The organism is Agrobacterium sp. GD03872, from assembly GCF_029840625.1.
Classification (GTDB): Bacteria; Pseudomonadota; Alphaproteobacteria; order Rhizobiales; family Rhizobiaceae; genus Agrobacterium; species Agrobacterium fabrum_A.
In genome coordinates, this window is record NZ_JAOCCY010000017.1 from 1 (window position 1) to 57,671 (window position 57,671).

Here is a 57,671-nt window from a genome sequence, read left to right on the forward strand (position 1 = left end):
TCGGTAGAGATAAACCGAGAGCTTGCCCCCTCATCCGACCCTTCGGGCCACCTTCTCCCCGGCGGGGAGAAGAAACGAGCTGCACCGTCATGCTGACCCAATAGCCCCGCCTCGCCGTCGTACGCCCTCAGTTGCGCAGGCCGGTGGCCACGACGGAAATCTTGAAAGCGCCGTCCAGCGTCGGATCGAAGGAAGCGCCCATCACCACGTCCGTCTCCTCACTGACCGCCTCACGCACCAGCGTCATCGCTTCGTCGATCTCGTAAAGCGTCAGATCGTTGCCGCCGGAAATGGAGACCAGCGCGCCCCGCGCTTCTTTCAACGACGGCTCGCCGAGCAGCGGGTTGGCGATGGCCGCCGCCGCCGCTTCCGAGGCTCGTTTTTCACCCTTGGCCTGCGCCGTGCCCATCAGCGCCCGGCCGCCATTCTTCATGACATAGCGCACATCGGCGAAATCGAGATTGACGAGGCCTTCGCGCAGGATGAGATCGGTGATGCAGCGCACGCCAAGCGACAGGACCTTGTCGGCCGTCTTCAACGCATTTTCGAAGGTGGTGCCGGCATCGGCAATGCGCAGCAGGTTCTGGTTGGGAATGACGATGACGGTGTCGGCCGTGTTGAGCAGGTTGGCGAAACCATATTCGGCAGCCCGCATACGGCGTGCGCCCTCGAAGCTGAAAGGCAGCGTGACGACACCGACGGTGAGGATGTTCTTCGCCCGGCAGGCTTCCGCAATCACCGGGGCAGCGCCCGTGCCGGTGCCGCCGCCCATGCCGGCGGTGATGAAGCACATGTCATAACCGCTCAGGTGATCCATGATCTCGTCGAGGGAATCGATCGCCGCCTGCCGGCCCACCTCCGGATCGGCGCCCGCTCCAAGCCCGCCGGTCAGCTCGGAGCTGAGCTGCACGAGCCGCGGCGCATTGGTCTTCTTCAGCGCCTGCGCATCCGTATTGGCGGCAATGAAATCCACGCCGCCTATGCCCTCGGCAATCATGTTGTTGATCGCGTTGCCGCCACCGCCACCGACGCCGACGACGGCGATATTGGGCGTGTTGCGGGCAATGGTGGCGCGCGGAGACTGGGTCATCGTGTTATTCTCTTTCTAAACTCATAGGGTCCGGCGCCGTTTTTTAACCGCGGCACGCGAATGATCGGCAAGGCTCCAACGCTTCATCCCCGACAGGGAAAGAGGCTGTAACGCTTTGAATTTTCATGCCGGCCTATCGCCCCATAATGGCGAAAGACCGGCGTTCCAGGGGGCGAGAGATGCTCCACGGCGACGTTCTCCGACCCCTTCCCCGGATGAAAACCGAACCGAATCAACTGCTTCGCTTCCTAGAGGTGATAGCCGAAAAGGCACGCCGTTTACACTCCATTCACTATGTTTATCTCACTTTGGAACGAGTTACGCCGACAGGTGTTTGCTTGCCGACCGCGCTGAGGCGCATGGAATGGAGGCAGGCATATGTTGGCAGACGTCTTGCAAAGCGAACCGGGTTTCCGCACGGAACAGCCGCGTGTGCTGATCGTGGAAGACGAGTTCCTCATCGCCATGGATATCGAGGATTCCATTTTGCAGGCGGAAGAAGAGGCCAGCGTCATCGGCATCGCCAACCGGCTGGAACAGGCCGTGGCGCTCGGCAGCCGCGCCGATATCGCCTTTGTCGACGTCAATCTCGCCGACGGCCCAACCGGACCCGAAATCGGGCGGCGACTTTCGGAAGACCATGGTGTGGTGGTTATCTTCATGACGGCAAACCCCGAAGTCGTCGTCAATCTCGGCATCGGCGCCGGTGTGATCGCCAAGCCCGTGCCACAGGACGCCGTGGAACAGTGCCTCGTTTACGCCCTTGCCAGGCGCGCCGGCACCCATGCCGTAACGCCCATCGGCATGATGGCTTTCGACTGAGATATTTCCGGGAGACGAAGAGAAGGGTCCGAAAACAAAAAAGCCTGCCGCGGGAGGAGGTGCGGCAGGCTTTTTGAAAAGATGAACAGCGATATGGGAGGAGGAAAACCGCTGTCCCCGGGGCAATCCTTTGGGACGAGGAGTAGGATCACCCGCATTATCGAAAGGATGTGGGAGGAGGTACATCCGTTTCGATGATCGGAAGATAGCATTTTTCTGCGCATTTGACAGGCACAAGCTTGCAGCACAGACATGCATAAATCGCATAGCGCTATTCATTATCCAAAATGCCCAGTGATTGGTTCACGCCCTTCTTCCAGGGGTCCGCCCCGAGCATCTGCAACCGATTGATTTTACGCGATGAGGATAGATTCTCGGCACAAGGCTGAGAATGACGTGGAGTATCTGGAGTCAATCTCCACGACGAATATGACCGGCAGGAGCTTTCGACATCACCAAAAACAAAAACGCCCATAGAGCGACGCCTGGGGAATGACACCGCTTTGCATACACTCAACGTCATCCTCGGGCTTGACCCGAGGATCCATACCCCGTTGAAAGCAATGGATCCTCGGGTCAAGCCCGAGGATGACGGAGGAGAGGCTTCCAAAAAACAAAAACGCCCGCGAAGCGGGCGTTTGGACATTCAGAAGCGGCTGTACCGTCTTGATTATTTGCCGATTGCGGCGCGGGCAACGCTGGTGATCTGGCTGCGATCGATACCGAGATCGTGCAGTTCACGGGTGCTCATGCGGCCCAGTTCGTTGATCGTCTGACGATATTTGCGCCAATTGTTGAAGCTGCGTGCTACGTTCATGACATGACCCTTTCTGAGGTTTAAGGTGACGTCAGCAACGTTTTCGTTCCGGCGTCCTTTGATGCGCTCTATATGCGCTTTCTCATGCCCAATGAACAGGCAGAATAAGGCAATCCACCCATGCGCCAGACGCAAGGGTTCCCCATGGCGGTTTGCGGAAGAATAGAAACGTGACTGAAATTCAGACGGTTCGCCGGGCACTTGACCGCCCCTGCCGCCTCAGAATTTGTAGCGGACGCCAAAGACGTTGGCGTTTGTCGCGCCCTTCATATTGCCCAGCGTCCTACCGCCACCGGAACGGTGGTGAAGACGCCAGAAGAATTCCGTCGAGGAATCCTCGCTGAAGGAAACGTTGATCTCAGGCCCCAGATAAAACAGGACATTGGCGTTGCCATCATCCTTGATTTCCTGTTCGCGCTCACGGCCTCGCTGCGCATCGTTCACGAGGCTCAGGCCTGCCGTGAAGCTTGGCGTGACGAACAGCCGTTCTCCGAGCTTGATCTGCTCGTAGCGCGCAACCGGCCCCGCCCAGACCTCACCGGTGAACCCCTTGCCAAATCTGGCGGCAATGCCGATTTCGCCGCCCAGTTTCACATTGCCGATGCTGTAGGGATAAAACTGGTAACCGCCACCAATAATGGCGTTCCTCTCATATTCCACCGGAATGAGAGCCGCGCTTTTCAGCATGTCTTCCTTCGTCATAGCACCGGCAAAGCCGAATATCGCTTCGCTCGTCTCCGAAGTCATATCCTCCGACGCGAAAGATGATGTCGCGGCCAGTGCTATCATGGCCGCCAGCGACAGACGTGCTGCAATATTCATTCTGCTACTCCTGAACAAAGCCTGCTTTACCCAGCCGTCCTCATAGGCATATTCCCCGAAGGCGAACATACCGTTACCGAACACAATAAATTCAACACGGTCGAATTGGCCGGAAAACAGGCATTTTTCCCGGGTTCAGCGCAGGAACCGCCTGAAACGGCGAAGCGCAAAAACGAAAAGCGCGCTGCCGATGGCCAAAAGGGCCAGCAATTGCGGCCAGACGACATCCAGCCCCGCCCCGCGGAAAAGCACCGATTGGGCCAGAATGACAAAATGGGTGTTGGGTGCGAGAAGCATGAGATACTGGATGATGTCAGGCATGCTCTCACGCGGCGTCATGGCGCCGGAGAGCACCTGCAGCGGCAATAGAAACAGGATCAGCAGCATGCCGAACTGCGGCATGGAACCGGCGACCGTCGCCAGAAATATGCCCATCGAGGTCATGGCAAAGAGTTGCAGGGCGGTCCCAAGCAGGAAAAGCGAGAGCGAGCCTTCGATCGGAATGGCGAGCAGCCCCCTGACGACGCCGAACAGCGAAAATGCCGAGGCCACCAGCACCACGAGGCCCATGGACCAGACCTTGCTCAGCATGATTTCCAGCGGCGTCACCGGCATGACCAGCAGATGTTCGACCGTGCCATGCTCCCGCTCGCGAATGAGCGCCGCCCCCGTCAGCACGATGGACAGCATGGTGATGGCGGTGATGATGTTGTTGATCGATCCGAACCACGACTTGTCCAGTTCCGGGTTGAAACGGGAGCGCAGCGTCAGGTCCACCGGCACCGAGGTCGCACCACGATAGCGGTTCATATATTCCTGGATTTCGCTGGTCACGATGGTCTGGACATATCCGCCGCCGCTGAAAGCCTGACTCATGCGGGTGGCGTCGATGTTGAGTTGAATGGCCGGCTGCTGCCCGGCCATCAGGCGGCGCTGGAAATCCGGCGGAATATTGAGCGCGAAAGTATCGAGCCCCGCATCCATGCGCTTGTCCATTTCAGCAATCGAAATCTGCTTCGGCGGCGCAAAATAAGGCGGATAAAACGCCGTGCTGATGCGGCCCGACAGCGGCGACTGATCCTCATCGACAATCGCGATGGCGGCATTGTTCAGCGTCTCCGGCAGCGCGCTGGAGCCGGTATAGATCTGCAGCGTGAAGGCGTAGACGATCAGCAGCAGCAGCATGCCGTCACGCGCAAGCCCACGCAGTTCCTTGATGCCCAGCTGGAAGATGTTGGACGAAAACAACCTCATGACGCCTGTTTCCTCAAGAGAGCGGCGCCGGCGATGAGCAACAGCGGAATGGCGATGATGAGCGGCAGGAAAGAGCCGGAAAGGCCGGCGAAATCCAGCCCCTTCGAAAAGGTCCCGCGCGAAATCGTCATGAAATAAGTGGCGGGGTAGATATTACCGATGAAAGCGCCCGCACCCTGCAGTGACGAGACGGGATCGATCATGCCCGAATATTGCGTCGCCGGAATGAGCGTCAACAGGGCCGTGCCGAAGATCGCGGCGATCTGGCTCTTCATGAAGGACGACATGACGAGGCCGATCGAGGTGGCGATGATGACGAAGAGCAAGGCTCCCGTTGCGTAAGCAAGATAACTTCCCGTAAACGGCACCCGGAAGATGAAGATGGCGAATGCCGTCAGAAGCAGGAAATTGAGCATGCCGAGGGCGACATAAGGCAGCTGCTTGCCGATAAGGAATTCCAGCCGGGTGGTTGGCGTTACGTAAAGATTGACAATGGAGCCGAGCTCTTTCTCCCGGACGACGCTGAGCGCCGCCAGCATGGCGGGAATAAGCATGAGCAGCAGCGGAATGACCGCCGGCACCATGGCGACAAGGCTTTTGACATCGGGGTTGTATCGATAGCGCGTTTCGATGCTGAAGCTGTTCTGCGTCGCCGCACTGCCGTAGATTTCGCTCGCCTTCCTCGCAAGCCATGTCTGGTGCATGCCCTGCACGTAACCGCGCACCGTCTCGGCCCGCTGCGGCATGGCGCCGTCGATCCAGGCGCCCACCTCCACCGTCTTGCCGCGCAACACGTCGCGGCCGAAACCGGGGGGAATTTCGATGGCAAGGCTCAGTTCCCCGTCACGCATCCGCCGGTCCATATCGGCATAGTCGCGGATCGGTTCCTTTTCGATGAAATAACGGGAACCGGCTATATCCAGCACATAATCGCGGCTGATGGTGGAATCGTCGCGGTCCAGCACCGCGAAGGTCAGGTCCTCGACATCCAGATTGATGCCGTATCCGATCACGAACATCAGAATGACGCTGCCAAGCACCGCCAGCGTGCCGCGAATGGGATCCCGCTGCAGTTCCAGCGCCTCGCGGCGGGTATAGCTGAACATGCGCCTGAAATCGAAAAACCTCTTGCGGGTGGGACCGGCATGTTGCGTCGCCGGCACATCCGCTGTCGCGGCGGGCGCTGCCGCAGGCTCCGCCTTTTTCACACCCGAAGCATCCTCCAGATATGCGACGAAAGCCTCCTCCAGCGTTGCCGCATTCCGGCTCTTGGTAATCGCGTCAGGCGTATCGCTGATCAACACCTTGCCGGCATGCATCAGCGAAATCCGGTCGCAGCGCTCCGCCTCGTTCATAAAATGGGTGGAGATGAAGATGGTGACATTATCGTTGCGGGAGAGATCGGCAAGGATTTGCCAGAAGCCGTCGCGCGCCACCGGGTCGACACCGGACGTCGGCTCGTCGAGGATGAGAATGTCAGGCGAATGGATCATCGCCACCGCCAGCGACAGTCTTTGCCGGATGCCGAGCGGCAGGTCATCAGGCAGCGTTTCCATGACAGCGCCGAGATCGAAACGCCGCGCCATCTCGGCGATGCGCGGCTGAATTTTCTCTTCCGGCAGCTTGAACAGGCGGGCGTGAAGATCGAGGTTCTGCCGCACCGTCAGTTCGGAATAAAGCGAAAAGGCCTGGCTCATGTAGCCGACGCGGTGGCGGATCGCCATGTCGCTGGCATCCACCTTGTGCCCGAAGAGCTTCGCCTCGCCTTCGCTCGCGGCCAGAAGCCCGGTCAGCATCTTCATGGTCGTGGATTTTCCGCAGCCGTTCGAGCCGAGAAAGCCGAAAATCTCGCCGCGCGGAATCTTGAAGCTGACATTGTCGACGGCGGTAAAGTCACCGAAGCGCATGCTCAGATGCGAGGCCTCGATGGCATAGTCACCATCATCGCGCGCCTTGCGCGGCGCGATATGCACCTCGTGGTAACCCTTGCGCTTTTCTTCCGGAAGAAGCGCGATGAAGGCCGCATCGAGATTGGCAGCCGAGGTGCGCTCCAGAAGTTCGGCTGGCGATCCCGTTGCCAGAATTTTTCCGCCATCCATGGCAACCAGCCAGTCGAAACCGGCGGCTTCCTCCATATAGGCGGTGGCGACGATGACGCTCATGCCCGAACGCCCGGCCCGGATCGAATCGATCAGTTCCCAGAACTGCCGGCGCGACAGCGGATCGACACCCGTGGTCGGCTCATCGAGAATGAGCAGGTCCGGGTCGTGGATCAGCGCGCAGCAGAGCCCGAGCTTCTGCTTCATGCCGCCCGAAAGCTTCATTGCCGGACGATCGGCGAAGGGCTCGAGGCCGGTACTTTTCAGCAGCTCGGCAATGCGCGCCTGCCGCTCCCTGCCGCCCTGCCCGAACAGCCGCCCGAAAAAGTCGATATTCTCGAACACGGACAGGGTGGGATAAAGGTTCTTGCCAAGGCCCTGCGGCATGTAGGCGATACGCGGGCAGGTATCCTCGCGGTGGCGCGGATCGGACATGTCGCCGCCCAGAACCTCCACCTTGCCCTTCTGGATGGCGCGCGCGCCGGAGATGAGCGACAGAAGGCTGGATTTGCCGACACCGTCAGGCCCGATAAGCCCGATCATCCGCCCGGCGGGAATCTCTACCGAAATATCGGACAGCGCAATGGTGCTGCCGAAGGTCAGCCGCACATCGGTCAATCGCGCGACCGGGGCATCCTTGTCATTCGTTGCGGGAGGCGCGACCATGGCGGCCACCATCACTTGACGAGATTGCGTTCGAGGTTTTCCGGCCAGGCGGCCTGCGGATCAAGCCGGACATAGGCCATGCCGGGCAGCCCGGTTTTGACATATTGGATATATTTCTGCAGCAGTTCCTGCGGGATCTGCGCCCGCACCCGGAAGGTCAGCTTCTGGCGTTCTTCCTCGGTCTCGACCGTTTTCGGGGTGAATTGCGCGACATCGGCGACGAAGGAAACCTTGGCCGGAATGGTATATTGTGGTGCGGCATCCAGTATCAGGCGCACATCGGAGCCCATCGATGTGCGGCCGGCCTCAGCCGTCGGCAGGAAGAACGTCATGTAGACGTCGCCGAGATCGACGAGATTGAGAACGCGGCCGCCGGCGGAAAGCACCTCTCCGGGCTGGGCAATGCGATATTGCACGCGGCCGTCGCGCGGCGATTTCAGCGTCGCATCGGTGATGTCAGTCTCGATGCTCTCAATATCGGCCTGGGCTGCATCAACCGCCGCTTCTGCGTCGACGATCTGCGCCTTGGCGGCGTTGATGGCGGCATCGGAAGCGGCAAGCGAGGCCTCAGCCGAGGCAAGCGTGGCGCGGGCGGATAGCTCGGCGGCTTCGCTGTCGTCGACGATCTGCTGCGACACCGCGTTGCCGGTCAGCAGCTGTTTCGAACGTGCATTGGTCTTGGAGGCGGAATCGAGCTGCGCCTTGCGCTGTTCCACCACGGCCAGAGCCGATGTTTTTTCCGCCTCCCGCTGGGCAACGAGGCTGTTTGCGGTATCGATCGCTATTTTTGCGCGGCGAAGCTGTGCTTCCGCCTGGCGCTTCTTGGCTTCCAGCTGGGCCGTGTCCATCTGCGCCAGCACCTGCCCGGCCTTCACGAAATCCCCTTCGCGCACCATGATATCCTGAAGGCGGCCCGCTGTTTTCGTGGAAATATCGATCTCCACCGCCTCGATCCGGCCGTTACTGGCCACGAACCCGGCGGGAAGTCCCTCCCCCGTCAGCTTCGACCAGAAAAAATAGGCGGCAACGGCAACAGCCAGAACCACCAGACCAATGAGCAAGCCTTTTTTAGACATCCGTCTTCCCCATGAACCCTTCAGGTTTCAACCGTAATACGTAAAAACCGAAGAAGCCAGCCACCATCGCGTTTAGAATTTGTACTCGGCATTTCTTCTGTTTGAGGGAATGGGCCGAGTCACGGGCTGTTTAGGCGTCGAGGTGTTTCGAGGCCTTGACACAAGTCAAATGAACCAAGGATGTTTCGCGCAGGAAGCCGGGAGGATGCAATTCCGCTCGTCGAACGTTTTGCCGCTGTCGTCGCGACTGCCCAGAGGTTGCTAACACCACACTCGCCATCATCCTCGGGCTTGACCCGAGGATCCACGATCCAGCGCGACGATGGATCCCCGGGTCAAGCCCGAGGATGACGACGGAGGGTGTTTAGGGCCTCTGCGAGAAGTCCGAAGAGAGGTGTGTTTGCGCAGTAGCTTTCAGTCTACTGCGCGAAGGCGGAGCCCGACCTTACACCGCCCGCGCCCGCTTCACCTCCGCCTGCGTCCACTCCGGCAACCAGTCGCGGTGTGCGACGAGGAGATCATCCACCAGCGACCAGATCTGGTCGAGGTCGAGTTCCGCTGCCGTATGCGGGTCCATCATCGCCGCATGGAAGATATGCTCGCGGTTTTCGGTCATCAGCGCCCGCACCGTCAGTTCCTGAACGTTGATATTGGTGCGCATCAGCGCGGTCAGCTGCGGCGGCAAGTCACCGATGAAGGTGGGCTGCACGCCGTTGTGGTCGACCAGGCAGGGCACTTCCGCCGCGCAATCGGATGGCAACGAGGTGATGCAGCCATTGTTGCGCTGGTTGCCGTAAATCACCGAGGGTTCGCCGGTCCAGACCGAGTTGATGATCGAAGAGGCGTATTCCTTTGACTGTTTGACCTCGATCTTCTCGGCCGAACGATAGGCTGCCGCCTGCCCCTTCCAGCGCTCGATCTGCTCGATGCAGCGCTTGGGATATTCATCGAGCGGGATGCCGAATTTCTCGATCAAATCCTCGCGCCCTTCCTTGATGAAATAGGGCGTATATTCGGCGAAATGTTCGGAACTTTCGGTGACGAAATAACCGAGCCGCGTCAACATCTCGTAACGCACCTTATTGGGGCAACGCGGGTTCCAGCCGGGTTTTGGCGCCCGGCCTTCGCGATAGGCGCGCACGAGGTCGGGATAGAGGTTCCTGTAGCTGCCATCCGGCTGGCGGTGCTCGAACTCCAGGAAGAACGCCATGTGGTTGATACCGGCCGAACGATAGCGGATTTCCTCATAGGGAATATCGAGATCGTGGGCGAGCTCCATGGCCGTTCCCTGAACCGAATGGCAAAGGCCGACCTGCCGGATCGTCGGATATTTCTCGGCAATCGCCCAGGTGTTGATTGCCATGGGGTTCACATATTGCAGCATGATGGCGTTGGGGCAGACGGCCAGCATGTCCTCGCAGATCTTCCACAGATGCGGCACGGTGCGGAGGCCGCGCATGATGCCGCCGACGCCGAGCGTATCGGCAATGGTCTGGCGCAGGCCATATTTGCGCGGCACCTCGAAATCGGTGACCGTGCAGGGCTCATAGCCGCCGATCTGGAAGGCCACGACGACGAAATCCGCACCGGCAAGGGCCTTTTTCTGGTCCGTATAGGTCTCGGCCTTCGCCTTCGCCCCCAATGTCGAAATCAGCTTGTTGACGACGATGGCGCTTTCTTCCAGCCTTTCACGGTTGATGTCCATCAGTGCGATGGTGGCGCCCGAAAGGGCCGGACGCTGCAGCACGTCGCCGATGATGTTCTTCATGAACACGGTGGAACCTGCGCCGATAAATGTGATCTTGGGATCTCTTGCCATTTCTACCTCCGGCATTTGGCATTCAAGCGATTTCGAAGGCGGCCCGGACGAGCCGCTGGGTATATTCGGTTTTCGGATTGGTCAGCACGTCCTCGACGGCCCCCTGCTCGACGATCCTGCCGCGCTGCATGACGATGACGCGGTGGCAGAGCGCGCGGACCACTTTCAGGTCGTGCGAGATGAACAGGTAACTCAGGCCCCGCTCGTCCTGCAGCTTGCGCAGGAGATCGATGATCTGCGCCTGCACGGAAAGGTCGAGCGCCGAGGTCGGCTCATCGAGCAGGATGAATTCCGGCTCCAGCGCCACGGCGCGGGCAATGGCGATGCGCTGGCGCTGGCCGCCGGAAAACTCGTGCGGGAAACGCGAGAGGATATTGCCGGGCATGCCGGCCGCCTCCAGCGCGTCGCGCACCCGGTCCAGCCTCTCGGCCCTGGTCCGGCCAAGGCCGTTGATGACAAGCCCTTCCTCGATGATCTGGCCGATGGTCATGCGTGGATTGAGCGAGGCGAAAGGATCCTGAAAGACGATCTGCATACGTGAACGCAGGGGCCGCATCTGCGCGCGGGAGCGGCCATCGACCCTCTCCCCGTCGAAGATCACCTCCCCGGCCACCGGCTCGTTCAGCCGCAGCAGGGATTGGCCGAACGTCGTCTTGCCGGAACCGGATTCACCGACAAGCCCAAGCGTCTCGTGACGATTGAGGGTGAGGCCCAGACTGTCGACGGCGATGAGTTCCTTCAGCTCCGGTTTGAACAGGCCGCCGTAACGCATCATGAAAGAGACACGCACGCCATTCGCCGTCAGCAGAACGCCGGAATTTTCCGGCAGCGGCTTTGCCGTGCCATGCGGTTCGGAAGCAAGCAGCTTTTTCGTATAGGGGTGCTGCGGCGCTTCGAAGAGCTTTTCCGTGGTGTTGTGTTCGCGCATCTCGCCATGCTGCATGACGTAAACGTAATCGGAAAACTGCTTCACGATCGTCAGGTCATGGGTGATGAGAACCACGGCCATGCCGCGCTTCTTCTGAAGATCGCGGATGAGGTTGAGGATCTGCGCCTGTACCGTCACATCGAGCGCGGTGGTAGGTTCGTCGGCAATCAGCACATCCGGATCGTTGGAGAGCGCCATGGCGATCATCACACGCTGCCGCTGGCCGCCGGAAAGCTGATGCGGATATTGCTTCAGCCGCGCTTCCGGCTCCGGTATCTGCACCTGCCGCAGAAGATCGAGCGCCCTCGCCTCGGCCTCTTTCCGGCTGAGCTTCGAATGAACACGGATTGCCTCGACGATCTGGCTGCCGATTGTATAGATCGGATTCAACGAACTCATCGGCTCCTGAAAGATCATCGAGATGCGGTTGCCGCGCAGCGCCCGCCGCTGGCGGCTCGAAAACTTCAGAATGTCGTCGCCGTTGAAACGCACGGTCGCGGATTTCGAAACGGAAGCCCGCTTCGTCAAAAGCCCCATGATGGTGCGGGCCGTGACGGATTTTCCCGAACCGGATTCGCCAACGATGGCAATCGTCTCGCCCCGGTAAAGCTGGAAGGAGATGTCCTTCACCGCTTCCACCGTGCCGTGCTCCACCCTGAAGGTCACGGCGATGTTGCGCGCATCGATGATGGCGTCGTCGTTTCGGTCATCGGCATCGAAGCGGATGGCGGGCGCGTAAGTGTTATTTTGTGCAGCAGCAACCATGTTACGCTCCTCTCAATAGGGATCGACGGCATCGCGCAGGCCATCGCCCAACGCGTTGAAGGCGAAGACCGTGACCAGCACGAAACCAACAGGTGCGAGAATCCAGGGATAGGAACCGATGACGGAATAGGTCGCCGTATCCTGCAGCATCAGCCCCCAGGAAATCAGCGGCGGCTTGACCGCGAAGCCGAGGAAACCGAGAAAGGATTCGAGCAGCACGACGCTCGGAATGTGCAGGGTGACGGCGACGATCACATGGCTCATCACATTCGGCAGGATGTGCTGGAAGATGATGCGCCGGTCCGTGGCCCCGACGGCGATCGCCGCCCGCACATAATCGATGCGTGCCAGCGCCAGTGTCTTGCCGCGCACCTCTCGCGACATCTGCGCCCAGCCGAGCGCCGACATGACGCCGACGACGAAGACGAGGAAAACGGTAGTGGGTGCGGTTACCGGAATGAGCGAGGTCAGTGCGAGGTAAAGCGGCAATTGCGGGAAAGCGAGCACCACTTCGACGAAGCGCTGCACCCAGGCATCCAGCGGCCCGCCGAAATAGCCTGATATCAGCCCCACGCTGGTGCCGATGACGGTGACGATGGCAACGACGCTCAAGGCAATGGCAAGCGAGATGCGCGAGCCATAGATGGCGCGCGACAGCACGTCGCGTCCGAACTTGTCAGTGCCGAGAAAATGCACCGGCTGGCCGTCCGTCGAGCCGAAGAAATGCCGGCTCATCGGGATGAGACCCAAAAGCCTGTATTCCGCACTTTTGACGAAAAAGCCGAGATAGACGGGATTATCATAGTCCGGCCCGACGATGGGCTGGAAAGTGATCGGATCGAGCTCTTCGGTCTCGGCGATGGCATAGACGCGTGGCAAAAGGCTTACATTGCCGTCCTTGTCGCTGAAGCGCACCACCTGCGGCGGCGAGAAGCTGCCATGGGTCTCGAGCGGATTCATCGGCGCGAAGAAATCCGCGAAGATGGCAATGAGGATCAGCAGGACCACCAGCACCAGTCCGACCATACCGGTGAACGAGCGCCTCAGACGACGCCAGACAAGTGCGAGATAGCTCTCATTGCCATGGGCAGAACGGTCGGGTTTTGCGGCGGCGGTTTCGGTCTTCATCTCGTCAAACGCCATCATCTCAGGCCCTCCCGAATTCGCGAACGCGCGGGTCGAGCATGGCGAGCAGCATGTCAGCGATGATGTTGCCGGCGATCAGCGTGGCGGCCAGCACCATCATGAAGGTTGCGGTGACATAGACATCGCCCACCGCCATGGAGCCGACAATGGCCGGGCCGACGGTCGGCAGCGCGAAGATGATCGCGGTTTCGATCTCGCCGCTCAGCATATAGGGCAACACGACGCCCTGATACATGACGAGCGGATGCACGGCGTTCGGCACCGCATGGCGCATGATGACCGCACCTTCCGAAAGCCCCTTGGCACGCGCCGTCTCTACATATTGCGCATTCAGCGTATCGAGCAGATTGCCGCGCATCACCCTCATGTTGTAGGCGAGGCCACCGAAGACGGCGATGGCGACCACCGGCCAGACATGGCTGACGAGATCGACGAATTTGCCCCACGACCACGGCGCACCGCCATATTGCGGCGAGAAGAAGCTGCCGATCTCAGACACGTCGAAATGAAACACCATGAGATAGACGAGGATCAGCGCCATAAGGAAACGTGGGATCGTCATGCCGAGGAAGGCAACGGTCGACAGAAGATTGTCGACCCAGGAATATTGCCGTGTGGCCGCCCAGATGCCGAAGGCGATGCCGAGAACGGATGCAAAGATGTGGCAGACCAGCGCCAGCGCAATGGTGCGCGGCAGGCGTTCGCCAACCACATCGGCGACCGGCTTGTTGTAATAGAAGCTGTAGCCGAAATCGCCGCGGGTGACGATGCCGCCGATCCAGTTGAAATATTGAATGACGAGCGGCTTATCGAGGCCGTGTTCGATGCGGTAGGCCTGTGCCTGCGCTTCCGCCTGTTCGAAAGACGCGCCGCCCTGGTTCATCAGCTGCGAGCGGATGTAATCGGCATAATCGCCGGGCGGCGCCTGAATGATGGCGAAGGTCACCACACTCAGGATCAACAGCACCGGAATGGCGGATGCTACGCGTATCGTCAGGAATCTCAGCATCGAACGGTCTTCCTCCGTTTGGGCGGGCCGTGATGGATACGGTCCGCCGGGTGCCTCCGGCCGCGCTTCACGCGCGACCGGTACCGGGTGTTCTCCGGGAGGAGTACGTCAAGGTATTCGCATTTCCGGACGGGAAGCCGGGGTCCAGTTTTACCGGAAATGCTTTAGTTGATCGGCCCGCCCTCACCCGGCTTGCCGGGAAGCTGCTGCGGGAAGAGTTCGTATTTGCCCTGCTTATCCGCTGCGACCCAAAGGCGTTCGCGAATGATGGAATCTTCGGCCCAGTTGAACATGAAGATCGGCGTGCCCTGCGGCACATTCGAGAACCGCTTGTTGACGATCAGCGCGCCGGGATATTCGGTGAGACCGATCGTATAGAGGTTCTGCGTATAGACCTTCTGATATTGCTTCATCAGTTCCGCCCGCTCGGCATTGTCCTGCGAGGAGATGAACTTGCGAACGATGTCGGCCATTTCCTTCTCGAACGGCATCAGATCAAGTTCCTTGCCTTCGGGCGAGCGATGGTTCCAGCTGGTGCGCGGGCCGACAGGGGCAAGCTGCTCGGTATTCTGCACCACGGATGAAAGCTCGGTGGAATTGCGCCGTACCAGCCAGTCGAACTGCCCGCCATAATGGGCGGCATCGCGCTGGTTGGAATCGAGGCTGTTGATGACGACGCGAAGGCCGAGTTTCGCCATCTGGCCAACAAGACCTTCCGCAAGGCTCTTGTCCGTCGCGTAACCGTTATTGACGAGAAGGGTAATTTCGACATTGCGACCGCCAAGTGTTTCCTTCGGGAAATTCAGGAAACCATCGCCATCCGTATCCTTCAGACCGATCGAGGCGAGTGCCGCCTTGGCGGCCTCGAGATTGAAGGGGTAATAAACCGTGGAGGCCCGATCATAGAAGCTGGTGCCAGACGAAATGCCGCCCGGATAGATCGCCGTGAAAGGCCCCTTCACCAGCGAGTCGCCGACTGCCTTGCGGTCGATGGCTGATGTGACGGCTTGACGGAACACCTCGTTGCGGTTCAGCTCGCGAATGGCCTGCCCGCGCTCATCCGGATTGCCCCAGCCATTGGCGGAAAAATTCATCTGCAGATTATAGCCGATGAGGCGCGGCCCGAAGGCAAGACGGGCCGGCGCATTGGGGTCGGCGGCGCGTTTCAGCGAGGCGACGAAATTTTCCGGCTGTTCGAGGTTGGAGAAGTCGCCCGATCCCGCCACGGCCTGCACATCGCGGTCAGCCCAGGTGGAAAGCTTGTAGTGCACCTCGTTGAGGTAGGGCAGCTGCTGGCCCTTTTCATCGACCTTCCAGTAATAGGGATTGCGCCGTAGCACGATGATGTCATCTGGACGATAAGCGACCGGCACCCATGCCCCCATGACAGGCATGTTCATATACTCAGGCGGGAAAGCGTTCTTGAACTGGTTATAGGTGTTCTTGGAGTATTTCGGATGCTGCGGTTTCAGGATATGCGACGGCCCGGGGCAGAAGCTCGGATAGGCCATGGTATAGAGATATTGCTTGGGAAAAGCCGCCTTGAAGGTCCATTCGACGGTGTAGTCATCGATCTTTTTAAGGGTCGTTCCCTCACCGAAAGCCTCGGGCGATGCGCCGCCGCCAAGCGGTGAAACATTGGGATCGACGACCGCATCTTCCCAGTAGAACATCACGTCATCGGCATTGAAGGGCTCGCCGTCCGACCACTTGGCGCCCTTGACGAGATGCATCGTCAGCTTGTGGCCATCCTCGGACCACTCCCAGCTTTTGGCGAGATTGGGCAGAGGCTCAGTATCCTTGGCATCCACCTGGAAGAGCGGCGCGGTGCGCGTCAGGCATTCGGAAAGGGCGATATCGATGCCGCCCCAGCCCTGGCTCTGGCCGGCAATGTAGTTCCAGCCCTCGGGCCTGCCGCCCACCACATGGCGCATCGTGTCGCCGTAAACGCCCATGCCGTCGGGCATATTGCCGGTCTTGTAGACCAGCGGCTCTTCCGGCAGGCGCTCCTTCAAGGGCGGCAGCTTACCGGTCTTTTCGAATTTCTCGCTGACCCAGTCAGGCTCGCTGTAATCAGGCAGCGCCTTGAATTCGAGGATCGAGTCGCGCGCGACATAATTGATCTTGCCTTCGGCCGGAAATTGCGGCGGCTCGGGCGGCGTGGTGGTCTCGAAGGCATTCGCATTGAGTGCGATCATCGAAACACCGAGACCCAGTGCCGAGATGATACCGATCTTGCGTTGAAGTAACATCGTCATTCCTCCCAAATGGCAGCTCTTCGACCGCCCACCCTCTGTGATCGTTCTGGCCGTGGCGGCGAACTCCCTTCCGCCGCCCGGCCTGCTCCATATTTTTTCCTCAAACAGCCTTCTTCAGCGCCGATTTCTCGGCCCGCAATTCCTCGATGGAACGCACGTTGCGGCGCGCAGCACCCGCCCAGTCGCGGGTCTTGACGCTGGATTTCGCCAGCCTTTCCTTCGCCGCCGGTACTGCATCGGCATATTGCGGCAGCCAGCGGGCCTGCGCGACGACCATCTCATCCACCATCTGCCAGACCTCCTCCGGCGTGGCGACGGCGCCGACCAGCGGGTCATGCAGCACGGCGAGCTTCAAAAGATCGATATCGCCACTGACAGCCGCATGGACAGACATGCGCTGCACGTTGATGGAGGCCATGCAGGTGGCCGCACAGGCTTCCGGCAGCGTTACGCCCGAGACCATGTTGATGCCGAAACGGTCGACAAAACCGGGGGATTCGATGATCGCATCGGCAGGCAGATTGGTGATGACACCATTGTTCTTGACGTTGAAGTGGCCGCGATAGACGCGCCCGGTTTCCAGCGCTTCCAGAATGTGGCTCGCATGTTCATTGGAGCGCTTGGCCGGATCGATGGGCTTTGCGGCCGAGGCGAGGAACTGCGGAAACTCGGTTTCAAACCAGTTGCGCGTTTCGGTGGAGTGGCGGAGATAACCGCCGGTTTCGCCGTGAATCCAGTCGGACATGTCGATCCAGCGGGCAATCTCTTCCGGCCGCTTGCGATACCACGGCAGATATTCGGACAGATGGCCGTTGCTCTCGGTCGAATAAACGCCGAACCGCTTCAGCACATCGATGCGCAGCTTCTCCTGCTGCGAGAAGACCGGATGCGCCTCGAAGGCCGCGACCAGCTCGTCCTTGCCGATCTTGCGGCCGTTGAGCCTCAGATCGATGAACCATGTCTGGTGGTTGATGCCCGAGCAGATGTAATCCAGCTCGGACAGGCTTTTCGCACCGAGAATTTCGGCGATCTGTTCCGCGCCGTGCTGCACGCCGTGGCAGAGACCGACCGTATCCACCTTGCCATATTCGATGGCCGCCCAGGTGTTCATGGCCATGGGGTTGGCGTAGTTGAGGAATTTGGCCCCCGGTGCGGCGACTTCGCGGATATCCTTGCAGAAATCCAGAATGACCGGAATGTTGCGCTGACCGTAGAGAATGCCGCCGGCGCAGATCGTATCGCCCACGCATTGATCGATGCCGTATTTCAGCGGAATACGGATATCATCGGCATAGGCTTCGAGACCGCCGACCCGCACGCAGCTGATGATGTATTTCGCGCCCTCCAGCGCCCTGCGGCGATTGGTATCGGCCGTCACCTTCACCGGGAAACCATTGGCCTCGACGATCTTTTCAAGGATCGCCCTGATCATATCCAGATTGTGCTGGCTGATATCCGTCAGCGCGACTTCGATATCGCGAAATTCCGGAACGCACAGGAGATCGGTGAACAGTTTTTTCGTGAAACCGACGCTACCTGCGCCAATAATAGCGATTTTGAAACTCATAACGCCACCTCTGTTGCAAATCGAACGGGTGAAACGGGCCGAAGGATCGTAAATATGGCACCACAGAAAAATACCCGTAAGAATCCCGGAAAACCGGCCTTACTCCCAATTTTTCAGCAGCAATATCCCGCTGGCTGTCTCCTCGGATCGGGATTATGCGTATAATAAGGGACAGGACCAGAGAAGGATTATGCTTTCATGGGTAATTTTGTGCTGCGCGATTTGATCGATCAGGGACCCGGCATGCGGACCGTCTCGCTACCGCGCGGCCGCCAGACCCTGCACACCATGCCGACCAGCAGCGGTTATGAAATCCGCCGTGGCGGCAATTACGACTGGGACGGGCGCAAACGTGGCCAGACGCCCTTCACGGTGCTGCAATATTGCATCGCCGGACAGGGCAACCTGCGTTATGAGAACCGGCATTATGTGGTGAAGCCGGGCGAAACCCTGCTGCTGCTCATCCCGCACAATCATCGCTACTGGCTGGAAGACGGCAAGGAATGGGAGTTCTTCTGGATTTCCATGAATGGCGAAGAAGCCCTGCGCATTCACCGCAATATCCTCGCCGTCACCGGCCCGATCCTCAAGCTTCAGCCCGAAACCGTGGATCACCTCGCCGAATGCTGTTCGCGCCTCGTCAATGGCGCGGAAACGCCGGGCGCCGCCTCCGCCGTTGCCTATGAGGCGGCGATGACGCTTTATGACGATGTCTTCGGCTCCCACCCCTCCTTCGGCGGCGAATATCGCACCATGCAGCAGGTGCTGAGCTATATAGACAGCCATCTCGGCGAGCGGCTCTCGGTCAGCGACCTTGCTGATGTGGCGGGCTTAAGCCGCGCGCATTTTTCCCGCATCTTCGCGGCGAGCGAAGGACTGTCACCGGCGGAATTCGTGCTGCAAAGACGCCTGCGTCGGGCTGCCAAGCTTCTCACCACGGCTGCGAACCTTCCGATCAAGGAGGTTTCCGTGCTTTGCGGTTTCGAGGATCCCAACTATTTCTCCAAGGTCTTCCGCAGGCTCTATGGCACCAATCCGAGCGAATTCCGCACCACCGGCATGTATGCGAGCGTGCGGCCGGGCTGACGAAAACAGCGACTTGCTTTTGACATGTTTCAGGCGATTAAGAGTGGCGTTACGCCCTTTTTGGAGACCCGCCGAGGTGAAGAGCATAATCCGGACGATCCTTGTCTTTCCGATCAGGGCAATCATCGTGTTCGCCCTTGTTCTCGACGGCATTTTCCGCCCGCTCTACCGGCCGGTCATCACGGCCATATCCGGCCTGACTTTCATCAAGCGACTGGAAAACCGGATCGCGCGATTGCCGCGCCTTGCCATTCTTCTCTGTCTTGCCGTGCCTTTCGCGATTGCCGAACCGATGAAGATCGTCGGTCTCGTCCTAATCGCCCATGGCGCTGTCAAGGTCGGGCTGGTCCTGACGATCCTAGCCCATCTCGCAACCTTCCTGATCATCGAACGCATTTATCACGCCGGCCGGGAAAAGCTTCTCACCTATGGCTGGCTCGCCTGGATCATGCGTTATGTGCGTTTCGCACGGTCGTTTTACGATCGCTTCAAACTTGCGGCGCTGAACTGGGTCAGGCTCCGGGTCCTCGCGCAATCGAGATAGAGCGCAACCGTCAGCCTTTGCGGCGCAGCCTCTTCAGCAGATATTCCGCAAGGGCAGTCGACTGCAGTGAAACGAGAATAATGACGATGCCGAACACCACACGGGCTTCCGGCACCTCGTCGAACAGAAAATATCCGACAGCGGTCACAAACAGGATCGACAGGTAACTGACGGGTGCAAGGACGCTTGCATCCGCGATGCGATAGGCCCGCAGAAAACAATATTGCCCCATCTGCGCCAGCAATCCGATGCCGAGCAGCGGAACCCAGTCGAATGACGCAACCGGCTTCCATGTCCAGATTGCCGGAACGGCGGTGATGACAGCAAGACCAACGGTGTAGAACACCATCATGACCGTGGTGTTCTCCTGCCGCAGCGCCCGGGTCTGGATCACCGCAAGCGCACCGAACACCACCGAAACCAGAACAACAATCACGCCCGCGCCGAATTCCGCGCCGCCAGGCCCGATGACGACCAGAACGCCGACAAATGCAAGGCAGGCCCCCATCCAGCGAAAACGGCTCACGCTTTCGCCAAGAAAGGCGACGGCCATCGCCATCGTCACCAGCGGCCGGGAGAAACCGACGGCATTGACGGTGGCAAGCGGCAAAAGCGTAATGGCGAAGAAATTGCTGGTGAGCGCGATGGCGTTGCAGCAGATGCGGAAGAGATTGCGCCAGGGATATTTGATGCGCACCATCTCCATCCGGTGCCGCCAGATGAGCGGCAGGATGAAGAGAAGGCCGATCATCGCCCTGATAAAAACCAGCTGGAAGGCGGGATAGGTGACGCCCTGCGCCTTGACGAGCGCGGTCATTCCGCCCGCAACAAGGGTCATGTCCAGCAACAGCCAGCCGATGCCCGCGCGCGTATCCGTGTCGCGCGGGTTTTCCTGTTCTTCGCTTTGGGTGTCGCCATTCACGCCGGCTGCACAAGATTGGCCATGAGGCGGAAGGCGCCCGGCACAAGCTTGTCCATCTGGTGATGCAGCACGAGGCTGGTATGGGTGTGCCGGCCCCTGCCGATGACGCCCGAGACCAGCGCGCCCTTGAGCGGCTGTTCATCGACATCGTGCATGGCGAGCAAGGGCTCGTAGACATCATCCCAGCGCGATGCGAAATAAAGCCCGCGCTCCTTGTCCCAGCCGGTCCAGTCGGCGGTGTCGATCTCGTTAGGGCCGGCAAGCAGCGGATGGTCGGGCAGCAGAACCGTCACCTCCGCCTTTGGGTCGGTCACCCGCCAGCGCAGGGAAGGCTTGCCGATTTCAAGCCGCCGGACGGGTGTCGTCTCCGGGTCCCACCCATCCGTGGGGCGATGATAGAGCGTCACCAGATGGCCGCCGTCTTCGACGAAACGATGAAGTTTCTCCGTGGCGGCGGCGAGATCCCGGCGGATGCCGAAGGCGAATATGCCGATAACGATGGTGGTGAAGGAAGAGAGATCGCCGCCGAGCGCCTGCGCATCGAGTTCGGTAACATCGAGACCCATGCGCGAAAGCCAGAGGCCAACCCTGTCGGCGCCGCCGCCGACATAACCGACGCGCGCCCCCTCGGGCAGCCTCAGATCCAGCGACAGGATTTTAAGGGCGGAAGGTGCCAGAAACCTTGCCCTTCCGATATGCGGATATGCGATGGGGGTGATCTGGAAGGCCGGCTGCGAGCCAACAGTCACCTCGATCTGCGCAAGGCCCGGCACGACGTCGCCCCTGTGTTCGGCCACCCAGGCGGCGCCGTTCTTGTGCACGCTCCAGCCACCCGCTTCCCTGAAAGACAGCGGTGCATCGGCACCCTTCATCTGCACCTGAAACCCATGGGTCTCCCGCCCCTGTCCAAGCGGCGCCAGAAGTGCGTCGGGCGAAATCGTCAGCGATTGCGCGGGTGTGACGAAAAACGGCTCCTCCAGATCGAATGCGGACGAAACATCCCGCCCGCCAATCCTTGCGGAAATGCGCACCGAGGCGTGACCATTGCCGCCCGCTGCTTTCCAGCCCGGCTGGTAGAGCCCGGAAACCGCAGCATCCAGGTCGGCGAACAGCGAAAAGGCGAAGGTCTCGCCACGCGATTGAATGGATGATGAAACACCTGACGGGAGGACCGGGGTCACCTCCACGTCAAATCCGGACGCCTTGCCGGAGAGCTCCACGGAAAGAAACGATGTCCCGCCCGGAGCGATTTCCGCGGGATCGGCATAGGCACGCCCGAAAAGATCGAGCGCCGTCAGGATCGCGGCATCAACCTGCGCCCTTTTGCCTGCGATACGATGCCCGTGCAGGTTCCTGAAATCCGCAGCTGCGGTCTCGTCGACCTTCTGCAGGAGGCCCGCCGCCTTGAGAAGCGGTGGCGTAATCCGCTGCGGATCGGGAAAGGCCGAGATCGCCTCGCCGATGGCCCGCTCCGCCTCAACAAGCGCCGCCGCCAATCCGGCGTCCAGTCCGGGGGAAACGGCAAGATCGGCAAGCGAGGACGGCAGGTCGTCAAGGATCGAGTTTTCATCCTTGATGGCACCGCTGGAGAGTTCGAGATGCAGCGGCCATGTCTCCTGCGCCCGCTTCGGCCAGTGGCCCATTCCCTGCGAGGCATGGTAATAACGCGACCACTCGCCGATGCGGTCATATTCCGTACCGGTCGCCTGCTCCTTGCCAGCCGCATTGATGGTCAGCGTCGTTTCCGGCGGCGGCACCTCGTCATCATAGGTATCGCCACCGCCCGACCACGCCGGAAGATAAAACTTCGCCACCTGCCACGGCTCCAGCCCTTCGGCGAAATGCTCCGGATAGGCAGCGGGATCGGCCGCCAGCGCGATTGCGCTTTTCGCTGCGCGCGTCATGGCGCGATGGTGGCCGTGCTGTCCCGGTACGTCGAGAAATGTCGGGATGACGATATCGGGCCGCTCTCTGCGATAGGCGCGCACCAGCCTTTCGACGATACGCTGCTGCCCCCAGCGACCGAAGGTCTGGTCACCGTCCTTGGAAAAACCGAAGTCGTGGATGAGATCCGCCGGGCCATGGCCGAGCCAGCTGATATCAGCATCGATCACGCGCGCGGCCTCCTCCAGCTCACGCGAACGGATGACGCCAAGCGCGCCCAGCCGTTCCGGACCCAGCGCATTCTGTCCGCCCTCGCCGCGCGTCGAGCAGGCAATGATGGTGCGCATGCCGAGCGCCATGCGGAAATAGGCGAGAAGGCCGTTCTGCTCATCATCCGGATGCGCACCGGTATGCATGACGGTGACGGTGGACTTCAGTGCGCTCAGCCTGCGATGAAGGCGAACGAGCCAGGGATCGGCCATCTGCCGTTCGATGCGCTCGCGAGGGGTAAGCATGGGCGGTCTCCTCCAATATTCAGCCGGGCGCCTGTGCTGTAGCCCCCGGGGACGTCTCGAGTTTTGGCGTGACGATGTCGAACAGCGGCAAAGCGGCAGCACCGAGCGCCGCGGTCAACTGTCCGGATTTGCCGTGCATGACGCGCGGCAGTTCCCGCTGCCGCCGGCTTGCGACCGAGGTCGGCAGATGCCCCATGCGCTGAATGATCTCGCTGATGATGGCCTCGGGCAGCGCACCGCCAAGAATGACCGTCTGCGGATCGAGAATGTTTTCCAGCATGGCAACCATCGGCGCCAGATGGGCCGCAGCCTCGTCGATCCACTCCGTCACCGTCGGATTGCCGGCCTTGAACAGGGCTTCGAGATCGTCAAGCTCCGTATCCGCAACGCCGGCGCAGACGAGCTTTTCCTTCAGCACGTAAACGGACGCATAGGCCTCCAGGCAGCCGCGCTGGCCGCAGGAGGGGCAAGGCCGCCCACCCGGCGAAACGGTCACATGGCCAATTTCACCGGCGTTTCCGAATGCGCCGCGATAGGGCGAGCCATCCTGGATGATGCCGAGACCGATACCCACGCCGAAATAGACCATGCAGAAATTCGGGATCGTCAGCCCCGCGCCGAACAGGCGTTCGCCAACGGCGGCCGCCGTCGCATCGTTTTCCACCACCACCTGTTGCCCGCAGGCCTCGCTCAGCATCTGCCGGGCATCGATACCCACCCAGCCGGAAAGCGTCGTCGGCCCGACGGAGGTCATGCCGTCGATTTCAAACGGGCCGGGCATGACGACACCGGTGCCGAGCAGCCGGCGCCCGATATTTTTCGCCACCTCGGCATGTTCCACCGCAAAGGTCTTGAGGATGGCCTCCGGCGTCGTATCCTTGAGGGGCGTAACACGCTGCGTGCGCAGAACGCCGGCCAGATCGAGACCGACGGTGACCATGTGGTCTGCCGCGATCTCAACGCCGATCGTCGCGCCGCCATCGGGATTGACGGCGAACAGGATGGGCGGCTGGCCCCTGCCGGTACGGCGACGGCCGAGTTCCTTCAGCAGTTCCTCGCCCATCAGCTCATCGACGATATTGGCCACCGCCTGCGGGGTGAGATGGGTGATCTTGGCGATCTGGGCGCGGCCGAGCGAACCGTGACGCCGGACGATGTCGAGGACGACTCGCCTGTTGTGCTCGCGGCTCCGCTCAGGATTTTTTCCGATCGCTACGGGATAGGCTTCTACCGTGTGCATCGTCATCTCTTCAACTTCCCGTCTGTGGAAAATTCATAACGTCGAATGGAGGTTAAGCGCAATATATTAATTCAAGTAAATTATCTTATTGACAAATGCGCGCCTTCAGAGAACCGTAGAGAGCGACCGGGGGTCAGGCTTGTCTGGCAGCGGAAGAGGAAACTTCGCTACCGGCAAATCGATGAGCACGCGCGAAAGCGCGGATAAAGGGAACGATCGCTCCGTATCCGGAAGACCGGACGGAGGAAATGGAGGCTTACATGCGCAGGGCAACTCTGTTCGCCGGCTTGGTTGCCGGTTTCAGCACATTTGCATTCAACGCCGCGCAGGCGGTTGAAATTGAATATTGGCAATATGTCTTCGACACACGCGTAAAAGCCATGGATGAGCTGATCGCGCAGTTCCAGAAGGCCAATCCCGACATCACCGTCAAGCAGGTGACCTTTCCTTACGCCGATTACCAGACGCGCGTGATTGCCGCCAACATGTCCGGCAAGGGCCCCGACGTGATGCAGCTGTTTTATGGCTGGCTCGACAAGTTCGCGGCCGGCGGCATCTTGCAGCCGCTGCCGACCGACGCCTTTCCGCACGACAAGATCGAAAGCGAATTTTTCCCGATCGTCAGCGCCATGAAACGTGGCGACGATTATTACGGCCTGCCGACGGCGGTGCGTTCGCTCGCCCTCTTCTACAACAAGAAGCTCTTCACCGAGGCGGGCCTCGATCCCGCCAATCCGCCGAAGACGCTCGATGAATTCGTCGCGGCAGCCGAAAAGATCGCCAAGCATGACGCGGCAGGAAACCTCACCGTTGCCGGCTCCACGCTGGACATGGGCGGCCAGGACCACCAGTGGTGGCGTGAAGTCCTGATCCGCCAATATGGCGGCGAGCCCTATACCGACAACGACCAGAAGGTCACCTATAACAGCGAGGCGGGCGTTCAGGCGCTGAAATTCTACACCAGCCTGCAACTCGAAAAGAAGATCGGCCAGGCGGGTTTCATGGATGAGGGCCAGGCCGCCTTCCGCGCCGGCAAGGCCGGCATGACCATCGACGGCACCTTCCGGCTGGGCTCGTTCCGCACCATCAAGGATTTCGAGTGGGGCGTGACCGAACTTCCCACCAATGACAAGAACATCCGCTCCAACTATGCGAGCTACTTCGCCAACGGCATCAGCGCCAAGACCACGGGCGAGGAGCTTGAGGCGTCGAAGAAGTTCCTCGCCTATATTTCCTCTCCGGAAGCCATGGCGATCTGGCTGAAGACGGTGGGCGAACTGCCGGCACGGCGCTCCGCGGCGCTGACCGAAGAAAACCTGAAGGACCCGATCTACGCGCCGTTCCTGAAGGGTCTGGAATATGCCCATACGACACTGTTCATGGATGAGGCAGCCCAGCGGCAGAATGCCATCGACATGACCAACCGGGTCCTTCTCGAGGGCCAGTCGGTCGAGGATTCCATCAAGCAGGCCGCCGAGGCCGAGCAGGAAATCATCGACGCGGCGAAACCGTAAGAACCGCAGGTCCAACCATGACAGCGATCGATCAACAGGGGGCGGCATCCGGCCGCCCCGGCGGCTCCCTTGGAGATCGCCTTTCCATGCGCACCAAACGGCTTTTGTGGATCTGGAGCTTTCTGGCGATCCCGATCCTATTCTACAGCGTCATCCGTTTTTACCCGACGCTGCAGGCCTTCTGGCTGTCCTTCACCAATTGGGACCTGCTCAGACCGGCGAAGTTCATCGGCGTCGCCAATTACGTCAAGCTGTTCAAGGACCCGCAATTCTGGAAGGTGTTCCGGAACACCTTCGCCTATCTCATCGTCGGCACGCCGATCAGCCTGGTGCTCGCCTTCGTCATCGCCTTTTATCTGGACCGGGTGCGCATCCTGCACGGTTTCATCCGCGCGCTCTATTTCCTGCCCTACCTGACCACGGCGGCCGCCATGGCCTGGGTCTGGCGCTGGTTCTACCAGCCGCCGCCCATCGGCATCATCAACGATGTCTTCGCCCTTCTCGGCATTCCGCAGCAGCCCTTCATCCGCTCCACCGATCAGGCGCTTTATTCGATCATGGTGACGGCCATCTGGGCGGGTCTCGGTTTCCAGATCATCATCTTCATGGCGGGCCTGCGCGCCATCCCGACCACCTTTTACGAGGCCGCCCGCATCGACGGGCTGGGTGAATGGGCGATCCTGCGCAAGATCACGCTGCCGCTCCTGAAACCCACCACGGTTTTCCTCGTGGTCTTCTCGTCCATCGGCTTCCTGCGCATTTTCGACCAGGTCTACAACATGACCACCAATGATCCGGGCGGCCCGCTCGGCTCGACGAAACCGCTGGTGCTGATGATCTACCAGACCGCATTCAACTCCTACGCCATGGGTTACGCCGCGGCACAGACGGTCGTCCTCTTCACCATTCTACTCTTCGTATCGCTGATCCAGCTCTGGGTCCTGAGGGAAAAGAAATGAGCGAAGCGCCGCCACTCTCCCACGCCCGCATCCGCCCCGGCCGCATCATCGCCTGGACAATATTGTTCATCGGCGGTCTGATCATGGTCTCGCCGCTGCTGTTCATGTTCTCGACCTCGTTCAAGACGGCGGATCAGGTCTATGACCTCAGGCTCATTCCGGCCGCTCCGACAATTGCGAACTACATCACCGTCATGGCCGACGGCCGTTTCCTGCGCTGGTTCTTCAATTCGATGCTGGTTGCGGTCATCGTCACCGTTTCCAACTGCTTCTTCGACAGCCTTGTCGGTTACACGCTGGCGAAGTTCGAATTCCGCGGCCGTTATTTCATCTTCCTCGCCATCCTCTCGACGCTGATGATACCGACGGAAATGCTTGTCATTCCCTGGTATCTGATGTCCAGCCAGCTGGGCTGGCTCGACAGTTACTGGGGCATCATGTTTCCGGGCATGATGACGGCTTTCGGCACCTTCCTGATGAAGCAGTTCTTCGAAACGGTTCCGAACGACTTCATCGAGGCCGCACGTGTCGACGGGCTCAACGAATTCCAGATCTGGTGGAAGGTCGCCCTGCCGCTCGTCACGCCGGCGCTCTCCGCACTTGCGATCTTCACCTTCCTCGGCAACTGGACGGCATTTTTCTGGCCGCTGATCGTCACGACAAGCAAGGAGCTTTACACGCTGCCGGTCGGTCTTTCGAGCTTTGCGGTGGAACAGCAGATCCAGTGGGAAATGATCATGACCGGCGCCGCCATCGCGACCATCCCCACCCTCATCGTCTTCATCGTCCTGCAACGCTACATCGTGCGCGGTGTGATGCTGGCGGGCCTGAAAGGATAATATCATGGCCGATATCAACCCGCGCCAGTCCGATACCAGCAAGTTTCCCGACCCCGTCTACAAGGAAACCGTACTGCGCCCGCTATTCGACGGCGCCAAGAACCACCATGTCGACGGGTTCCGCCGCATAGACCGCGCCCATCTCGTCATGCTCCGTGAAACCGGAATTCTCGATGCGGAAACGGCAGCGAAAATCGCCGGCGCGCTTGAGGATATCGACAGGACCATCGAGCCATCGGAGCTTGTTTATACCGGCGAGGTCGAGGATTTCTTCTTCCTGATCGAGAAGGAACTGAAAGCCCGCATCGGCGTCGATGTCGCCGGCCGTCTGCACACGGCCCGTTCGCGCAACGATATCGACCACACGCTGTTCAAGATCGGTCTCAAGGACAAGATCGACACGCTCACCGCCAAGGCGCGCATTCTGCTGAAAGCGCTGATCGATGCCGCCGAGCGCAATCAATCCACCCTGATTGTGGCCTATACGCATGGGCAGCCGGCCCAGCCCACCACCTTCGGCCATTACCTCTCCGCCGCCATCGAAGTGCTGATCCGGGATATCGACCGCTTCGCCGAGGCCCGCCGTATCGTCGATCTTTCGCCGATGGGTGCTGCCGCCATCACCACCTCGGGCTTTCCCATCGACCGGGCGCGTGTCGCCGAACTTCTCGGCTTTGCCGCGCCGCTGCGCAATTCCTATTCCTGCATCGCCGCGGTCGACTATACGACGGCCACCTATGGCGCCATCGAACTGATGTTCCTGCATCTCGGAAGGCTCATTCAGGATTTCCAGTTCTGGACGAGTTTTGAGGTCGGCCAGATCTATGTACCGAATTCGCTGGTGCAGATTTCCTCGATCATGCCGCAGAAACGCAACCCGGTGCCGATCGAACATCTGCGCCACCTCGCCAGCCAGACATTCGGCCGGGCGCGGACCGTGCTTGATGTGATGCACAACACGCCCTTCACCGACATGAATGACAGCGAGGGCGAGACACAGGGCATGGGTTACGAGGCCTTCACCTCGGCCGGCCGGGTTCTCGATCTGCTCGCCAGCCTCGTTGGCCAGATCAGCATCGATCCGGAAAGGGTCGATCAGAATATTCGCCGATCCTGCATCACCATCACGGAACTGGCGGATTCGCTTGTCCGCATCGAGGGTCTGTCGTTCCGGCAGGCGCATGAGATTGCCGCGAGCGTCGCCAGGAGCGTCGTCGCGCTGAAGGGCGATCTGCCGAATGACGGTTACCAGCCGTTCCTGAAGGCGTTCAGCGCACTGGCGGGACACGAGACCGGCATCGACGAGGAAAAGTTCAGGCAGATCGTCTCGCCGGAGCACTTCGTCGCCGTGCGCAGCCGCTTCGGCGGGCCTGCCCCCGAACCGATGCGGGAAGCAATCACGGCCTATCGCGACAAGCTCGCGGCCTTTACGGCGGTAGCGCAACGATCCGCCGATCATGAAGCGGCGAAAGCCGCTGAACTGACCGAGAAATTCACTGCCCTGACGGGAGCGCGATAATGGCGACAATCGAACTCAATCAACTCGTGAAGCGCTACGGCAAGGTCGAGGCGGTGAAAGGCATAGACCTTGCCATCGAAGACGGCGAATTCGTCGTTTTTGTCGGCCCTTCCGGCTGCGGAAAATCCACCACGCTGCGCATGATCGCCGGGCTGGAGGAGATTTCCGACGGAACGTTGAAGATCGGCGGCAACGTCGTCAACGAGAAGGAACCGAAACAGCGCAATATCGCCATGGTCTTCCAGAACTATGCGATCTACCCGCATATGACGGTTCGCCAGAATATCGGCTTCGGGCTTTACACCTCGAAACTCGACCGCGAGGAAAAGAACCGACGCATCGAGGAGGCCGGCCGGGTGCTGGGGCTGGAAGCCCTGCTCGACCGCCGTCCCGCGGCCCTCTCGGGCGGCCAGCGCCAGCGCGTCGCCATCGGCCGCGCCATGGTGCGCGATCCCGCCGCCTTTCTTTTCGATGAGCCGCTGTCCAATCTCGACGCGCAACTGAGATCGCAGATGCGCATTGAAATCAAGCGCTTGCACCAACGTCTTAAGACGACGACGGTTTACGTCACCCATGATCAGGTGGAAGCCATGACCATGGCGGACCGGATCGTGGTGATGAAGGATGGCCACATTCTGCAGGTCGGCACGCCGACGGAACTTTACGAGACGCCTGTCGATATTTTCACCGCCCGCTTCATCGGCAGCCCCTCGATGAACCTGCTGCGCGGGTCGAGAACAACCAGCAGCGTCACGCCCTCCGCCGCAGGTGAGCTTCTGATCGGCGTCCGGCCGCATGATCTGCTGGTTGGCGAGACCCGAGCCGCTCAAGGAACATTTGCGCTTGAGGGAACCGTAACGGCCGTCGAGCCGCTCGGGCCGGAGACGCTTGTGCACCTTGATACCGACACCACCTCGGTCATCGCCACGGCGAGAGGAAAATCCATTCCGGCTGTCGGCAGCCGGTTGCAATGCCTGGCGGAGCCAGGCGCGCTTTATCTTTTCGACGCGAAGACGGAAAAGCTTCTGGGCCGCGCATGATGACAACAGAAAAAACTGCCGTCATCAGCATCGGCCGGATCTATTGCGACGTCATCTTTACCGGGCTCGATGAATTGCCCGTACTCGGCCGGGAACTGTTTGCCGGTGACATGGAAATCGCCGCCGGCGGCGGAGCCTTCATCGCCGCCGCGCATTTCGCCCATATCGGTCGTCCGGTCGCGCTGCTCGCAAGGCTTGGCACCGATATGCTGTCGCGCGACATTGGTGAAAAGATGCGGCAGAGCGGCGTCGACCTGCAATTTCTTGAACATTCGGCCGATGCCGGGCCGCAGGTAACGGTCGCGACGGTGGTTGGACATGACCGTGCGTTCTTGACGCGACGCGCCGGTTCCGTGCGCCCCTCGACCCTTGATGCCGCTTTCGCGTGGAACAGCGCGGGCCACCTGCACATCGCCGAATTTGCGACTCTCCACGAAATTCCCGATCTCGTCTCCCGCGCCAAGGCGAGCGGATTATCCGTCTCGCTCGATCCGAGCTGGGATGCATCGCTGATCTACGACAGGGGGCTGCTCAAGGCCTGCGCGGGCGTCGACGTGTTCCTGCCCAATCTCGAGGAAGCCGAAGCGATTACGGGCCTCGCAGAGCCGGAAGCCGCCATCGGGGCGCTGGCGAAGGCCTTTCCCGTCGTGGCCCTCAAGGGCGGTGCGCAGGGCGCCTGGGTATCCTCTACGGGCGGGCTTCACCATATGGCGGCGCAAAAGGTCCCGGTCATCGATACCACCGGCGCCGGCGACGCTTTTAATGCCGGCTTCCTCGACGCATGGCTTCGGCGGCAGGACGACCGGCAATGCCTGAAAGCGGGCGTCGCGGCGGGCAGTCTCGCCGTGCAGGCAGCGGGCGGCGCACCGAGGGCGACCGCCGCCGCGTGACGCGGCCTGCCCGCGTCACTCCCCGCGTGGATAACGCTGGTTTTCCTCCAGTACGTTGAGGTCCATGTGGTTGCGCATGTAGCGTTCCGAGGCTTTCTGCAGCGGCTGGTAATCCCACGGATAATAGGCGCCGTTACGCAACGCCTTGTAGACCACCCAGCGGCGCGCCTGGCTTTCCCGCACGGCGGCATCGAAGGCGGCGAGTTGCCAGCGCCGGCCGATTTCCGCCGAAAGCGATGAAAGCACGGCGCTGAAAGCGGGATCGCCGGCAAGGTTGCGGCGCTCTTCGGGATCAGCCTCCATATCGTAAAGCAGCGGCGGATCGGCCTCGCAGACCGACAGCTTGTAGCGGCCGTCCCTGATGGCGACGAGCGGTGCGATGGAGCCTTCGGCGGCATATTCCATCGGCACCGGTCCGCGCCCGCCGGTTCCCATTGCCAGCGCCGCCAGATCCTCGCCATCCGTCCAGCGCTTGAGCGAGGTGATATCGAGCCCGGCCAGCCCGCACAGCGTCGGCGTGACATCGAGCGTCGAGACCGGCGTGTCGATCAGGGCCGGCTGCCAGCCTGGCGCGGCGATCATCAGCGGCACACGGGCGGAGCCTTCGAAGAAACACATCTTGAACCACAGCCCACGCTCGCCCAGCATGTCGCCATGGTCGGACAGGAAGAGAATGATGGTATCTTCCTCCATCCGCGTCGCCTTCAGGACGTCGAGGATTTCGCCGACCTTTTCGTCGATATAGGAGATATTGGCGAAATAACCCCGACGTGCCCGACGTATCTGCTCGTCTGTGATCTCGAACGCCTGATGATCGCAGGCTTCCAGCAGCCGTTTCGAATGCGGGTCCTGCCGGTCAAAGGCAATCGCCTCCGACTGCGGATCGAGCGCCGGGCAGTCTTCATAGAGATCCCAGAATTTCCGCCGCGCCACATAGGGATCGTGCGGATGGGTGAAGCTGACCGTCAGGCACCACGGCCGATCATCGAGGCGGCGTGACAGATCGTAAAGCTTGCGGGTGGCGTGATAGGCCACCTCATCGTCATATTCCATCTGGTTGGTGATTTCGGCCACCCCTGCGCCGGTCACCGAACCGAGATTGTGATACCACCAGTCAATGCGCTCGCCGGGCTTGGTGTAATCAGGCGTCCAGCCGAAATCGGCGGGGTAGATATCCGTCGTCAGGCGCTCCTCTAAGCCATGCAGCTGGTCCGGACCGACGAAATGCATCTTTCCCGAAAGGCCGGTGTAATAACCCGCCGCCCGCAGATGGTGCGCATAGGTCGGAATGTCGGAAGCGAATTCGGCGGCATTGTCGTAAACCCGGGTGCGGCTCGGCAATTGCCCCGACATGAAGGAGGCGCGGGCCGGTGCGCAGAGCGGGCTTGCCGTATAGCTATTGGCGAAGCGGACAGACCGCTCCGCCAATGCTTTGAGATGCGGCGCGTGGAGAAAATCGGCCGGGCCATCGGGAAAGAATGTCCCGTTGAACTGGTCGGCCATCAGGATCAGGATATTCGGACGCGACATCTGTATCCACCGCCTCAGAGGCCAAGCTTGCCTTTGACGGCATCCGCACCCGGCTTGCCATCCAGCGTGGTGACGCCCTGCAGCCAGCCATCCAGCGCTTTGGGATTGGCCTTCAGCCAGGCCGTCGCCGCCGCCTTCGAATCCTCGCCACCCAGAATGGAGCCCATCAGGGTATTTTCCATGCCGATATCGAATTTCAGGTTGTTGAACAGCGTCGCCGCATTCGGGCATTGCTGCGGCCAGCCGGTGCGGGCCAGCGTATAGACTTCCGCGCCGCCGAAATTCGGGCCGAAATAGGCGTCGCCGCCAGAGAGATAGGCGATATCGATCTTCTCGTTCATCGGATGCGGCGCCCAGGCGAGGAAGACCACGGCCTTCTTGTCCCTGCCCGCCCGCTCCACCTGCGCCAGCATGGCCTGCTCGCCGGATTCGACGAGCTGCCAGCCTCTCAGGCCGAAATCATTGGCGTCGATGATTTTCTGGATATTCTGGTTGGCAGGTGCGCCGGGCTCGATGCCGTAAATCTTGCTTTCGAATTCATCGGCATGTTTGGCCAGATCGGCGAAATCCTTCACACCCTTTTCCGCCATGTAGGAAGGCACCGCCAGCGTGAACTTGGCGCCCTCAAGATTTTTCGTCATCACCTCGGCCGCCTTGGCGGCGTTCAGGTCGTCAACGAAGGATTTCTGGGCCGGCATCCAGTTGCCGAGGAAAACATCGATCTCGCCATTTTTCATGGCCTGATAGCCGATCGGCACCGACAGCGTCTTGACGTCGGCTTCATAACCCAAGGCATCGAGCAAAACGGAAGCGACACCATTGGTGGCGGTGATGTCGGTCCAGCCGGGATCGCTGAGACGGATCGTCTTGCAGGCCGCGTCATCGGCCGCCTGAAGCGGGGTGGAGAAGGCCGCCACGGACAGAAAGAGACCGGCGGCCATGCGATGCAGATGCGAAACGGTTTTCATTGCGGCTCCCCTTTTATTAGTCCAGTTTATTGAACACCACATTGTTTTTGCCTGTGAAGCGGGTATTTTTCGATGACTGATATAAGGAATTTTGATGTCAGAACGGCCGCTTGATCTGGGATGGATGCGCATTTTCACCGAGGTTGCCCGTCAGGGCAGCCTGACGGCGGCGGCGGCCTCCCTGCGGCTCACCCAGCCGGCCGTGAGCTATCAGATACGCAAGCTGGAAGAGGAGCTGGGCGTCCCCCTCATCCGCCGCAAACATCGCGGCATCGAACTGACCGCCGAGGGACAAAAACTGTTCGATATCGTCTCGCGCAATGTCGACGCCATCGATCTTCTCGCGCAACAGCTTCGCCGGACGGAGGAACGGCAGACCATCCGCCTGCACACGGACTATGCGTTCTCCTCGCTGTGGCTCATCCCGCGCATGCACGGATTTCGCGCGTTGAACCCCGATATCAATATCCAGATCGTCGCCACACAGAATCCGCTCGGCCAGGGCAAACACGATAGTGACGTGATGATCATTTTCGGCACCCGGCAGGAGGCGGGCGAAGGGGCGGTGCTGTTGCTGTCTGAGAAGGTCACGCCGGTCTGTTCGCCCGCCCTGCTGGCTGGGGCATCCGCGCCCGCAACCGTTGCGGATTTTTCACGGCGCAAGCTCATCCACCTCGAAAACACCTCGCAGGCGCACTGGTTCGACTGGCCCGCCTATTTCAAGCATTTCGGTCTACCGCGAGACCCCGAACACGATGGCGGCGACATCAGCTTCAACAATTACAGCATGGTGGTGCAGGCAACCATCGGCGAGCAGGGTTTCGCACTCGGCTGGGCCGGGCTCATCGATCCCCTGCTTGAGGCCGGCGTGCTGGTGACCGCGGGCCCGAGCCTGGATGCGCCAGGGCGCGGCTACTGGCTGATGCGGCCGAAAAGCAGCGACAGCGCGGTGAGAAAACTCACGGGCTGGCTGATCGACGAGCGGCGATGATGCCGCCCGTCAGCCCGTACTGTTTCCGGTTCAGATCGGATAATGCAGCGGCCCATCCTGCAACGTGACCCAGCGCAGCTCGGTGAATTCAGCAATGCCCGCCGTGCCGCCGAAGCGGCCGTAACCGGAAGCCTTGACCCCGCCGAAGGGCATCTGCGCCTCATCGTGAACGGTCGGGCCGTTGATATGGCAAATGCCGCTTTCGATCCGCGCGGCAATGGCAATCGCCCGCGCCTGGTCCCTGCCGAAAATGGCGGCGGAAAGACCGAATTCGGTTTCGTTGGCAATGCTCACGGCCTCGTCGATGCTGCCGGCCCGGATGATGGAGACGACAGGACCGAAGCTTTCCTCCGCATAAAGCCGCATGGCCGGCGTGACGCCATCGACGGCGATCGCATCCAGCATGGTGCCATTGCCGCCGCCGCCGGCAACCCGCCGCGCGCCCTTGGAGACGGCGTCATCCACCAGCGCCCGGATGCGCGAGGTCGCTTCGGCGCTGACCAGCGAGCCAAGCGGCGTTTTGCCTTCGCGCGGATCGCCGGCCGTGAGGCTCGCCGCCTTCCTGGCAAATGCTTCCACGAATGTATCGGCGACGCTGTCGAGCACGATGATACGTTCCGTCGACATGCAGATCTGGCCCTGGTTCATATAGGCGCCGAAGGCGGCGGCTGCGACCGCCGCATCGATATCGGCATCGTCAAGCACGATGAAGGGCGCCTTGCCGCCCAGTTCCAGCAGCGCCGGCTTCAGGTAACGGCCGGCGGTTTCGGCGATCACGCGGCCGACACGGGTGGAGCCGGTGAAGTTCACGCGTCTGACCGCCGGATGGGCAATCAGCGTCTCGACGATCTTCGCCGCATCTTCCGGCGCGTTGGAAACGGCGTTGAGCACACCCTTGGGCAGGCCGGCGGAGGCAATGGCCTCGATGATCAGCGCATGGGTGCGCGGGCAAAGTTCCGAGGTCTTCATCACGACCGTATTGCCGCAGGCAAGCGGCGTGGCGATGGAGCGCACGCCGAGAATGACCGGTGCATTCCACGGCGCGATGGACAGGACGACGCCCGCCGGCTGGCGCAATGCCATCGCCATGGTTCCCGGACGGTTGGAGGGAATGATCTCGCCCTTGATCTGGGTCGTCAGGCTGGCCGCCTCGACCAGCATGTCGCTTGCAAGCTTCACGTTGAAACCGGCCCAGGCATCGGTCGCGCCGATTTCTTCCTTCATCGCCTGCGTGATATCAGGCCCGGCGGCGAGAAGCGCCTGCGCGGCGGCCAGGAGCAGGCGGCGGCGTTCACCGGGCGGCGTTGCCGACCAGATCGGGAAAGCGGCCGCTGCGGCATCGGCCGCACGGGTGGCGTCCTCTACCGTTGCAGCCGCCGCGCTGGTCGCCACATCGCCGGTGATGGGGTTACTGCGTTCGAAACGCTTGCCGCTCGCGGCCGGGCAATGATCGCCGCCGATGAAAAGATTGACAGTCTGCATGGTCTTCCTCCTGAATTTCAGACAATGGCGGCGGTGGTGCCGCCGAGAAACGCCCGTTGCACGGCGGGATCGGCGGACAGGGCTTCAGCCGCGCCCGCCCCGACAATCCGCCCTGCTTCCAGCAAATATCCGCGATCGGCAAGCGCGAGGCTTTCGCGCACATTCTGCTCCACGAGCAGAATGGAAAGGCCGCTCTTCCTGATCTCAGCCAGAGCGGCAAAAAGTTCCTGCGTGACGATCGGCGCAAGGCCAAGGCTCGGCTCATCCAGCAACAGATAATCCGGCGCCGACATCAGCGCCCGCCCGATGGCGACCATCTGCTGTTCGCCGCCGGACATGGTGCCGGCAAGCTGCTGCCGCCGCTCGGCAAGGCGCGGAAACAGCGAGAAAATATGCTCTCTTGTCGCCTTTTCCGCTGAACGGGCATGGCGTGGATTGGCCCCGAGACGGAGATTGTCCTCCACCGTCAGCGCCGCGAAAATTCCGCGTCCCTCCGGCACCAGCGCCACGCCCCGCTCCACAATCTGACGAGCAGGAACAGCGGCAAGCGACGAACCGTTGACGCGCACTTCGCCGGAGGCCGGCGCAACCATGCCGCCGACCGCTTTCAGCAGCGACGACTTGCCGGCTCCATTGGCGCCGAGCAGCACCACGGTTTCGCCCTTGCTAACATTGAGCGATATGCCGTCAACCGCGAGATGTTTGCCGTAGCGGATTGTCAGTGCATCTATTTCAAGCATGTGCCGCTCCCAGATAGGCGGAAATGACCTCAGGATCGTCAAGCACCACTGCCGTCGGCCCGTCGGCGATCTTGCGACCCGCCGCCATGACCACGGAGCGCGGGCAGAGCGCGCGCACGGCGGCCATGATATGTTCCACCAGCAGGATCGTCGTTCCCTCCGATGCCAGCCGCCGGATCAGCGCAATCCCCTCCTGAAGTTCGGTAGGATTGAGACCCGCGAGCCATTCATCGAGAAGCAGAAGCTTCGGTTCGCCCGCCAGTGCACGCGCCAGTTCAAGGCGTTTCTGATCGATATAGGTGAGATCGCCGGCCGGCATCGTCTCCCGCCCGGCAAGGCCTATTCTCTCAAGGCAGGCGCGCGCGACCTTCTCCGCCTCGAGACGGGACAGGCGTTGCGGCCCGAACATGGCCGATACGGCAACGTTTTCAAGCAGGGAAAGCGAAGGCAAAAGCCGCACGAGCTGGAAGGTGCGTGCCACGCCGGCGCGTGCAATCACATCCGGCCGCCGGCCGGCAATCTCCTGCCCTTTGAGCCGGATCGATCCTTCCGTCGGCTTCAGGGCCCCGGAGATCAGGTTCATCAGCGTCGTCTTGCCGGAACCGTTCGGCCCGAGCAGCCCGACGACCTCGCCGGCCTCAATGGTGAGGCCAAGACCATCCACCGCCTTCAGCCCGCCGAAGGTCTTGCGGATATCGGTGATTTCGAGAACGGCGCTCATGCGGCTTTCTCCTCTTTGCGCAATTTCTCCAGCGCCGCCAGCACGCCATCCGGCAGAACAAAGACGATGAGGATGAAGAGAGCGCCGAGAATGATGGAAAAATGGTTGGGGAAGTTGGCGCCCAGCCACTCGAACAGCAGGAATAGCGGCACCGCGCCGAGAATGGGTCCCCAGCGGCGTGTGGCTCCGCCAAGCAGCGCCATGATGACGGTGAGGAACGAGACCTGCGGATTAAATACGATGGCCGGCTCGATATAGACCCAGCGCGGGGCCTGAATGGCGCCGACCAACGTGATGATCGTGGCCGACAGCACGAAGAGCGTCAGCTTGGTGCGGGCAAGATTAATGCCCGCATGGGCGGCCACGACCTCGTCGTCGCCGATTGCCTTCAGCGCCAGTCCGAGCTTGCTACGGTCGATCAGGATCGCCAGCAGAAGGGTGATGACAGCCAGCGCCAGCAATTGCCAGAGTACATGCTGCGGCTCCAGCGGCAGGAAGATATAGCGTCCGAGCGTGCCGGTCACATTCACCTCATACCAGGTGATGAGTTGGCGGATGAGCTCAGCAAGACCGAAGGAAAAGATCACGAAATAAATGCCGGCGACGCGCAACGTGGAAAGCCCGACGACAAGCGCCAGCGCCGCGCCGACAAGGGCCGCGCACAGGAGCACCAGCGGCCATGGCAAAACCTCGCTCAGCACCGCGACCGTATAGGCCCCGACACCGAAGAAGGCGACGGTGGCGAGCGAAATATAACGCGTCGGACCGGAAAACATCGCCCAGGCGGAGGCGAGCGTCGCATAACCGAGAAGGCCGATGATGACGCCGACGCCATAGGCATCGAAAAAGAAAGGGGAAAGCGCCAGCAGCGCGGCTGCGGCAAGGCCGATGAGAAGCGGGATCATTTGCCCCTCCTTGCGAAGATGCCTTCCGGACGCCAGAGCAGCACCACGAGGAAAAGCAGATAGGTGGCGGCAAGCGTGAGGCCGGGATCGACATAAACAAGCACGAAGGTTTCCACGAGGCCGAGCAGCAGACCGGCCACCAGCGCGCCGAGCAGATTGCCGACACCGCCCATGATGACGACGACAAGCGCCTTCATGGTGAAGACCACGCCATAGGAGGCGGAAAAGGTCTGGTACATCGAGATCATCACCCCGCCGGCCACGGCGAGTGCGCCGCCAAGGGCAAAACCGACCGAGGCCACGCGGTTCACATCGATGCCGACCAGCGGCGCGGATCGTGGCGCCAGCGCCACCGCCCGCAGGTTGAGGCCCCAGCGGCTGTGGGTGAGCGCCAGATAAAGCCCGCCGCCAATCGCAACCGACAGGCCGAAGGACAGGAGCCGGTTCAGCGCCACCGTCGTGCCGAAGATGTCGACGCCATTGGAGAGATAGGAATAGGAATGGTAGTTGCCGCCGAACGCCACAAGCATGATGCCCTGGATAACGAAGAGCAGCCCGAAGGTCGCCAGAATGGAATCGACCTCCAGGCGGCCGGAGCCGCCCGAACGGCGCACCAGCGGCCGCATCATGACCCGGTAGACCAAGAAAGACAGGCCGTAACCGAGTGGCACGATGATGAAAAGAGACCAGAGCGGCGACAGGCCATAGGCGGAAAACAGCACGAAAGTGATGAAGGCAGCCGCAATCAGCACTTCGCCATAGGCAAGGTTCATGATGCGGGCGATGCCATATTGCAGCGAAAGTCCAAGCGCGATCAGCGCATAGGTCCCTCCCAGCATCAAGCCGAAGATGAGGGTGGATAAAAACAAGGGAATGTCTCCAGTATGGAAGATGGCCGAAGCCTTCCGGCCGGGGTTCACGGCCCCGGCCGGCAAAGGTTCACCATTGCGGCTTCGGAACGACCGGCTTGGCCGCGCCTGCACGGTTCGCGGGCGCAATCGCCACAAAACGGTCACCCTGCCATTGCCCCGCCCACCAGAGCTGTCGAAGCTGGTTGTCCTCAAGCTTGACCGGGCCGATCACAGTTTCGAAGCTTCCCGTCGAAAGCTCATTTGCCACCGCCGCCTTGTCGAGGCCGACGCGCTGGACGGACTGGGCCAGCATTTCGAGGCTCGCATAGGTGATGGCGCTTGCCCAGCTGTCCGGCTTGGTGCCGATGAAGGCTTCGTGGCGCTTGAAATAATCCTCGATCTTGTCGCTGCTGCCATCGACGCCGCCGATGCTGATCACGCCTTCCTGCTTGCCATCGGAGACCTTCGGGAAGATCGGGAAAGCACCGCCGACGCCGACGTAAAGAACCTTCGGGTTAAACCGGGCCGTCTGCGCCTGTTTCGTCACCGCGAAACTGTCGGGCGGATAGGAAAAGGCGATAAAGCTGTCCGCACCGCTCGACGCCGCCTCGTTCACAAGTGCTGCGAAATCCGAAGTGCCGACCGGATAGGTCTTGTCATAGGCAAGCGTGAAACCCGCTTCCTTCAGCGCCGGCCGCGCGGCCTTGATGAGATCGATGCCGAAACCGTCAGCCACGGAAATCACCGCGACCTTGTCGTTGATCTGGCCGGCATCGCGCGCGGCTTTCAAAACATCGGCAAGCGCATTGGCATAGTCATGACCGCCGCCCAGCATCCAGAAGCTCTTTTTCCAGCGCGCTGCAAAATCCGGCGCCTTGTCGGTCACGCCGGTCACAGCCAGCTGCGGATAACCGAAACGGTCGTAAAGCGGCGCAACGGCCAGATTGAAGCCCGTGCCCCAGGGCGGCAGGATGAAATCGACCTTGTCCTGGCTGGCCAGACGCTCGGTGAACCGCACCGCATCCTCGGCCGAGGAGCGGTCGTCATATTCCACCACTTCCACCGGCAGGCGCTTGCCATCCGGCAAAGTGAGGCCGCCGGCATCGTTGACCTCCTTCACCCATAATTTGTAGTTCGGAATGGTGGTGATGCCAGCGCCCGTGGCGTTGGCGCCGCTTTTCGAAACGGCATAACCGATCTTCACCGAGGCGCGGTCCTGCGCAATGGCGTGACCGAAAGATACCGCCGACAGGGCAGCACCGGAGAGCAGGCAGAACAGCGTTCTGCGCTTCAGACTATTCATGATGTTCCTCCCAAAGCGCCTTATCGGGGTTGCCGTTCTCCTCAAGGCTTTCCCCTGCGCTGATCAAAGTTTAGCAATGACAGCCGCATATAAAATGCACTAATGTAGCGCATTATTGTACTTTTGGAGGCCGAATGCCGCTGCACAGCCAGATTGCCGGCAATCGCGTGGAGATCACGGCGCGCACCCTCGCCTCGACGCTGCGCATATCCGAATTCCGGCTGGAATCGGATAGTGCCCATCTGCTTCTCCTTTCCGCCGGGGAAGCGGAAATCATACAGGGTGAAAAGACGCTGCCTGTCCCAGCACCGGGGCTCATCTGGCTGCCCATCGGCCCCGCCGGCCGCCTGCGGCTGACTGCCGGGAGCCGTGGATCGCTGCTGAGGACGACGGAAATCGGGCTCGCCCACGCGATGCCCACCGGCACGAGCGCGAGCGCCGTGCGCAATATATTGCAGCGTGTTCTGGCGCAGGCGCCGGCAGAGAAGGACCGGCAGGAGCTGGCGGGTTATCTCGAGACCATCGCCAGCGAAAATGTCCGCGCGACAACCGGTTCGGACACGATCATCGCCAGCCTGCTCTCCGTCGCCCTCATCCGCATCTGCCAGCACGCCATCGCCGATATTGCCGCAGCCGTCTCGACGCCCGGCAGCCTCACCGAACGTTTCGTGCTGCTCGTCAGCCAGCACAAGCGCGATCAATGGGGCGTGGAAGATTATGCGAGGCAACTCGGCGTCAACCGCGAACGTCTTGGATTTGCCGTGCGCAAGGCGACAGCGCTTTCTCCACAGGCCTATATTCACCGCGAACTGCTATCCGAAGCACGTGACCTTCTTCTCAACTCTTCACTGCAAGTCGCTGAAATCGCATTCCGATTGGGATTTCAGGACCCCGGCTATTTCAACCGCTTCTTCACCCGCAACGAAGGCACCTCACCCGGCCGTTTCCGGCGAATGGGGATGCGCATGCAGAATGTTCCGCCGCCTTCCTATGCGGCATGGCCGTGACCGTTCTGGTGTGAGAGCGCCAAGCCGGCGCCGGCAGGGTCAGTCCCTGCCGGTCCGCTTCATTTCAGTCAGAAAAACATACCGCCCCAGACCTTCACTCGGCCGCGATCCGTTTTGGAAGGATGAGATCGTCGACGGAATAGGCGTGGAACTCGCTCTTCGAAACTGTATCCAGCCGCCTGAATTTCTCAACGAAAACCGGATCGGTAAAGAACTCGTCGACATTGCCGGCATCCTGGATCGCCTCGATATTGACGACGGTCAGGCCGTCTTTGCTTTTCGCAAGATTGCTCCAGAGAAATCCTTCCTTGCGTTCCGCGACGTAGTGGACGACGTCCTGGATGATCGCAAAGGCTTCCTCCTGCTTGCCGGGGTGAACGTGGATGACGTTGACGATGAAGGTTGTGGCAGCAGGCGCGCCTGAAAAGCAGGCAATCGGTGTCGTTTCCATTGATATCTCCGTTTGATACGCACAGCCCTTATCGGCGTGGCACGGTCTGGATATCTCCCCGGAAATAGCGGATAAACGGGCCGCAACTCTCAACATATCGGAAAATATTTCCGCAATGGAGCAATCTTGGACAAGCTTGGCACACTCGGCATCTTCGTTCAGGCGGCGGAGGCCGGCAGTTTCGTCGCGGCGGGACACCGTCTGGGAATATCCGGCTCGGCGGTTGGAAAGGCCGTCGCCCGGCTGGAGGACGAACTGGGTGTCCGGCTCTTCAATCGCTCGACGCGCAGCATCGCGCTCACCGAGGAGGGCAGCTATTTCCTGGACACGTGCCGGCGCATCCAGTCGGACTATGAGGAAGCGCAGGCAAAGCTGTCGCGATCACAGGCCGTGCCGCGCGGGCAGCTGCGTGTCAGCCTGCCGCTTGCGGGCATGCTGCTAATGCCGACAATATCCGCCTTCATGAGCACCTATCCGGAGATTAATCTCGATCTCGATTTCACCGATCGCATCGTCGATGTCATCGAGGAGGGTTTCGATGCCGTGATCCGCACCGGCGATTTGAAAGATACACGCCTGATGAGCCGAAAGCTCGGAACATTTAGGCATGTGATCGTCGCGTCACCCGAATACTTAGCCGCACACGGTTGCCCCAAAGCGCCGGAAGATCTGCTCCTGCATCGCTGCCTGCACCACCGCTTCGCCAATTCCGGCAAGCTGGAACCCTGGCCACTCGTTCGCGATGGGCAGGAAATCAAGCTGAACCTTCCGGCGACCACCGTGGCAAGCACGCTCGAGCCGTTGATCCACCTCGCTCAGCACGCCTTTGGCATCACATGTCTTCCGCTCTTCGCAGCCGCATCTGAAATCGCGGAGGGAAAGCTGGTATCCGTACTTGACGACTATCTGGCGGCGACCGGCACCTTCAGGGTGCTATGGCCCACAAGCCGGTATCTCTCACCCAAGGTGCGGGTGTTCGTAGACTATATGGCGGCCAATCTCTTCAAGCCGTGAAGACACGGCGGGAGGGCGCCGTGACAACGAACGCAGGCGCTTACCCAAAAAACAATGCGCCTGCCGTCAGGCGCCGCTTTCTTGCGGCGGTATCGCCGTTATCCGGTGCCGGCCGATCGGCAGCATCATCGGCTTGCCCGAAGTCGGGTCTTCGATGACCCGGCTTTCGATGCCGAAGACCTGGCGCAGATTTTCTTCCGTCAGAACCTCCGCGGGCGTACCGCAGACATGCAGCTTTCCATCCTTCATCGCCACGAGATGGTCCGCGTAACGCGCTGCGAGATTGAGATCGTGCAATACCATGACGATGGTGGTCTCGCGGGCGTGATTGAGATCGGTCAGAAGATCCAGCACCTCGACCTGATGGCTGATGTCGAGGAAGGTCGTGGGTTCGTCGAGCAGCAATATGTCGGTCTGCTGGGCGAGCGCCATGGCGATCCAGACGCGTTGCCGTTGGCCGCCGGAAAGCTCGTCCACCGGCCGTTCAGCAAGTTCCACCGTGTCGGTGGCGATGAGTGCTGCGGCCACGGCCTCGTCGTCCGGGCGCGACCAGCGGGCGAACAGGCCATGATGCGGGTGCCGGCCGCGGCTGACGAGATCGGCGACCACGATGCCTTCCGGCGCTATCGGCGATTGCGGCAGAAGCCCCATACGCCGCGCCAGTTCGCGCGAAGGCAGGTGATGGATCGATTTTCCGTCGAGCAGGACCTGACCGGCGCGCGGCGCGATGAGGCGGGACATGCTGCGCAGCAGCGTGGACTTGCCGCAGGCATTGGCGCCGACGATGACGGTGATTTTTCCGCGCGGGACGTCAAGGTTCAGCCCTTCGACGATGAGGTTTTCGCCGTAGCCGGCCGAAAGGCCGCTTACGGAAAGGGAGTGGCCGGTCATAACGAACCTCCGCTGCGGTTGACCCGCACGATCAGGTAAATCAGATAGGGCGCGCCAAGCGCGCCGGTAACGACGCCGACCGGATAACGGCCCGGCAACAGGAACTGGCCGCAATAATCGCCCACCAGCACCAGCACCGCGCCGATCAGCGCCGCCGGAATGAGCAGCGAGCCGTTGCGGCCGACAATGCGCGCCGCAATCGGCCCGGAGAGGAAAGCGACAAACGCGATGGGACCCGAGACCGCCGTTGCAAAGGCGATCATGCCGACGGCGGCGATGATGACGACGATGCGGGTTCGCCCCACCCGCACACCAAGCGCTGCGGCAGCATCATCCCCCAGTCTCAACGCTTCCAGATCACGCGCACGGCTGAGGAGCAGGCCGCCGAAAAGGATGAGGGCGATGAGGAGCGGCAGCAACTGCGCGATTTTCGCGCCGTTGACGCTGCCGGTCAGCCAGCGCATCGCCTCCTGCAGCGTCCATGCCGGCGCGACGGAGAGGATATAGGCGATGAAGCTTTCCAGCATGGCTGAAACGCCGATACCGACGAGGATCAGCCGCGTGCCGGCCACGCCGTTGCGGAAGGACAGGAGATAGACGACAAGCGCGACGCCAAGACCGGCAGTGACAGCAAAGACCGAGACCAGCGGCCCGTTCATCTGCAGGACGACGATGGCGAAAACGGCCGCCGCACTCGCGCCGGAACTGATGCCGATAATATCGGGGCTGGCGAGCGGATTGCGCAGCATGATCTGGAAGGCGACGCCGCCAAGCCCGAAGCTCAGGCCCGCCAGAACCGAAAGCAACGCGCGCGGCAGGCGCAGCTGCCCGACCGTGAAGGTTACGCCGGCAATGTCCTCCCCCAGCAGAACGCGAATGACATCGCCGGGCGGCGTGAAGGATTGCCCGAGCATCAGCGTTGTTGCGAAAGCGGCAATCAGAAGCGCCGACAGGGCAGCAATGACAAGACGACGACGCCGCTGGCGGGCATGACGATTGAAGACGAGATTTTCGACGACGGGAGCGTACATGGTCACAATTCGCGCACCCTCTGGCGTCTGACAATCCAGATGAAGAAAGGCGCGCCGACAAGGGCGGTGACGATGCCGACATCGAGTTCCGACGGCCGCGCCACGATGCGCCCGACAATATCGGCGGCAAGCAGCAGGCAGGCACCGCCAAGCGCCGAAAACGGCAGCAGCCAGCGATTGTCCACACCGACGAGCAGGCGGCAGAGATGCGGCACCACCAGCCCGACAAAACCGATCGGCCCGCAAATGGCGGTAGCCGCACCGCAGAGCAGAATGGCGCCGAAGGAGGCCACGGCTCGGGCCACAACGACATTCTCGCCAAGCCCGGCGGCGAGTTCGTCTCCGAGCGCCAGAGAATTCAGCTTGCGCGCCGAAAGCAGGCTGATGATGAAACCAGCGGCCAGAAAGGGCAGCACGGTCTCGATGCGCTCGAAGGTCGCCCCGCCGACGCCGCCGATCTGCCAGGCGCGGATGCCGCCGGCAATATCGCTGCGCGGCAGAACGACGGCGATGACGAGCGAGGAAAAGGCGACGGAGGTGGCGGCGCCCGCAAGTGCGAGTTTCAGCGGTGTCGCCCCGCCTCGCCCAAGCGAGCCGACAACATAAACGAAAACCGCCGATACCCCCGCCCCGGCAATTGCGACCATGATGAAGGCCTGAGCCGAGGCGATGCCGAACCAGACGATGCCGATGACGACGGCAAGCGACGCCCCCATGTTCACACCGAGAATGCCGGGATCGGCAAGCGGATTGCGGGTGACACCCTGCATGATGGCTCCGGCCAGCCCGAGTGCGGCACCGGAAAGCAGGGCAAGCAGCGTGCGCGGCAGGCGTACGGCGACGGCCGCCTCTGCAACCGTCTCGACACGGCCGCTGAGCCCGCCAACAATATCCGCAAGAGAGACGTCACGCGTGCCGATGGCGATGGACAGCGCACAAAGCAGCGCGAGAAGCGCCAGCACCGCGCCGAGCCAAGCCGTTCGCACGCAGTTGGAGCGGCCGGCGAGCAGCACGGCCGTCGCTTTGCCGGGTCCAGACATTGTCACTGCGATTTCCCGGAGGATTTGTCGGCAGCCTTTGCCAGAAGATCGGCATAGTCCTTCAACACCCACGAAATCGACAGCGGCGTGGGATTGGAGGCGGTGCCGAGCGGGTCGCGGCCCAGCATGACGATGGCATCGTTGGCAACGGCCGGCATGCGGGCGAGAAGCGGATCGGCGCGCATGGCGTTCAGCAGCGGCTCACTGCCATAGGTCACGACGATATCGACATCGTCGAAGGCATCCACACGCTCGGCGCTGACGCCGGCGGCAAACTGCCCCGGCTTCGTGGCTTCCACGACGCTTTTCGGCGAGGCAAGTCCAAGATCGGCGAAGAACTTCACCCTGGTGTCATTAGCCGTATAAAAATTGACGACGCTGAGATTGGTGGCATCGAGATGGGTGACGAACATGGCCGACTTGCCCTTCAGCTGCGGGTGGCCGGCAACGACCTGCGCAATCTCGCCCTCGATGCGCTTGATGAGCGCCTCGCCTTCCGCAACCATGCCAAGGCCGGCGCTGTTCAGCCGGATCATCTCGCGCCAGTCCGTCGCCCAGGGAGAAACGGGATAGGCGACGACAGGGGCGATCTGGCTCAGCGTATCGTAGTCGGACTGGCTGAGGCCTGAATAGGCGGCAAGGATGACATCCGGCTGTGTCGCCGCCACGGCCTCGAAATCGATGCCGTCGCCCTCGTCGAACAGCACCGGCTTTGCCGCGTTGAGTTCGGTAAGCCGCTTCGCCACCCATGGCAGCAGCCCGTCGCCGTCATCATCGCCAAAATTGGCCGCCGCAAAACCGACAGGCACGATGCCGAGCGCCAGCGGCACCTCATGGTTCGCCCAGGCGACAGTCGCGACCCGCTGCGGTTTCTTCGCAATCGTGGTCGTGCCGAAAGCATGTTTGATGACGACGGGATAGCTGGTCGTCTCCTCCGCCGAGGCCATATTGGGCACGATCATTGACAGGAAAAGCACAAATACCGGCATGAGGCAGCGGAACGGGCGAAGCATTGGCGAGCTCTCAAAAGTTCAAAAGTGGACTTGAATTCTCAGCTTCAATTGCCTCCGTCAAGCCCAGGCAAGAAATGCCGTCGCAACAGCGGTGAAATTTCCGGGGTTTTGTACAAAACCGCAGAAAGTTACAATACCGGACAAACTTTCTCAAGTTATTGGGCGCTTCGAGAGTGGGCCGTGGAAGCGGCGATCGGGGCATCAACTTCTGGAACATACCAATGAATATCGAAACCGAAGGCAGACACCGCAAAACCGCGCGACGTCGTTACCGGGATGCGGCGCTGCTTGCCTGCACGGCGCTTGCCGCCACCCTGCCCGGCGCCCTGCTGGCGCAGGAGGCTGCCAGTACCGGCGGCAGCACGGTTCTGGAGCGCATCACCATCGACAGCGGCGATAATGACCAGAAGTCCATCGTCGCCACCCGCACCACAAGCGGCAGCAAGATGGCGACAGATATTCTCGACACACCCGCCTCCGTTTCCGTCATCACCGCCAAGGAAATGCAGCAGCGCGGCGTGCAGAGCGTGGAAGAAGCGCTGCAATATACCGCCGGTGTGACCACGGATTTTTACGGCTCCGACGACCGGTTCGACTATTTCAAGATTCGCGGTTTCGACGCCTATACCTATCGTGACGGGCTGACGCTTGGCCGTCCCTTCGGCGCGCTGCGCGAGGAAACCTATGCCTATGAGCGTGTGGAGGTGCTGAAGGGCGGCAATTCCACCACCTTTGGCGTCTCAGATCCCGGCGGCTCGGTGAATTATTCCACAAAGGTGCCGAAACGCACCCGTTTCGGTGAAGCCTATGTGACCGGCGGCTCCTATGGCCGCGCCGAAACCGGCTTCGATTTCGGGGACAACATCACCAGCGACGACACGCTGTCCTATCGCCTGACCGGCAAGCTCAGAAATGCCGACGCGGAATATGACTACTCCCGCGACGACGAGAAATTCTTCATGGGCGGTCTGACATGGCGTCCCACCGACGTCACCAGCCTGACCGTGGTTTACGATCATCTCAACAAGGATGGCGTTCCGGGCGGCGGCGGTCATCCCGTCGGCTCGCATTTCGACCGGAGCCGTTTCTTCGGCGAACCGGACTACAATTATCGCGGCACAAACCGCAATTCGCTGAGCGTGATGTTCGACCATGATTTCGGCTCGGGCCTGACCCTGAGCTCCAACGCCCGCTACAGCAAGGCGAATACGGACTTCGGTTACGCCTATATCTCGTCCACGCCGACCAACGGTTCGACAATCGCCAACCGGTCCTATTTCGGCAACGACACCGAGACCGAAAACTTCCTGATCGACACGCGCCTGCAATACGATACGCGGTTTGACAATGTCGAAAGCCGCAGCCTCGTCGGCGTCTTTTACAATGACTACACCTCCGGCAGCAAAAGCTACTTCGGCCCTGCGCCGAGCATCAACTGGATGAACCCGGTCTATACCGGCGCACCCGCTTCAGTGCCGCTCTATGCCGACTCCCTGACGGACCAGAAGACCAAAGCGATCTATCTTCAGCAGGACTTCACCTTCTTCGACCGGCTGATCGTCAGTGCCGGCCTGCGCAACGACTGGATCGACACCGAGCAGACCAACCGCCTGCGCGGCACCTCGGCGAGCGGCGACATCAGCGAACTGACCAAGCGTATCGGCGTGTCCTACAAGATCACCAATGAGATCGCGCCTTATATCAGCTACGCCGAATCGGTGGTGCCGGCATCTGGTCTGACGGTAGAGCCCGAACGCGGCGAACAGATCGAACTCGGCGTGAAATATCGTCCGGACGCTTTCCCGGCCCTGTTCACCGCCTCGATCTACGATCTGAAGAAGACCAACATCACCGTCACCAGCCCGATCACCAGCCTGCCGACCACCATCGGCGAGGTGCGTGTGCGCGGTCTCGATCTCGAAGCCAAGGCGGAAGTGACCGACAATCTCAGCCTGACGGCGGCCTATTCCTATCTCGACGCGGAAATCACTGAAAACGGCACCGGCGGTAACGTTGGCAACCGGCCGCAATTCGTGCCCGAGCATCAAGCTTCGCTGTGGGTCAACTACACGCTTGCGGGCAACGACCATTTCGGCGACATGACCTTCGGTCTCGGCGGCCGCTATACCGGCGCTTATTATTTCGACAATGCCAACAAGGTCGAAACCGGAAGCAGCGTGACCGTGGATGCGGCATTCAGCTACAAGATTCAGGAAACCGCCTCGCTGGACGTCAATGTTTCCAACATCTTCAACGAAAAACACGTCTCTTATGGCGGGTTCGGCGCTGACTTCTACAATCCCGGCCGGGCGTTTTCCGTGACTTTGCGAAAGATATGGTAAAAATCGATATTAGCAATATTTTTCAATATATTGCATAATTTCCCTAATGCACAACGTCATCCTCGGGCTCGTCCCGAGGATCTAACCACGTCTCATCAAGTCTGAAGGTCGCAGATCCTCGGGACAAGCCCGAGGATGACGAAAGGTGAGGTTTGCGCGCCTCACCAAAACACTGCGCATCGACCTCACCCAGCTTCAAAGAAGCCTGTGAAGCCGTCGCCAAGCGGCCGGCGTGTTTCCCACGGACTGGCGGAAAGCCTTGGTCAGATGGGCCTGATCGGAAAAGCCGAGCTGGGCGGCGATATCGGCCACTGTCAGATCGCCTTCCAGCAGAAGTTTCTGGGCGGCATTGATGCGCCGCTCCAATTGCCATTGCAGCGGCGTCTTGCCGGTGGTCTGGCGAAATACGGTGGCGAACCAGCTTTCCGAAAGCCCGACAATATCGGCCATCTCGGCAACCGTCATACGGTCGTCGCCACGCTTTTCGACCTGGGCAAGAAGCTTGTTCAACTGCGCCTGCGTCAGCCTGCCATTGGCCTGCGCAGGCGCAGGGCCGGGAATATCCAGCAGGCCGGCAACGATGCTGCCCACGAGGCTTTCCGCATAGACCGCATGTTTCGAGGGTTCAGCCAGCTCATCGACAAGCAGGCCGGCAAGGGTTTCCACCGAACCGATGTCCTGTATCTCGACCGGGCGGCGCAGCGCCGTCATCGCCGCCGAACTGCCGACCGAGGGCGACAGGAAACGCAACAGCCGGTCCCTGTGAATATGCAGATTGAGATGCGAGAACCGGTGCGTGGCGTTGCTGCTCGTCCACATCGGCACACCGGCCGGCACATAAATCGCCCGTGTCATCGGCCGCGAATGGTTGCTGAACTCGCCGTTGCGGTTGGACACGCTGATGCGCGAGGAAACATCGTTGAAAAAGATCATGATGCGCGGATCGGCGGCCAGATAATAGCCCTTCGCCCCCATCTGGCTTTCCGCTTCCCAGAAAGCACTGACCAGCCCATCCAGCTGCCGCCACTTCACCGGCGCGGTAACGCTGATCCCTTCCGTGTGCCAGGTCATGGAATGCCAGAAACTCAATGCGGGTACCGTCCGGTTGTCGGGTCTGCGGGTGAGGGTATGGAAAGACGGGCGCGCCGCGCCAGTCATCGCGCTCAGCCCCAATAACATGACTTATCAATTCATGTTAATAGCAAAGATCGTTATAAAGAGAAACATTCGCTGACGCGACGGCTCTGGAACCTCTGAGCGAAACGCCCGTTGAACTCCTGACAGCAACGCAACACGGGAGATTATCAATGGACAGCAAAAAGGAACCGGGCAACTTCGCGGACAAGAAACGCGAAGAGAAGGGCCGCGGCGTCATCGTGGCCGGACCGGATGCGCACGAAAACGAAAAGAGCGGCAAAGCTCCCTCGGCAAAGGCGGAAAAATCTTCATCGGGCAAACCGGTTGCGGCTTCTGACCGGCGATAGCATCGCGGATCGAGCGGTCGCCGATGCGTCCTCGCCAACCCACAGATAGAAAAAACACCTCCCCGATCGCTCAGGGAGGTGCATTATCATTAAACAGTCGGCCTTTGCTTACAGAAGGTCGAAACGGTCAGCGTTCATCACCTTCGTCCAGGCGGCGACGAAATCACGCACGAATTTCTCCCTGCTGTCGTCCTGCGCATAAACTTCCGCATAGGCGCGCAGGATCGAGTTCGAACCGATGACGAGGTCCACGCGGGTCGCCGTGTACTTGGCTGCCCCGGTCTTGCGGTCACGAATCTCATAGAGATTGTTGCCGGTCGGAACCCAGGAATAGGCCATGTCCGTCAGCGTCGTGAAGAAGTCCGTCGTCAGCGCGCCGGGCTTGTCGGTAAACACGCCATGCGCCGTACCGGCATAATTGGCGCCGATGACGCGCAGGCCGCCGATCAGCACTGTCAGTTCCGGCGCGGTCAGGCCAAGGAGCTGGGCGCGGTCCAGAAGCAGTTCTTCGGGGCTGACGACATAGTCCTTCTTGACCCAGTTGCGGAAACCATCCGCCAGCGGCTCAAGCGGGGCAAAGCTGTCGGCATCCGTCTGCTCGGCGGAAGCATCGCCACGGCCGGCCGCGAAAGGCACGGCAATGTCGAAGCCGGCCGCTTTCGCCGCCTGTTCCACACCGTAATTGCCGGCCAGAACGATCACATCCGCGATGCTCGCGCCGGTCTCACGGGCAATCGGTTCCAGAACCGAGAGCACGCGGGAAAGGCGGGCGGGCTCATTACCTTCCCAGTCCTTCTGCGGTGCGAGGCGGATGCGCGCGCCATTGGCGCCGCCGCGCTTGTCCGAACCGCGGAAGGTGCGGGCGCTGTCCCAGGCGGTCGCGACCAGATCGGCAACCGAAAGGCCAGAAGCCGCGATCTTCGCCTTGACGGCGGCGACATCGTAGCCGGTGGAGCCTGCCGGCACCGGATCCTGCCAGACCAGGTCTTCCGCTGGAACGTCCGGGCCGAAATAACGGGACTTCGGCCCCATGTCGCGGTGGGTCAGCTTGAACCATGCGCGGGCGAAGACCTCGGAGAAATGGTCCTGGTCGTCCTTGAACTTCAGCGAAATCTCGCGGTAGATCGGGTCGACCTTCAGGGCCATGTCGGCATCGGTCATCATCGGAATGGTACGGATCGAAGCATCCTCGACGTCGACCGGCTTATCTTCCTCGGCGATGGTGATCGGCGCCCATTGCGATGCACCGGCGGGGCTGTGGGTCAAGGTCCACTCATGCTTGAACAGCATTTTGAAGAAGCCGTTGTCCCACTTGGTCGGTTCGCTCGTCCATGCGCCTTCGATGCCGGATACTACCGTGTCGCGACCGATGCCGCGGCCCTTGGTGTTGATCCAGCCAAGCCCCTGATATTCCGGGCCTGCGGCTTCCGGATCGGGGCTGAGATTGGCGGCGCTGCCGTTGCCGTGCGACTTGCCGATGGTGTGGCCGCCGGCGGTGAGAGCCACGGTTTCCTCGTCATCCATGCCCATGCGGGCGAAGGTTTCGCGCATTTGCGCCGCCGTCGCCAGCGGATCGGACTTGCCGTTCACGCCTTCCGGGTTGACGTAGATGAGGCCCATCTGCACGGCAGCGAGCGGGTTTTCCAGCGTCGCAGGCTTGGTCACGTCGCCGTAACGGCCGTCGCTCGGCGCCAGCCATTCCTTTTCGTCACCCCAATAGGTGTCCTTTTCCGGAGCCCAGATGTCTTCGCGGCCAAAGGCGAAGCCGAAGGTCTTCAGACCGGCGACGTCATAGGCAATGGTGCCGGCGAGCGCGATAAGGTCTGCCCAGGAAATCTTGTTGCCGTATTTCTTCTTGATCGGCCACAGCAGGCGGCGGCCCTTGTCAGTGTTGACATTGTCCGGCCAGGAATTGAGCGGCGCAAAACGCTGGTTGCCGGTGTTGGCGCCACCGCGGCCGTCAGTCACACGGTAAGAACCCGCCGCGTGCCAGGTAACGCGGGCCATCATGCCCACATAGCTACCCCAGTCGGCCGGCCACCAGTCCTGGCTGTCGGTCATCAGCGCACGGAGATCGGCCTTCAACGCTTCGACATCGAGCGTCTTCAGGGCCTCGCGATAGTTGAAGGAGGTGCCGAGCGGATTGGTCTTGGTGTCGTGCTGGTGCAGGATGTCGAGGTTCAGCGCATTCGGCCACCATTCGGTCACCGATTTACCCGAGGCCGTGTTGCCTCCATGCATGACAGGACACTTGCCAGCCGGTTTTGAAGTTGCGTCCATTTCGCCCTCCGATGGGTTTAGCAATTAAACGAAATAATCAATTCGACATGTGCAGCGTTGGAGCCAGAGCCAGCGGCAGGTCATGACAAAACCGTGCAGCGACGCTGGTAACCTCTCACAGCTACAGCTTCTTTCTGTCATGAAGATGACTAACAGCCGGGTTCCATAATTTCCAATTGTATATTCTAAAGGCTGCGATATGCTGAGCTTATGATTGCGCTCTCCATGAAACATCTCCGCTATTTCGACGCTCTGGCCAAGATCGGCCATTTCGGTCGGGCGGCGGAGGCGTGCGCCATTTCCCAGCCGGCGTTGTCGCTGCAGATCCGCGAGCTGGAGGAACTGATCGGCGCGCCGCTCGTCGAACGGAGCAGCCGCCAGATCCGGCTGACCGCGCTTGGCGAGGAATTCGCCGAACGCACCCGCTCGATATTGCGCTCGGTGGATGAGTTGCAGGATCTGGCGCGGGCGCGGCATGGACCGCTCAGCGGCCGGCTGCGCATCGGCGTCATTCCCACCGTCGCACCCTATCTTTTACCACAGATTATCAAGACACTCACGCAGCATTATCCCGGACTGGAGGCCCGCCCGCGCGAAGCGGTGACGCAGAAACTCATCGAAGACCTTCTGGAAGCCCGGCTGGACATGGCCATCGTCGCCCTGCCCGTCTCGGAGCCGGCGCTGGAAGAGGTTCCGCTGTTTTCGGAGGAATTCATCCTGGTGCGGCCGATGGAGGATGCGGGCATGCCGGTGCCGAGCGCCGACAAGTTGGGCGAAATGCGCCTGCTGCTGCTGGAAGAAGGCCATTGTTTCCGCAACCAGGCGCTTTCCTTCTGCAGCACGACCAATGCGCCGCCGCGTGTGCTGATGGAAGGCTCCTCGCTCTCCACCCTCGTGCAGATGGTCGGCGCCGGCATCGGCGTCACGCTCATTCCGCAGATGGCCGTCGATATGGAGACGAGGCAATCCACCGTTTCGGTATTCCGGCTGGCGGAACCGCGTCCGTCGCGCACCATCGGCATGGTGTGGCGCAAGAGCAATCCGCTTTCGGCGCAATTCACCCACATCGCCGAGATCGTGCGTGAATGCGGCCTGCGGAAACTGGGCCTATCCCCATGAAGGTGGCGGGATAGCCGCCTTCATGGGCCCCTGGGAATGCCGGCAGATCCTATCGCGATGACGCTTTGGATTGCTTGTCCGTCCATTCAGGCGGCGCGCCGAACTGATCGGCCACCATCCCCTGCAAACCGCGCGAGCGGCCGTAAGCGTCGCATTCGGCATATTTTGGTTTTCCGCCGAGCGCCGATTTGATGCGGTGGCCGGACGGGAGCGAAATATCCAGCCCTTCGGACACCTTGCCGGTCAGGAGAATGCGCGAGAAATAATTGGCGAAATCCGAGGCAAGCCCATAGGCATCGCCGATTTCCGAAACACGGGCGCTGTCGGTGAGGGAATTCGCGCCTTTCGACCAGACGGCTGCGGCGCGCTGAACGCCAGTGCTGTCCACCGCCTCCGCCTCGACGGCCAGACCGCCGAGACCGACCGGCAGACGCGGCACGCCGACAGGCAGAACGAGATTGGTGCCGAGAGACACGGCCGTCGACACCCCGGCCATGGTCTTGTCGGTCGGCACAAGATCGGTGATTACCGTCCGCACCGTCATGTCCGCCGGCTGGCCAGCGGCGGCGATCCGGTATTTGTCGCTCAAGGCCACGCAGATGGCGCGGTCCAGCGCATTTGAAACAAGGGCGCGGTCCTTTTCCGCCGTGATTTGCGACGAGGCGGCGAAGGAAAAAGTGGTCGGCACGATGGCCACGGTTTTGACCGCGGCCAGCCCTTTGGCATCCACGAAGGTCCGCGACTTGGTGAACTTGCCCTTGGCCGGGCTGAGCTGCGCATAGGAGGACAGCGTGCCGCCCTCCTTCAGCGGCACGGAGGCGCAGCCGGACATGATGATGGCAAACGGCAAGGTGGCGAAGGCGACGCCGCGGCTGCGGGACGCCCTGACGCCGAAAGTCCGGGGGAACAGATTCCACTGTTGTTTCACTGCGCGTACTCCGGTTAAGGTTGAATCTCCTGCCCCATACGGTACGACAGCCAAAATTGCGGCAACATTACAATCGCGCGCGGCTGGAACGGCGCGCGATGCAAGCTCAGAACCGCAGCCGGAAGGTGCTTCCGAAAGTGCTGCTGTCGAGGAATATCCGCCCGTTGTGATTGGCGACGATCTGCTTGACGAGGCTGAGGCCAAGTCCGGCCCCGGTGCTGCGCGGCGTGACGCGGTAAAACGGCTCGAAAATCCGTTCCCTCTGGTCTTCGGCTATCCCCTGCCCCTCGTCGGAAATCGCAATCTCGCCACTGGCGAGAACCGAGACATGGATCATCCCCCTGTTTCCACCGTGGTCGATGGCGTTGCGCACGATGTTGCTGATGGCCCGCGGCAGGGTAAACGGATTGCCCAGCACCTCATACCGCGCGGTCTGCGTATCGAAGGAAATGTCATAACCGGCCGAAAGCGCAAGCGGCGCGAGATCGGCAACGACGGTGCGCGCGATCTCGACGAGATCCACCGTTTCGCGCCGGTCGTTCACCTGGTCGTTCCGCTCGAAGGCCAGAAGCTGTTCCGTGGTTTCCCCGAGCCGCGCGACATCCTCCATCAGGCGCTGCTGCTCCGGCCCGGGCAAGCCCTCTATCCGGGTCTGCATGATCGCAATCGGCGTTCGCAGCTCGTGCGCCGCATCGATGAGAAAACGCTGCCGTGCCCGAAACTGCTCCTCAAGCCGCTCGAGGATGCTGTTGAAGGCAAGGATCAGCGGCACCACTTCACGCGGCACATCCTCGACCGGAAGCCTTGCGCCCGGCCGGCGCGGATCTATCTCGGGGGCCTCCCTGACGACGGAACTGAGGCCGGCAAGCGCCTGCCGCACGATACGCGGCACCGAGAAGAACACCGCCGGCAGAATGACCGCCAGCAATGGAACATAAATCGGATAGGTGCCGGAAAGAAGCGTCAGAAACGATGCCCTGACATGCGTGGTGCCACCGAACATGACGCGGATGGCGCCGGCCTTGATCTTCATGCTTTCGATCAAGGCCACGTCGGCAACGCTGCCGCCGCCGCGCACATCGGCAACCATCATCAGATGCACGTAGCGGGCAAGCCCGGCATAGGCGGGCGGCACGGCGCCGTAGCTCACCGCCTTGCCGTCCAGCGTCGAGGCCACGAACCAGAGCGCTTCATTCTCCGCCTTCAGAGCCCGCAGCGCAGGGCCTTCGGAAATAACCAGCCCGTTCTGCTCATTGAATGAAATCGACTCGTCGAGTGTCTCCGAGAGATCGTCCCAAAGGCCGATATTGGGAGAAAGGCTCATCACCCCGTAAAAACAAAGGCCGATGATGACCACGGCGATCATGGCGGAAACGACGACGCTGAGCTGCCAGCTCAATTTCCACCACAAGGACGGGTTGGATGTGGCCTGCGCTTTCATGCCTCTTCCTTCAACAGATAACCGATGCCGCGGATATTATGGACGCCGACGCCTGCGGAGGCGTCGAGCAGGCGTTTTCGCAGCCGCGATATATGCGCGTCGAGCGCATTGGACTGGATCTCTTCCTCGTAATTATAAACGGCCGCCTCAAGCGTGGAGCGCAGCACGGACTTGCCCTTGCGTTTCGCCAGCGCAATGAGAACCGCAAGTTCGCGTCTTGGCAGATCGAAGGGAACGGAATTGATCGTGACGCTGAGATGGAGCGGATCGATGACGATGCGGCCGGCGGTGATCTCTGCCGGCGCCAGGCTTGCCGGCCGTCTTAAAACCGCACGCACCCGCGCCAGCAGCTCGCCGACCAGAAACGGCTTGCCGAGATAATCGTCGGCGCCGCCGTCCAGCCCGGCGATCCGCTCTTCCGGCTCGTTCATCGCCGTCAGCAGAATGATCGGCGTATCGATGCCGGCCCGACGCAGCTGCGGAATGAAGGAGAGCCCTTCCCCATCCGGCAGGCGGCGGTCGAGCAGGATGGCGTCATAGACATGCTGGCGCGTCAGCTCCATCGCATCGCCGAGCCACATCGTATGGTCGACAACGATGCTCTGCCTGCCGAGTGTGGCCGTCAGCGCATCCGCCATTTCCTTTTCGTCTTCGATCAACAGAAGTCTCATGCATCACCATCCCTTCGCCTTCCCTTGTCTGCCAGAAAGGTTGCGGCAGTATTGCGGCGAAGACGCCACCAGGGCATTTCCGCTCAGGACAGGCAACCGTTTCCGTCCGGAAAATGCATGAAAACAGGGCGATGGCGCCTCCGACCATGCCATTTGCACCGCATTCTCGCGGGGGGTAATGCTGCTGCAATTATGGATGCCTATCCAGAGACCATCCGCCTCAAGAGAGGCAATGCGACCGCCCCTGGCGGCGGTCCCGGGATGGAAAGGATTTCAGTATGTGGGTGAAGAGAACCCTCAGGGCGGGGATCGCGCTTGCAGGCTGCGTTTTCGTCGTCACCGCTCTCGATCCGGCGCGCGGAAGCGTCGATGCGAATG

The 57,671-nt window shown here is 61.0% G+C and carries 49 protein-coding genes (1 of these 49 running past the window's edge); 16 read left to right on the forward strand and 33 right to left on the reverse strand.

What is annotated here, in order from left to right:
• Positions 1-127: 127 nt before the first annotated feature.
• Positions 128-1,090, reverse strand: a complete 963-nt coding sequence (ftsZ, locus tag N5D22_RS23045) for a cell division protein FtsZ (protein ID WP_003521714.1) — start codon at positions 1,088-1,090, stop codon at positions 128-130.
• Between the two features lie 378 nt (positions 1,091-1,468).
• Between ftsZ and N5D22_RS23050 the strand changes: the two genes are divergently transcribed.
• On the forward strand, positions 1,469-1,912 hold the full coding sequence (locus N5D22_RS23050) for a response regulator (protein ID WP_279658170.1): 444 nt from the start codon (positions 1,469-1,471) through the stop codon (positions 1,910-1,912).
• A 670-nt stretch (positions 1,913-2,582) separates the two neighbouring features.
• Here the strand turns inward: N5D22_RS23050 and N5D22_RS23055 are convergent.
• The 11 genes from N5D22_RS23055 to N5D22_RS23105 all read right to left on the reverse strand — a co-directional run bounded on the left by N5D22_RS23055 (position 2,583) and on the right by N5D22_RS23105 (position 18,138).
• Positions 2,583-2,729 carry a DUF1127 domain-containing protein gene (locus N5D22_RS23055; RefSeq protein WP_065116857.1) on the reverse strand — a complete coding sequence of 49 codons (147 nt, stop codon included), beginning with the start codon at positions 2,727-2,729 and terminating at the stop codon, positions 2,583-2,585.
• 219 nt (positions 2,730-2,948) lie between these two features.
• Positions 2,949-3,551: a hypothetical protein gene (locus N5D22_RS23060; RefSeq protein WP_279658171.1), complete on the reverse strand. Its 603-nt coding sequence runs from the start codon at positions 3,549-3,551 to the stop codon at positions 2,949-2,951.
• 135 nt (positions 3,552-3,686) lie between these two features.
• Positions 3,687-4,805, reverse strand: a complete 1,119-nt coding sequence (locus N5D22_RS23065) for an ABC transporter permease (protein ID WP_279658172.1) — start codon at positions 4,803-4,805, stop codon at positions 3,687-3,689.
• Complete coding sequence (gene rbbA / locus N5D22_RS23070; protein ID WP_279658173.1) at positions 4,802-7,570, reverse strand: ribosome-associated ATPase/putative transporter RbbA; 2,769 nt, start codon at positions 7,568-7,570, stop codon at positions 4,802-4,804. Before rbbA ends, N5D22_RS23065 begins: the two co-directional genes overlap by 4 nt.
• An 11-nt stretch (positions 7,571-7,581) precedes the next feature.
• Complete coding sequence (locus N5D22_RS23075) at positions 7,582-8,646, reverse strand: HlyD family efflux transporter periplasmic adaptor subunit (RefSeq protein WP_279658174.1); 1,065 nt, start codon at positions 8,644-8,646, stop codon at positions 7,582-7,584.
• Between the two features lie 445 nt (positions 8,647-9,091).
• Positions 9,092-10,465 carry an alpha-glucosidase/alpha-galactosidase gene (locus N5D22_RS23080; RefSeq protein ID WP_279658175.1) on the reverse strand — a complete coding sequence of 458 codons (1,374 nt, stop codon included), beginning with the start codon at positions 10,463-10,465 and terminating at the stop codon, positions 9,092-9,094.
• Between the two features lie 22 nt (positions 10,466-10,487).
• The gene (locus tag N5D22_RS23085) at positions 10,488-12,158 is read right to left on the reverse strand and encodes an ABC transporter ATP-binding protein (RefSeq protein WP_279658176.1); all 1,671 of its coding nucleotides are present in this window, start codon (positions 12,156-12,158) and stop codon (positions 10,488-10,490) included.
• Between the two features lie 12 nt (positions 12,159-12,170).
• Complete coding sequence (locus N5D22_RS23090) at positions 12,171-13,304, reverse strand: ABC transporter permease (protein ID WP_279658177.1); 1,134 nt, start codon at positions 13,302-13,304, stop codon at positions 12,171-12,173.
• Between the two features lies 1 nt (position 13,305).
• Entirely contained in the window at positions 13,306-14,313 is a 1,008-nt protein-coding gene (locus N5D22_RS23095; RefSeq protein WP_279658178.1) for an ABC transporter permease, read from the reverse strand.
• A 164-nt stretch (positions 14,314-14,477) separates the two neighbouring features.
• Positions 14,478-16,565, reverse strand: coding sequence for an ABC transporter substrate-binding protein (locus N5D22_RS23100; protein ID WP_279658179.1), 2,088 nt, complete (start codon positions 16,563-16,565; stop codon positions 14,478-14,480).
• Between the two features lie 106 nt (positions 16,566-16,671).
• Entirely contained in the window at positions 16,672-18,138 is a 1,467-nt protein-coding gene (locus N5D22_RS23105) for an alpha-glucosidase/alpha-galactosidase (protein ID WP_279658180.1), read from the reverse strand.
• Positions 18,139-18,336: 198 nt separating this feature from the next.
• On the opposite strand from N5D22_RS23105, the gene N5D22_RS23110 reads away from it, so the two are divergent.
• Entirely contained in the window at positions 18,337-19,224 is an 888-nt protein-coding gene (locus N5D22_RS23110) for an AraC family transcriptional regulator (protein ID WP_279658181.1), read from the forward strand.
• Between the two features lie 76 nt (positions 19,225-19,300).
• On the forward strand, positions 19,301-19,768 hold the full coding sequence (locus N5D22_RS23115) for a hypothetical protein (RefSeq protein WP_279658182.1): 468 nt from the start codon (positions 19,301-19,303) through the stop codon (positions 19,766-19,768).
• Positions 19,769-19,778: 10 nt separating this feature from the next.
• Here the strand turns inward: N5D22_RS23115 and N5D22_RS23120 are convergent, their stop codons facing one another.
• The 3 genes from N5D22_RS23120 to N5D22_RS23130 are packed head-to-tail and all read right to left on the reverse strand — an operon-like array spanning position 19,779 to position 24,335.
• Positions 19,779-20,690, reverse strand: coding sequence for a DMT family transporter (locus tag N5D22_RS23120; RefSeq protein ID WP_279658183.1), 912 nt, complete (start codon positions 20,688-20,690; stop codon positions 19,779-19,781).
• Complete coding sequence (locus N5D22_RS23125; RefSeq protein ID WP_279658184.1) at positions 20,687-23,089, reverse strand: PIG-L family deacetylase; 2,403 nt, start codon at positions 23,087-23,089, stop codon at positions 20,687-20,689. The genes N5D22_RS23120 and N5D22_RS23125 overlap by 4 nt, the downstream gene beginning before the upstream one ends.
• Before the next feature lie 19 nt (positions 23,090-23,108).
• Entirely contained in the window at positions 23,109-24,335 is a 1,227-nt protein-coding gene (locus N5D22_RS23130) for an ROK family protein (protein ID WP_279658185.1), read from the reverse strand.
• A gap of 242 nt (positions 24,336-24,577) precedes the next feature.
• On the opposite strand from N5D22_RS23130, the gene N5D22_RS23135 reads away from it, so the two are divergent.
• Genes N5D22_RS23135 through N5D22_RS23160 form a run of 6 tightly spaced genes read left to right on the forward strand, consistent with a single transcriptional unit; the run spans position 24,578 to position 31,090 of the window.
• Entirely contained in the window at positions 24,578-25,843 is a 1,266-nt protein-coding gene (locus N5D22_RS23135; RefSeq protein WP_279658186.1) for an extracellular solute-binding protein, read from the forward strand.
• A 17-nt stretch (positions 25,844-25,860) separates the two neighbouring features.
• Positions 25,861-26,802, forward strand: a complete 942-nt coding sequence (locus N5D22_RS23140) for a sugar ABC transporter permease (RefSeq protein ID WP_279658187.1) — start codon at positions 25,861-25,863, stop codon at positions 26,800-26,802.
• Complete coding sequence (locus tag N5D22_RS23145; protein WP_035224874.1) at positions 26,799-27,641, forward strand: carbohydrate ABC transporter permease; 843 nt, start codon at positions 26,799-26,801, stop codon at positions 27,639-27,641. The genes N5D22_RS23140 and N5D22_RS23145 overlap by 4 nt, the downstream gene beginning before the upstream one ends.
• A 4-nt stretch (positions 27,642-27,645) precedes the next feature.
• Positions 27,646-29,160: an argininosuccinate lyase gene (gene argH / locus N5D22_RS23150; protein ID WP_279658188.1), complete on the forward strand. Its 1,515-nt coding sequence runs from the start codon at positions 27,646-27,648 to the stop codon at positions 29,158-29,160.
• Complete coding sequence (gene ugpC, locus N5D22_RS23155) at positions 29,160-30,200, forward strand: sn-glycerol-3-phosphate ABC transporter ATP-binding protein UgpC (protein ID WP_279658189.1); 1,041 nt, start codon at positions 29,160-29,162, stop codon at positions 30,198-30,200. Before argH ends, ugpC begins: the two co-directional genes overlap by 1 nt.
• On the forward strand, positions 30,197-31,090 hold the full coding sequence (locus N5D22_RS23160; RefSeq protein WP_279658190.1) for a carbohydrate kinase family protein: 894 nt from the start codon (positions 30,197-30,199) through the stop codon (positions 31,088-31,090). The genes ugpC and N5D22_RS23160 overlap by 4 nt, the downstream gene beginning before the upstream one ends.
• Positions 31,091-31,105: 15 nt before the next feature.
• Here the strand turns inward: N5D22_RS23160 and betC are convergent, their stop codons facing one another.
• Both betC and N5D22_RS23170 read right to left on the reverse strand, forming a co-directional pair.
• A complete protein-coding gene (gene betC, locus N5D22_RS23165) occupies positions 31,106-32,620 on the reverse strand; it encodes a choline-sulfatase (protein ID WP_279658191.1) in 1,515 nt (504 codons plus the stop codon).
• A 14-nt stretch (positions 32,621-32,634) separates the two neighbouring features.
• The gene (locus N5D22_RS23170) at positions 32,635-33,588 is read right to left on the reverse strand and encodes a choline ABC transporter substrate-binding protein (protein ID WP_279658192.1); all 954 of its coding nucleotides are present in this window, start codon (positions 33,586-33,588) and stop codon (positions 32,635-32,637) included.
• A 94-nt stretch (positions 33,589-33,682) separates the two neighbouring features.
• Between N5D22_RS23170 and N5D22_RS23175 the strand changes: the two genes are divergently transcribed.
• Positions 33,683-34,579, forward strand: coding sequence for a LysR family transcriptional regulator (locus N5D22_RS23175; protein WP_279658193.1), 897 nt, complete (start codon positions 33,683-33,685; stop codon positions 34,577-34,579).
• A gap of 30 nt (positions 34,580-34,609) precedes the next feature.
• Here the strand turns inward: N5D22_RS23175 and N5D22_RS23180 are convergent, their stop codons facing one another.
• The 6 genes from N5D22_RS23180 to N5D22_RS23205 all read right to left on the reverse strand — a co-directional run bounded on the left by N5D22_RS23180 (position 34,610) and on the right by N5D22_RS23205 (position 40,581).
• Positions 34,610-36,061: an aldehyde dehydrogenase gene (locus tag N5D22_RS23180; protein ID WP_279658194.1), complete on the reverse strand. Its 1,452-nt coding sequence runs from the start codon at positions 36,059-36,061 to the stop codon at positions 34,610-34,612.
• Positions 36,062-36,078: 17 nt separating this feature from the next.
• Positions 36,079-36,801 carry an ABC transporter ATP-binding protein gene (locus tag N5D22_RS23185; protein WP_279658195.1) on the reverse strand — a complete coding sequence of 241 codons (723 nt, stop codon included), beginning with the start codon at positions 36,799-36,801 and terminating at the stop codon, positions 36,079-36,081.
• Entirely contained in the window at positions 36,794-37,522 is a 729-nt protein-coding gene (locus tag N5D22_RS23190; RefSeq protein WP_279658196.1) for an ABC transporter ATP-binding protein, read from the reverse strand. The genes N5D22_RS23185 and N5D22_RS23190 overlap by 8 nt, the downstream gene beginning before the upstream one ends.
• The gene (locus N5D22_RS23195; protein WP_279658197.1) at positions 37,519-38,427 is read right to left on the reverse strand and encodes a branched-chain amino acid ABC transporter permease; all 909 of its coding nucleotides are present in this window, start codon (positions 38,425-38,427) and stop codon (positions 37,519-37,521) included. Before N5D22_RS23195 ends, N5D22_RS23190 begins: the two co-directional genes overlap by 4 nt.
• Positions 38,424-39,296 carry a branched-chain amino acid ABC transporter permease gene (locus tag N5D22_RS23200; protein WP_279658198.1) on the reverse strand — a complete coding sequence of 291 codons (873 nt, stop codon included), beginning with the start codon at positions 39,294-39,296 and terminating at the stop codon, positions 38,424-38,426. Before N5D22_RS23200 ends, N5D22_RS23195 begins: the two co-directional genes overlap by 4 nt.
• A gap of 70 nt (positions 39,297-39,366) precedes the next feature.
• A complete protein-coding gene (locus tag N5D22_RS23205; RefSeq protein ID WP_279658199.1) occupies positions 39,367-40,581 on the reverse strand; it encodes an amino acid ABC transporter substrate-binding protein in 1,215 nt (404 codons plus the stop codon).
• A 134-nt stretch (positions 40,582-40,715) separates the two neighbouring features.
• Between N5D22_RS23205 and N5D22_RS23210 the strand changes: the two genes are divergently transcribed.
• Positions 40,716-41,588: a helix-turn-helix transcriptional regulator gene (locus N5D22_RS23210; RefSeq protein ID WP_279658200.1), complete on the forward strand. Its 873-nt coding sequence runs from the start codon at positions 40,716-40,718 to the stop codon at positions 41,586-41,588.
• Positions 41,589-41,682: 94 nt separating this feature from the next.
• Here N5D22_RS23210 and N5D22_RS23215 read toward each other — a convergent pair whose 3' ends face one another.
• On the reverse strand, positions 41,683-42,039 hold the full coding sequence (locus N5D22_RS23215; protein ID WP_279658201.1) for an antibiotic biosynthesis monooxygenase: 357 nt from the start codon (positions 42,037-42,039) through the stop codon (positions 41,683-41,685).
• Between the two features lie 126 nt (positions 42,040-42,165).
• On the opposite strand from N5D22_RS23215, the gene N5D22_RS23220 reads away from it, so the two are divergent.
• Positions 42,166-43,053 (forward strand): LysR family transcriptional regulator, encoded by an 888-nt coding sequence (locus N5D22_RS23220; RefSeq protein ID WP_279658202.1) that lies wholly within the window; start codon positions 42,166-42,168, stop codon positions 43,051-43,053.
• A gap of 66 nt (positions 43,054-43,119) precedes the next feature.
• On the opposite strand, the gene N5D22_RS23225 is transcribed toward N5D22_RS23220, so the two are convergent.
• From N5D22_RS23225 to N5D22_RS23240, 4 genes are read right to left on the reverse strand one after another with little or no spacing between them, the layout of a single operon-like run.
• A complete protein-coding gene (locus N5D22_RS23225; RefSeq protein ID WP_279658203.1) occupies positions 43,120-43,944 on the reverse strand; it encodes an ABC transporter ATP-binding protein in 825 nt (274 codons plus the stop codon).
• Positions 43,941-44,975, reverse strand: a complete 1,035-nt coding sequence (locus N5D22_RS23230) for an iron ABC transporter permease (protein ID WP_279658204.1) — start codon at positions 44,973-44,975, stop codon at positions 43,941-43,943. Before N5D22_RS23230 ends, N5D22_RS23225 begins: the two co-directional genes overlap by 4 nt.
• Before the next feature lie 2 nt (positions 44,976-44,977).
• The gene (locus N5D22_RS23235) at positions 44,978-46,021 is read right to left on the reverse strand and encodes an iron ABC transporter permease (RefSeq protein WP_279658205.1); all 1,044 of its coding nucleotides are present in this window, start codon (positions 46,019-46,021) and stop codon (positions 44,978-44,980) included.
• The gene (locus N5D22_RS23240) at positions 46,018-47,028 is read right to left on the reverse strand and encodes an iron-siderophore ABC transporter substrate-binding protein (protein ID WP_279658206.1); all 1,011 of its coding nucleotides are present in this window, start codon (positions 47,026-47,028) and stop codon (positions 46,018-46,020) included. Before N5D22_RS23240 ends, N5D22_RS23235 begins: the two co-directional genes overlap by 4 nt.
• Positions 47,029-47,249: 221 nt before the next feature.
• On the opposite strand from N5D22_RS23240, the gene N5D22_RS23245 reads away from it, so the two are divergent.
• Entirely contained in the window at positions 47,250-49,370 is a 2,121-nt protein-coding gene (locus tag N5D22_RS23245; RefSeq protein ID WP_279658207.1) for a TonB-dependent siderophore receptor, read from the forward strand.
• 195 nt (positions 49,371-49,565) lie between these two features.
• Here the strand turns inward: N5D22_RS23245 and N5D22_RS23250 are convergent, their stop codons facing one another.
• Positions 49,566-50,459 (reverse strand): AraC family transcriptional regulator, encoded by an 894-nt coding sequence (locus tag N5D22_RS23250; protein ID WP_279658233.1) that lies wholly within the window; start codon positions 50,457-50,459, stop codon positions 49,566-49,568.
• Between the two features lie 218 nt (positions 50,460-50,677).
• Between N5D22_RS23250 and N5D22_RS23255 the strand changes: the two genes are divergently transcribed.
• Positions 50,678-50,854, forward strand: a complete 177-nt coding sequence (locus N5D22_RS23255) for a hypothetical protein (RefSeq protein ID WP_003521762.1) — start codon at positions 50,678-50,680, stop codon at positions 50,852-50,854.
• Between the two features lie 108 nt (positions 50,855-50,962).
• On the opposite strand, the gene katG is transcribed toward N5D22_RS23255, so the two are convergent.
• Positions 50,963-53,134, reverse strand: coding sequence for a catalase/peroxidase HPI (katG, locus tag N5D22_RS23260; protein WP_279658208.1), 2,172 nt, complete (start codon positions 53,132-53,134; stop codon positions 50,963-50,965).
• 210 nt (positions 53,135-53,344) lie between these two features.
• Here katG and N5D22_RS23265 point away from each other — a divergent pair, with 210 nt between their 5' ends.
• Positions 53,345-54,253, forward strand: a complete 909-nt coding sequence (locus N5D22_RS23265; protein WP_279658209.1) for a hydrogen peroxide-inducible genes activator — start codon at positions 53,345-53,347, stop codon at positions 54,251-54,253.
• A gap of 49 nt (positions 54,254-54,302) precedes the next feature.
• Here the strand turns inward: N5D22_RS23265 and N5D22_RS23270 are convergent, their stop codons facing one another.
• The 3 genes from N5D22_RS23270 to N5D22_RS23280 form a co-directional block, all read right to left on the reverse strand.
• Positions 54,303-55,181 carry a DUF3313 domain-containing protein gene (locus tag N5D22_RS23270; RefSeq protein ID WP_279658210.1) on the reverse strand — a complete coding sequence of 293 codons (879 nt, stop codon included), beginning with the start codon at positions 55,179-55,181 and terminating at the stop codon, positions 54,303-54,305.
• A 106-nt stretch (positions 55,182-55,287) separates the two neighbouring features.
• A complete protein-coding gene (locus tag N5D22_RS23275; protein WP_279658211.1) occupies positions 55,288-56,622 on the reverse strand; it encodes a HAMP domain-containing sensor histidine kinase in 1,335 nt (444 codons plus the stop codon).
• Positions 56,619-57,293 (reverse strand): response regulator transcription factor, encoded by a 675-nt coding sequence (locus tag N5D22_RS23280; RefSeq protein ID WP_279658212.1) that lies wholly within the window; start codon positions 57,291-57,293, stop codon positions 56,619-56,621. Before N5D22_RS23280 ends, N5D22_RS23275 begins: the two co-directional genes overlap by 4 nt.
• A gap of 278 nt (positions 57,294-57,571) precedes the next feature.
• On the opposite strand from N5D22_RS23280, the gene N5D22_RS23285 reads away from it, so the two are divergent.
• Positions 57,572-57,671 carry the beginning of an efflux RND transporter periplasmic adaptor subunit gene (locus N5D22_RS23285; RefSeq protein ID WP_279658213.1) on the forward strand. Its footprint extends 1,061 nt past the window's final position, so 100 of the gene's 1,161 nt are visible here — the first part of the coding sequence; the start codon lies at positions 57,572-57,574; its stop codon lies beyond the right edge, outside the window.

What these genes read in the sequence shown, in the direction of transcription:
- rbbA (WP_279658173.1), bottom strand. Translation starts at nt 7,570, where the DNA reads ATGGTCGCGCCTCCCGCAACGAATGACAAGGATGCCCCGGTCGCGCGA.
- N5D22_RS23060 (WP_279658171.1), bottom strand. Translation starts at nt 3,551, where the DNA reads ATGAATATTGCAGCACGTCTGTCGCTGGCGGCCATGATAGCACTGGCC.
- N5D22_RS23185 (WP_279658195.1), bottom strand. Translation starts at nt 36,801, where the DNA reads ATGCTTGAAATAGATGCACTGACAATCCGCTACGGCAAACATCTCGCG.
- N5D22_RS23095 (WP_279658178.1), bottom strand. Translation starts at nt 14,313, where the DNA reads ATGCTGAGATTCCTGACGATACGCGTAGCATCCGCCATTCCGGTGCTG.
- N5D22_RS23245 (WP_279658207.1), top strand. Translation starts at nt 47,250, where the DNA reads ATGAATATCGAAACCGAAGGCAGACACCGCAAAACCGCGCGACGTCGT.
- N5D22_RS23265 (WP_279658209.1), top strand. Translation starts at nt 53,345, where the DNA reads ATGATTGCGCTCTCCATGAAACATCTCCGCTATTTCGACGCTCTGGCC.
- katG (WP_279658208.1), bottom strand. Translation starts at nt 53,134, where the DNA reads ATGGACGCAACTTCAAAACCGGCTGGCAAGTGTCCTGTCATGCATGGA.
- N5D22_RS23145 (WP_035224874.1), top strand. Translation starts at nt 26,799, where the DNA reads ATGAGCGAAGCGCCGCCACTCTCCCACGCCCGCATCCGCCCCGGCCGC.
- N5D22_RS23080 (WP_279658175.1), bottom strand. Translation starts at nt 10,465, where the DNA reads ATGGCAAGAGATCCCAAGATCACATTTATCGGCGCAGGTTCCACCGTG.
- N5D22_RS23050 (WP_279658170.1), top strand. Translation starts at nt 1,469, where the DNA reads ATGTTGGCAGACGTCTTGCAAAGCGAACCGGGTTTCCGCACGGAACAG.
- N5D22_RS23130 (WP_279658185.1), bottom strand. Translation starts at nt 24,335, where the DNA reads ATGACGATGCACACGGTAGAAGCCTATCCCGTAGCGATCGGAAAAAAT.
- N5D22_RS23170 (WP_279658192.1), bottom strand. Translation starts at nt 33,588, where the DNA reads ATGAAAACCGTTTCGCATCTGCATCGCATGGCCGCCGGTCTCTTTCTG.
- betC (WP_279658191.1), bottom strand. Translation starts at nt 32,620, where the DNA reads ATGTCGCGTCCGAATATCCTGATCCTGATGGCCGACCAGTTCAACGGG.
- N5D22_RS23280 (WP_279658212.1), bottom strand. Translation starts at nt 57,293, where the DNA reads ATGAGACTTCTGTTGATCGAAGACGAAAAGGAAATGGCGGATGCGCTG.
- N5D22_RS23225 (WP_279658203.1), bottom strand. Translation starts at nt 43,944, where the DNA reads ATGACCGGCCACTCCCTTTCCGTAAGCGGCCTTTCGGCCGGCTACGGC.
- N5D22_RS23205 (WP_279658199.1), bottom strand. Translation starts at nt 40,581, where the DNA reads ATGAATAGTCTGAAGCGCAGAACGCTGTTCTGCCTGCTCTCCGGTGCT.
- N5D22_RS23255 (WP_003521762.1), top strand. Translation starts at nt 50,678, where the DNA reads ATGGACAGCAAAAAGGAACCGGGCAACTTCGCGGACAAGAAACGCGAA.
- ugpC (WP_279658189.1), top strand. Translation starts at nt 29,160, where the DNA reads ATGGCGACAATCGAACTCAATCAACTCGTGAAGCGCTACGGCAAGGTC.
- N5D22_RS23175 (WP_279658193.1), top strand. Translation starts at nt 33,683, where the DNA reads ATGTCAGAACGGCCGCTTGATCTGGGATGGATGCGCATTTTCACCGAG.
- argH (WP_279658188.1), top strand. Translation starts at nt 27,646, where the DNA reads ATGGCCGATATCAACCCGCGCCAGTCCGATACCAGCAAGTTTCCCGAC.
- N5D22_RS23110 (WP_279658181.1), top strand. Translation starts at nt 18,337, where the DNA reads ATGGGTAATTTTGTGCTGCGCGATTTGATCGATCAGGGACCCGGCATG.
- N5D22_RS23140 (WP_279658187.1), top strand. Translation starts at nt 25,861, where the DNA reads ATGACAGCGATCGATCAACAGGGGGCGGCATCCGGCCGCCCCGGCGGC.
- N5D22_RS23075 (WP_279658174.1), bottom strand. Translation starts at nt 8,646, where the DNA reads ATGTCTAAAAAAGGCTTGCTCATTGGTCTGGTGGTTCTGGCTGTTGCC.
- N5D22_RS23240 (WP_279658206.1), bottom strand. Translation starts at nt 47,028, where the DNA reads ATGCTTCGCCCGTTCCGCTGCCTCATGCCGGTATTTGTGCTTTTCCTG.
- N5D22_RS23135 (WP_279658186.1), top strand. Translation starts at nt 24,578, where the DNA reads ATGGAGGCTTACATGCGCAGGGCAACTCTGTTCGCCGGCTTGGTTGCC.
- N5D22_RS23210 (WP_279658200.1), top strand. Translation starts at nt 40,716, where the DNA reads ATGCCGCTGCACAGCCAGATTGCCGGCAATCGCGTGGAGATCACGGCG.
- N5D22_RS23230 (WP_279658204.1), bottom strand. Translation starts at nt 44,975, where the DNA reads ATGTACGCTCCCGTCGTCGAAAATCTCGTCTTCAATCGTCATGCCCGC.
- N5D22_RS23275 (WP_279658211.1), bottom strand. Translation starts at nt 56,622, where the DNA reads ATGAAAGCGCAGGCCACATCCAACCCGTCCTTGTGGTGGAAATTGAGC.
- N5D22_RS23085 (WP_279658176.1), bottom strand. Translation starts at nt 12,158, where the DNA reads ATGGTTGCTGCTGCACAAAATAACACTTACGCGCCCGCCATCCGCTTC.
- ftsZ (WP_003521714.1), bottom strand. Translation starts at nt 1,090, where the DNA reads ATGACCCAGTCTCCGCGCGCCACCATTGCCCGCAACACGCCCAATATC.
- N5D22_RS23160 (WP_279658190.1), top strand. Translation starts at nt 30,197, where the DNA reads ATGATGACAACAGAAAAAACTGCCGTCATCAGCATCGGCCGGATCTAT.
- N5D22_RS23195 (WP_279658197.1), bottom strand. Translation starts at nt 38,427, where the DNA reads ATGATCCCGCTTCTCATCGGCCTTGCCGCAGCCGCGCTGCTGGCGCTT.
- N5D22_RS23105 (WP_279658180.1), bottom strand. Translation starts at nt 18,138, where the DNA reads ATGAGTTTCAAAATCGCTATTATTGGCGCAGGTAGCGTCGGTTTCACG.
- N5D22_RS23125 (WP_279658184.1), bottom strand. Translation starts at nt 23,089, where the DNA reads ATGCTTACCCCTCGCGAGCGCATCGAACGGCAGATGGCCGATCCCTGG.
- N5D22_RS23180 (WP_279658194.1), bottom strand. Translation starts at nt 36,061, where the DNA reads ATGCAGACTGTCAATCTTTTCATCGGCGGCGATCATTGCCCGGCCGCG.
- N5D22_RS23065 (WP_279658172.1), bottom strand. Translation starts at nt 4,805, where the DNA reads ATGAGGTTGTTTTCGTCCAACATCTTCCAGCTGGGCATCAAGGAACTG.
- N5D22_RS23215 (WP_279658201.1), bottom strand. Translation starts at nt 42,039, where the DNA reads ATGGAAACGACACCGATTGCCTGCTTTTCAGGCGCGCCTGCTGCCACA.
- N5D22_RS23190 (WP_279658196.1), bottom strand. Translation starts at nt 37,522, where the DNA reads ATGAGCGCCGTTCTCGAAATCACCGATATCCGCAAGACCTTCGGCGGG.
- N5D22_RS23055 (WP_065116857.1), bottom strand. Translation starts at nt 2,729, where the DNA reads ATGAACGTAGCACGCAGCTTCAACAATTGGCGCAAATATCGTCAGACG.
- N5D22_RS23100 (WP_279658179.1), bottom strand. Translation starts at nt 16,565, where the DNA reads ATGTTACTTCAACGCAAGATCGGTATCATCTCGGCACTGGGTCTCGGT.
- N5D22_RS23090 (WP_279658177.1), bottom strand. Translation starts at nt 13,304, where the DNA reads ATGATGGCGTTTGACGAGATGAAGACCGAAACCGCCGCCGCAAAACCC.